At 59.5% G+C, this 56,409-nt stretch carries 51 protein-coding genes (1 of these 51 only partly in view); 22 read left to right on the top strand and 29 right to left on the bottom strand.

Annotated features, from left to right (window positions below):
- On the bottom strand, window positions 1-335 hold the 5' portion of the coding sequence (locus ACQZ5M_RS17505) for an alpha/beta fold hydrolase (protein WP_449080379.1). It extends 607 nt beyond the left edge of the window; only the first 335 of its 942 coding nucleotides appear in the window; the start codon lies at window positions 333-335; the stop codon falls past the left edge of the window.
- A gap of 519 nt (window positions 336-854) precedes the next feature.
- Here ACQZ5M_RS17505 and ACQZ5M_RS17500 point away from each other — a divergent pair.
- Window positions 855-1,337 (top strand): Hsp20 family protein, encoded by a 483-nt coding sequence (locus tag ACQZ5M_RS17500; RefSeq protein ID WP_296013917.1) that lies wholly within the window; start codon window positions 855-857, stop codon window positions 1,335-1,337.
- A 386-nt stretch (window positions 1,338-1,723) separates the two neighbouring features.
- Here ACQZ5M_RS17500 and ACQZ5M_RS17495 read toward each other — a convergent pair whose 3' ends face one another.
- Entirely contained in the window at window positions 1,724-2,764 is a 1,041-nt protein-coding gene (locus ACQZ5M_RS17495) for a bile acid:sodium symporter family protein (protein WP_449080378.1), read from the bottom strand.
- A gap of 199 nt (window positions 2,765-2,963) precedes the next feature.
- On the opposite strand from ACQZ5M_RS17495, the gene ACQZ5M_RS17490 reads away from it, so the two are divergent.
- A complete protein-coding gene (locus tag ACQZ5M_RS17490; RefSeq protein ID WP_449080377.1) occupies window positions 2,964-3,824 on the top strand; it encodes a LysR substrate-binding domain-containing protein in 861 nt (286 codons plus the stop codon).
- An 18-nt stretch (window positions 3,825-3,842) separates the two neighbouring features.
- Here the strand turns inward: ACQZ5M_RS17490 and ACQZ5M_RS17485 are convergent, their stop codons facing one another.
- A complete protein-coding gene (locus ACQZ5M_RS17485; RefSeq protein WP_296073926.1) occupies window positions 3,843-4,898 on the bottom strand; it encodes a threonine aldolase family protein in 1,056 nt (351 codons plus the stop codon).
- Between the two features lie 368 nt (window positions 4,899-5,266).
- Between ACQZ5M_RS17485 and gltB the strand changes: the two genes are divergently transcribed.
- Window positions 5,267-10,012 (top strand): glutamate synthase large subunit, encoded by a 4,746-nt coding sequence (gene gltB, locus ACQZ5M_RS17480; protein ID WP_449080376.1) that lies wholly within the window; start codon window positions 5,267-5,269, stop codon window positions 10,010-10,012.
- A gap of 183 nt (window positions 10,013-10,195) precedes the next feature.
- Window positions 10,196-11,653, top strand: coding sequence for a glutamate synthase subunit beta (locus ACQZ5M_RS17475; protein WP_288426212.1), 1,458 nt, complete (start codon window positions 10,196-10,198; stop codon window positions 11,651-11,653).
- Window positions 11,654-11,711: 58 nt separating this feature from the next.
- On the opposite strand, the gene ACQZ5M_RS17470 is transcribed toward ACQZ5M_RS17475, so the two are convergent.
- Window positions 11,712-12,674: a GlxA family transcriptional regulator gene (locus ACQZ5M_RS17470; RefSeq protein WP_449080375.1), complete on the bottom strand. Its 963-nt coding sequence runs from the start codon at window positions 12,672-12,674 to the stop codon at window positions 11,712-11,714.
- Window positions 12,675-12,754: 80 nt separating this feature from the next.
- Here ACQZ5M_RS17470 and ACQZ5M_RS17465 point away from each other — a divergent pair, with 80 nt between their 5' ends.
- Entirely contained in the window at window positions 12,755-13,420 is a 666-nt protein-coding gene (locus ACQZ5M_RS17465) for a DJ-1/PfpI family protein (protein WP_296102148.1), read from the top strand.
- 81 nt (window positions 13,421-13,501) lie between these two features.
- On the opposite strand, the gene ACQZ5M_RS17460 is transcribed toward ACQZ5M_RS17465, so the two are convergent.
- From ACQZ5M_RS17460 to ACQZ5M_RS17450, 3 genes are all read right to left on the bottom strand, one after another.
- Window positions 13,502-13,693: a hypothetical protein gene (locus tag ACQZ5M_RS17460; protein ID WP_449080374.1), complete on the bottom strand. Its 192-nt coding sequence runs from the start codon at window positions 13,691-13,693 to the stop codon at window positions 13,502-13,504.
- Window positions 13,694-13,847: 154 nt separating this feature from the next.
- Window positions 13,848-15,086 (bottom strand): SGNH/GDSL hydrolase family protein, encoded by a 1,239-nt coding sequence (locus ACQZ5M_RS17455; protein WP_449080373.1) that lies wholly within the window; start codon window positions 15,084-15,086, stop codon window positions 13,848-13,850.
- A 66-nt stretch (window positions 15,087-15,152) separates the two neighbouring features.
- Window positions 15,153-16,376 (bottom strand): lytic murein transglycosylase, encoded by a 1,224-nt coding sequence (locus tag ACQZ5M_RS17450; protein WP_296016601.1) that lies wholly within the window; start codon window positions 16,374-16,376, stop codon window positions 15,153-15,155.
- 200 nt (window positions 16,377-16,576) lie between these two features.
- On the opposite strand from ACQZ5M_RS17450, the gene galU reads away from it, so the two are divergent.
- The gene (gene galU, locus ACQZ5M_RS17445) at window positions 16,577-17,467 is read left to right on the top strand and encodes a UTP--glucose-1-phosphate uridylyltransferase GalU (RefSeq protein WP_113180803.1); all 891 of its coding nucleotides are present in this window, start codon (window positions 16,577-16,579) and stop codon (window positions 17,465-17,467) included.
- A 93-nt stretch (window positions 17,468-17,560) separates the two neighbouring features.
- On the opposite strand, the gene ACQZ5M_RS17440 is transcribed toward galU, so the two are convergent.
- The gene (locus ACQZ5M_RS17440) at window positions 17,561-19,102 is read right to left on the bottom strand and encodes a surface lipoprotein assembly modifier (RefSeq protein WP_449080372.1); all 1,542 of its coding nucleotides are present in this window, start codon (window positions 19,100-19,102) and stop codon (window positions 17,561-17,563) included.
- Between the two features lie 152 nt (window positions 19,103-19,254).
- On the opposite strand from ACQZ5M_RS17440, the gene ACQZ5M_RS17435 reads away from it, so the two are divergent.
- Entirely contained in the window at window positions 19,255-20,250 is a 996-nt protein-coding gene (locus tag ACQZ5M_RS17435; RefSeq protein WP_296016607.1) for a KpsF/GutQ family sugar-phosphate isomerase, read from the top strand.
- Between the two features lie 48 nt (window positions 20,251-20,298).
- Here ACQZ5M_RS17435 and ACQZ5M_RS17430 read toward each other — a convergent pair whose 3' ends face one another.
- On the bottom strand, window positions 20,299-21,171 hold the full coding sequence (locus ACQZ5M_RS17430; RefSeq protein ID WP_449080371.1) for a DMT family transporter: 873 nt from the start codon (window positions 21,169-21,171) through the stop codon (window positions 20,299-20,301).
- Between the two features lie 157 nt (window positions 21,172-21,328).
- On the opposite strand from ACQZ5M_RS17430, the gene ACQZ5M_RS17425 reads away from it, so the two are divergent.
- Complete coding sequence (locus tag ACQZ5M_RS17425; protein WP_449080370.1) at window positions 21,329-21,925, top strand: TetR family transcriptional regulator C-terminal domain-containing protein; 597 nt, start codon at window positions 21,329-21,331, stop codon at window positions 21,923-21,925.
- A 65-nt stretch (window positions 21,926-21,990) separates the two neighbouring features.
- Here the strand turns inward: ACQZ5M_RS17425 and ACQZ5M_RS17420 are convergent, their stop codons facing one another.
- The 6 genes from ACQZ5M_RS17420 to ACQZ5M_RS17395 all read right to left on the bottom strand — a co-directional run bounded on the left by ACQZ5M_RS17420 (window position 21,991) and on the right by ACQZ5M_RS17395 (window position 28,977).
- Complete coding sequence (locus ACQZ5M_RS17420) at window positions 21,991-22,449, bottom strand: NfeD family protein (RefSeq protein ID WP_296077882.1); 459 nt, start codon at window positions 22,447-22,449, stop codon at window positions 21,991-21,993.
- 1 nt (window position 22,450) lies between these two features.
- Window positions 22,451-23,506, bottom strand: a complete 1,056-nt coding sequence (locus tag ACQZ5M_RS17415) for an SPFH domain-containing protein (RefSeq protein WP_296016618.1) — start codon at window positions 23,504-23,506, stop codon at window positions 22,451-22,453.
- A 43-nt stretch (window positions 23,507-23,549) separates the two neighbouring features.
- Complete coding sequence (gene hemH / locus ACQZ5M_RS17410; RefSeq protein WP_296038383.1) at window positions 23,550-24,599, bottom strand: ferrochelatase; 1,050 nt, start codon at window positions 24,597-24,599, stop codon at window positions 23,550-23,552.
- 199 nt (window positions 24,600-24,798) lie between these two features.
- Window positions 24,799-26,757: a 5'-nucleotidase C-terminal domain-containing protein gene (locus ACQZ5M_RS17405; protein ID WP_449080369.1), complete on the bottom strand. Its 1,959-nt coding sequence runs from the start codon at window positions 26,755-26,757 to the stop codon at window positions 24,799-24,801.
- A 211-nt stretch (window positions 26,758-26,968) separates the two neighbouring features.
- Window positions 26,969-27,337 (bottom strand): outer membrane lipoprotein Omp10, encoded by a 369-nt coding sequence (gene omp10, locus ACQZ5M_RS17400; protein WP_296016625.1) that lies wholly within the window; start codon window positions 27,335-27,337, stop codon window positions 26,969-26,971.
- A 194-nt stretch (window positions 27,338-27,531) separates the two neighbouring features.
- Window positions 27,532-28,977 (bottom strand): homospermidine synthase, encoded by a 1,446-nt coding sequence (locus ACQZ5M_RS17395; protein WP_449080368.1) that lies wholly within the window; start codon window positions 28,975-28,977, stop codon window positions 27,532-27,534.
- A gap of 239 nt (window positions 28,978-29,216) precedes the next feature.
- On the opposite strand from ACQZ5M_RS17395, the gene ACQZ5M_RS17390 reads away from it, so the two are divergent.
- Window positions 29,217-30,125 carry a sensor domain-containing diguanylate cyclase gene (locus ACQZ5M_RS17390; RefSeq protein WP_296077877.1) on the top strand — a complete coding sequence of 303 codons (909 nt, stop codon included), beginning with the start codon at window positions 29,217-29,219 and terminating at the stop codon, window positions 30,123-30,125.
- Between the two features lie 51 nt (window positions 30,126-30,176).
- Here ACQZ5M_RS17390 and ACQZ5M_RS17385 read toward each other — a convergent pair whose 3' ends face one another.
- Together ACQZ5M_RS17385 and ACQZ5M_RS17380 are read right to left on the bottom strand one after the other, a co-directional pair.
- A complete protein-coding gene (locus ACQZ5M_RS17385; RefSeq protein ID WP_449080367.1) occupies window positions 30,177-30,812 on the bottom strand; it encodes an aminotransferase class IV family protein in 636 nt (211 codons plus the stop codon).
- 198 nt (window positions 30,813-31,010) lie between these two features.
- Window positions 31,011-32,861: a M3 family oligoendopeptidase gene (locus ACQZ5M_RS17380; protein ID WP_449080366.1), complete on the bottom strand. Its 1,851-nt coding sequence runs from the start codon at window positions 32,859-32,861 to the stop codon at window positions 31,011-31,013.
- A 170-nt stretch (window positions 32,862-33,031) separates the two neighbouring features.
- On the opposite strand from ACQZ5M_RS17380, the gene ACQZ5M_RS17375 reads away from it, so the two are divergent.
- Both ACQZ5M_RS17375 and ACQZ5M_RS17370 read left to right on the top strand, forming a co-directional pair.
- The gene (locus ACQZ5M_RS17375) at window positions 33,032-34,594 is read left to right on the top strand and encodes a sigma-54-dependent transcriptional regulator (protein ID WP_449080365.1); all 1,563 of its coding nucleotides are present in this window, start codon (window positions 33,032-33,034) and stop codon (window positions 34,592-34,594) included.
- A 207-nt stretch (window positions 34,595-34,801) separates the two neighbouring features.
- Entirely contained in the window at window positions 34,802-36,682 is a 1,881-nt protein-coding gene (locus ACQZ5M_RS17370; RefSeq protein WP_449080364.1) for a DUF882 domain-containing protein, read from the top strand.
- 198 nt (window positions 36,683-36,880) lie between these two features.
- On the opposite strand, the gene ACQZ5M_RS17365 is transcribed toward ACQZ5M_RS17370, so the two are convergent.
- On the bottom strand, window positions 36,881-37,177 hold the full coding sequence (locus ACQZ5M_RS17365) for a hypothetical protein (protein WP_449080363.1): 297 nt from the start codon (window positions 37,175-37,177) through the stop codon (window positions 36,881-36,883).
- 94 nt (window positions 37,178-37,271) lie between these two features.
- On the opposite strand from ACQZ5M_RS17365, the gene ACQZ5M_RS17360 reads away from it, so the two are divergent.
- Window positions 37,272-39,068: a hypothetical protein gene (locus ACQZ5M_RS17360; RefSeq protein WP_449080362.1), complete on the top strand. Its 1,797-nt coding sequence runs from the start codon at window positions 37,272-37,274 to the stop codon at window positions 39,066-39,068.
- A gap of 85 nt (window positions 39,069-39,153) precedes the next feature.
- Here ACQZ5M_RS17360 and ACQZ5M_RS17355 read toward each other — a convergent pair whose 3' ends face one another.
- The 3 genes from ACQZ5M_RS17355 to ACQZ5M_RS17345 all read right to left on the bottom strand — a co-directional run bounded on the left by ACQZ5M_RS17355 (window position 39,154) and on the right by ACQZ5M_RS17345 (window position 41,381).
- The gene (locus ACQZ5M_RS17355; protein WP_449080361.1) at window positions 39,154-39,390 is read right to left on the bottom strand and encodes a hypothetical protein; all 237 of its coding nucleotides are present in this window, start codon (window positions 39,388-39,390) and stop codon (window positions 39,154-39,156) included.
- A gap of 69 nt (window positions 39,391-39,459) precedes the next feature.
- A complete protein-coding gene (pyk, locus tag ACQZ5M_RS17350; RefSeq protein WP_296016489.1) occupies window positions 39,460-40,899 on the bottom strand; it encodes a pyruvate kinase in 1,440 nt (479 codons plus the stop codon).
- Window positions 40,899-41,381 carry a DUF1036 domain-containing protein gene (locus tag ACQZ5M_RS17345; protein ID WP_296016490.1) on the bottom strand — a complete coding sequence of 161 codons (483 nt, stop codon included), beginning with the start codon at window positions 41,379-41,381 and terminating at the stop codon, window positions 40,899-40,901. Before ACQZ5M_RS17345 ends, pyk begins: the two co-directional genes overlap by 1 nt.
- Before the next feature lie 206 nt (window positions 41,382-41,587).
- Here ACQZ5M_RS17345 and ACQZ5M_RS17340 point away from each other — a divergent pair, with 206 nt between their 5' ends.
- The 3 genes from ACQZ5M_RS17340 to ACQZ5M_RS17330 all read left to right on the top strand — a co-directional run bounded on the left by ACQZ5M_RS17340 (window position 41,588) and on the right by ACQZ5M_RS17330 (window position 43,102).
- Window positions 41,588-42,376 carry an N-formylglutamate amidohydrolase gene (locus ACQZ5M_RS17340; RefSeq protein WP_449080360.1) on the top strand — a complete coding sequence of 263 codons (789 nt, stop codon included), beginning with the start codon at window positions 41,588-41,590 and terminating at the stop codon, window positions 42,374-42,376.
- A gap of 14 nt (window positions 42,377-42,390) precedes the next feature.
- Entirely contained in the window at window positions 42,391-42,696 is a 306-nt protein-coding gene (locus ACQZ5M_RS17335) for a DUF1244 domain-containing protein (RefSeq protein ID WP_449080359.1), read from the top strand.
- Between the two features lie 151 nt (window positions 42,697-42,847).
- Complete coding sequence (locus tag ACQZ5M_RS17330) at window positions 42,848-43,102, top strand: DUF2312 domain-containing protein (protein WP_296016498.1); 255 nt, start codon at window positions 42,848-42,850, stop codon at window positions 43,100-43,102.
- A gap of 340 nt (window positions 43,103-43,442) precedes the next feature.
- Here ACQZ5M_RS17330 and ACQZ5M_RS17325 read toward each other — a convergent pair whose 3' ends face one another.
- The 5 genes from ACQZ5M_RS17325 to ACQZ5M_RS17305 form a co-directional block, all read right to left on the bottom strand.
- Window positions 43,443-44,048 carry a tetratricopeptide repeat protein gene (locus ACQZ5M_RS17325; RefSeq protein ID WP_449080358.1) on the bottom strand — a complete coding sequence of 202 codons (606 nt, stop codon included), beginning with the start codon at window positions 44,046-44,048 and terminating at the stop codon, window positions 43,443-43,445.
- A 100-nt stretch (window positions 44,049-44,148) separates the two neighbouring features.
- Entirely contained in the window at window positions 44,149-44,274 is a 126-nt protein-coding gene (gene ykgO, locus ACQZ5M_RS17320; protein WP_003497670.1) for a type B 50S ribosomal protein L36, read from the bottom strand.
- A 134-nt stretch (window positions 44,275-44,408) separates the two neighbouring features.
- The gene (locus ACQZ5M_RS17315) at window positions 44,409-45,488 is read right to left on the bottom strand and encodes a 5-(carboxyamino)imidazole ribonucleotide synthase (RefSeq protein ID WP_449080356.1); all 1,080 of its coding nucleotides are present in this window, start codon (window positions 45,486-45,488) and stop codon (window positions 44,409-44,411) included.
- Window positions 45,485-45,952, bottom strand: coding sequence for a 5-(carboxyamino)imidazole ribonucleotide mutase (purE, locus tag ACQZ5M_RS17310; protein ID WP_207773727.1), 468 nt, complete (start codon window positions 45,950-45,952; stop codon window positions 45,485-45,487). The genes ACQZ5M_RS17315 and purE overlap by 4 nt, the downstream gene beginning before the upstream one ends.
- Window positions 45,953-46,026: 74 nt before the next feature.
- Window positions 46,027-46,230: a YdcH family protein gene (locus ACQZ5M_RS17305; protein WP_296016511.1), complete on the bottom strand. Its 204-nt coding sequence runs from the start codon at window positions 46,228-46,230 to the stop codon at window positions 46,027-46,029.
- 236 nt (window positions 46,231-46,466) lie between these two features.
- Here ACQZ5M_RS17305 and ACQZ5M_RS17300 point away from each other — a divergent pair, with 236 nt between their 5' ends.
- Window positions 46,467-46,643 carry a YdcH family protein gene (locus ACQZ5M_RS17300; RefSeq protein WP_296016512.1) on the top strand — a complete coding sequence of 59 codons (177 nt, stop codon included), beginning with the start codon at window positions 46,467-46,469 and terminating at the stop codon, window positions 46,641-46,643.
- Window positions 46,644-46,786: 143 nt separating this feature from the next.
- On the opposite strand, the gene ACQZ5M_RS17295 is transcribed toward ACQZ5M_RS17300, so the two are convergent.
- Complete coding sequence (locus ACQZ5M_RS17295; RefSeq protein WP_296016515.1) at window positions 46,787-47,551, bottom strand: sulfite exporter TauE/SafE family protein; 765 nt, start codon at window positions 47,549-47,551, stop codon at window positions 46,787-46,789.
- A 182-nt stretch (window positions 47,552-47,733) separates the two neighbouring features.
- Between ACQZ5M_RS17295 and ACQZ5M_RS17290 the strand changes: the two genes are divergently transcribed.
- The 5 genes from ACQZ5M_RS17290 (at window position 47,734) to ACQZ5M_RS17270 (ending at window position 53,071) form a co-directional block, all read left to right on the top strand.
- Complete coding sequence (locus ACQZ5M_RS17290) at window positions 47,734-48,387, top strand: thiamine phosphate synthase (protein ID WP_449080355.1); 654 nt, start codon at window positions 47,734-47,736, stop codon at window positions 48,385-48,387.
- Window positions 48,388-48,395: 8 nt separating this feature from the next.
- Window positions 48,396-49,685 carry a tetratricopeptide repeat protein gene (locus ACQZ5M_RS17285; RefSeq protein ID WP_449080354.1) on the top strand — a complete coding sequence of 430 codons (1,290 nt, stop codon included), beginning with the start codon at window positions 48,396-48,398 and terminating at the stop codon, window positions 49,683-49,685.
- 153 nt (window positions 49,686-49,838) lie between these two features.
- Entirely contained in the window at window positions 49,839-50,639 is an 801-nt protein-coding gene (locus ACQZ5M_RS17280; protein ID WP_296016524.1) for an inositol monophosphatase family protein, read from the top strand.
- Window positions 50,640-51,011: 372 nt separating this feature from the next.
- Window positions 51,012-52,037 carry a flagellar motor protein MotA gene (locus ACQZ5M_RS17275; RefSeq protein WP_296016528.1) on the top strand — a complete coding sequence of 342 codons (1,026 nt, stop codon included), beginning with the start codon at window positions 51,012-51,014 and terminating at the stop codon, window positions 52,035-52,037.
- A 2-nt stretch (window positions 52,038-52,039) separates the two neighbouring features.
- The gene (locus ACQZ5M_RS17270) at window positions 52,040-53,071 is read left to right on the top strand and encodes a peptidoglycan -binding protein (protein ID WP_296038398.1); all 1,032 of its coding nucleotides are present in this window, start codon (window positions 52,040-52,042) and stop codon (window positions 53,069-53,071) included.
- 33 nt (window positions 53,072-53,104) lie between these two features.
- Here the strand turns inward: ACQZ5M_RS17270 and ACQZ5M_RS17265 are convergent, their stop codons facing one another.
- Window positions 53,105-54,913: an ABC transporter transmembrane domain-containing protein gene (locus ACQZ5M_RS17265; protein WP_296096852.1), complete on the bottom strand. Its 1,809-nt coding sequence runs from the start codon at window positions 54,911-54,913 to the stop codon at window positions 53,105-53,107.
- 237 nt (window positions 54,914-55,150) lie between these two features.
- Between ACQZ5M_RS17265 and rpmE the strand changes: the two genes are divergently transcribed.
- Window positions 55,151-55,372 (top strand): 50S ribosomal protein L31, encoded by a 222-nt coding sequence (gene rpmE, locus ACQZ5M_RS17260; protein WP_093004267.1) that lies wholly within the window; start codon window positions 55,151-55,153, stop codon window positions 55,370-55,372.
- A 370-nt stretch (window positions 55,373-55,742) separates the two neighbouring features.
- On the opposite strand, the gene ACQZ5M_RS17255 is transcribed toward rpmE, so the two are convergent.
- A partial coding sequence (locus ACQZ5M_RS17255; protein ID WP_449080353.1) for a hypothetical protein occupies window positions 55,743-56,409 on the bottom strand: 667 nt, incomplete at its 5' end.

Below are 56,409 nucleotides of genomic sequence, written 5' to 3'. Positions count from 1 at the left end.
TCCAGAAACAGCGACACGTCCTTCTGATAATCGGAAAAGCGCCGCACGTAACCGGCATCCGCCTTTTTCAATAACCGCTCCGAACCACCCTGGCCGCGCGTATCGAAGGTCGCGACCCAGAAGCCCTTCACCGTCAGATCGCGGATTGTCTCGAAGTATTTCTCGATCGTTTCATTGCGACCGTGCAGCAGCACGATGGTTCCGCGCGCGACCGTCTGTTCCGAGCGAAAAATCGCATAACGCAGTTTCTTCCCGCCTTGACCTTCGAAAATTCCGACATGGTGGTTGCCGGGCACGGTATTGCCTTTGGTCTCATGGAGAATGGCTTCGGTCATCGATATCCTGCCTGGGGCAAATCGTGGTCGCACGAGAGCGTCCTGCGGCTTTTTTACACGCACAAAGGACGCTCTATCCTCTTTAAATCTACGCATCGTGTTTTGTGAAAATCGAATCCGATTTCCGGGCCGATGCTGTAGAGATATCTGAAGGGGATAGGTTGAGCGCCCGCATGCGTCAAAGGAAATATGCGCCATCAGAAAAATTGCCGGAACCGTCGGTCTTAGCAGTCGCGGTTCCGGCCAGTCGGACGGAAGGAGAAGGGACGATGCTCTTCCGCCCTCGAAGTTGCCTTCGATGAGACGTTTCTAGCGGTGCGAAAATGAACGCATCCGGAACCTCGTATTCAGCCATCATTCAGGTGATACGATCTCGAAAATTTTTCCTCTTGAACTGACAAAACAGCATTCCCACTTATTGCTCACGGTCGCCAGAACGGGGCCGTATCCAGGTCTCTCTCATCGCCAGAATGGGATGGAGAGTCGCCACCGCAAACAGTCGCTTCTAAGGAGGACACCATGCGTCACGTTGATTTTTCCCCCCTGTACCGCTCCACTGTCGGTTTCGACCGCCTGTTCTCGATGCTCGACAGCATCGGCCAGCCCGAGCAGGCGCAGGCCTATCCGCCCTACAATATCGAGCGCACCGGCGAGAATGCCTACCGCATCACCATGGCGGTTGCCGGTTTCGATGAAAACGAAATCAGCATCGAATCCCGCGCCAATGTGCTGACCGTCAAGGCCGAGAAGGCCGAAGACACGAAGGCATCCGAGGGCGACTTCCTGTATCGCGGCATTGCCACGCGCGCCTTCGAGCGCCGCTTCCAGCTTGCCGACCATGTGGAAGTGCAGAATGCTTCGCTGAAGAACGGTCTTCTCCACATCGACCTTCTTCGCAACATTCCCGAAGCCATGAAGCCGCGCCGCATCGCGATTGCGACCGACGTCTCGGACGCACCGAAGCAGATCGAGGCACAGGTAACGCCAACCCAGGTGAACTAAGCTAAGGGTTAGCCCAGAATGAGAAGACGGCTCCCGCAAGGGGGCCGTCTTTTTTTGCGTCTACGGATGGGCGAAGCTCACTCTGGCGTAAGCCTCGTGCCGCGCTCAGCCGCCTTAGAGCGTTTCCTTGTTAAATAGAAACGTTCTGCCGGAGCAGGTTTTCGTCAGGGCAAAGGCGATTGGCGAAGGGCATACCCAAAGGTACGGTCGAGCCGATCGCCTTTGATCCTGGCGGAAAGATGACCGGCCCTTCGGGTTGGTTGAAACGGGCCACCTGCTTGCCCGGACGGCTTGGCCGTATGCGTTGGCTACGGCACGCGCCGCCCGGACAATCAGTCGATCCCGTTTGAACCAACAGAACTGTTTCTATTTAACAAGGAAACGCTCTACGATGCCGTCTTGGCGGCGATGGCAGCGGCCTCGGGCGCGTCTGCCGCCGGTGCAGCAATCTTTGCAGCCTCCGCTTCCTTCGCCTTCTTGGCATAGCGCTGCGCAATCACGGCGCAGGCCATCAGCTGGATCTGGTGGAAGAGCATGATGGGCAGGACGATGGCGCCGATGCTTTGGCCGGCAAAGATGGCGCCAGCCATCGGCACGCCGCTTGCGAGGCTCTTCTTCGATCCGCAGAAGGTAATGGTGATCTCGTCTTCCTTCTTGAAGCCGAGCAAACGGCTGCCGAACATGGTGAAGCACAAAACAAGCGTCAGGAGCACGATGTTGATGCCGATGACCACGGCAATATCGCGCAGCGTAAACTGATGCCAGATGCCTTCCACGACGGCATCACTGAAGGCCAGATAGACGACCATCAGGATCGAGCCGCGATCAACGGGGGCCAGAAGCGTCTTGCGGGCGCGTATCCAGTTGCCGATCCACGGTTGAAGAGCCTGACCGGCAATGAAGGGAAGCAGCAGCTGCAGGAAAATCTGGCCAAAGGCATCGAGCGAAAAGCCGCCGCCGTGGCCGCCGACGGTAAAGAGGAAGCCGACGAGCAAAGGCGTCAGGAACATGCCGAAAATATTGGAAGCCGAGGCTGCGCAGATCGCCGCCGGGACATTGCCGCCCGCCATGGAGGTGAAGGCAATCGAGGACTGCACTGTGGACGGCAGAACGCATAGAAACAGCACGCCCATATAGAGCGGCTGCGGCAGGATGCTGTCTGGAATGTAACCGAGCGCGATGCCGACCAGCGGGAAGATACCAAAGGTGACGAGAAGGATGACGAGGTGAAGCCGCCAGTGCAGCATGCCCGCCAGTACCACATCACGTGACAGACGTGCGCCATGCAGGAAGAAGAGTAGCGCAATGGCGCATTTCGTCGCGATGGAGAAATAATGTGCAGGCTCCCCGCTGATCGGCAGCAGCGACGCGAGGATGACGGTGGCGACCAGCATCAATGTGAAGCGGTCTGGCAGGAAGCGGCTCATGACGCGGCCTTTCTAGAACGTGGTGCGCAAGACGGCTTTTCGCCTTGCAATCGGGAAATCCGCCGAACCGGGCTCAAGCGCGAAAAGAGCGAAAGATCCCTCAGCGCCGCCAGCCAGCTTGCGGATTGTAATCGGCTGCACTATCGCTCATCATGAAATCAGATGCAAAAACTAACAGTTATCATGTTTTGAGATAGCCATGCTGAACCTGCAACATCTCGCCAGTTTCGTAACGCTGGAGCAGACAATGAGTTTCACCCAAGCCGCAGAGCGGTTGGGGATTGGCCAGTCGACAGTCAGCCAGCACATCCAACGCCTGGAAGCTTCACTCGGCCAGCAACTGATCGCCCGCGATACGCATCGCGTACGACTGACGCCGGAGGGCGAGGCGCTGTTAGGCTATGCGCGCAAGATGCTGGATCTCAACAACAAGGTCGCCACCCTCTTTGGTGAGAGCAGTCTGCGTGGTCGGCTGCGCCTTGGCGTCTCGGAGGATTTTGTCGCAAGCCGTCTCACCGTCATTCTGGAAGAGTTTACCAGGCTTTATCCGCTGGTCGATCTGGAGCTGACGGTCTCGCTTTCTGGCGTTCTCTATCAAATGCAGGACAATGGCGAGCTCGATGTCGTGCTGGCCAAGCGCAGACTTGGCGATCAACTTGGCCATTTCCTTTATCGCGAGCCACTGGTGTGGCTCGCCAAGGATCCGGATGCGATCCTTGCGCGCACAGAAGCGCTACCGCTCATCGCCTTTCCGCCGCCCAGCATCACGCGCAAAGCCGCGCAAGAAGCGCTCGATCGGGTAGGCGTTGCCTGGCGGATCGTCTGCACTTGCGGAAGTCTCAGTGGGCTGACGGCTGCCGCCCGCGCAGGCATGGGCGTTCTCGTCCAACCCCGCAGCATGGCGCCATCTGGCCTGCGTGAACTACCTCACGGAAGCTTGCCATCGCTGGAAGACGTGGAGTTCGTGCTGCAGCCGCGCAAGGGCGCGGATGCAGAACTGGTGCGGGCGCTGTCATCGCTGGTCACGGCAAAGGGCATGGTGCCGGGCAGTTTTGCGTGAAAGCCCAGCAGCTTTTTCTTAAGCCCCGCCGCAAATTCGCAAAAAGGCGTCTACGTCGCTTTCCTCTGTTGCAAAGCTCGTCACGAGGCGGATGAGCTGTTCGTTCTCGCCGACCTCCTGCTGCATATCGTGTGGTGTTGGCCACTCGTAGAAGCTCGCTCCTGAGTCGCGGGCGGCCTTGGCGCTCTGCTTGTCCAGCACGACGAAGAGTTCGTTGGATTGGGTGGGCCAGGCAAGGCGGGCACTGTTGGAGGCGGAAAGACCCTCACGCAGGCGGTTGGCCATCGCGTTGGCGTGGGCGGCAAGCTCCAGCCACAGGTCATTGTGGAAATAGGCGTCGAATTGTGCAGCCATGAAGCGTGTCTTGGAGAAAAGCTGGGCGGAGCGCTTGCGAATGAAGGGCAGGTCCTCTGCCATTTTCGGATCCATGTAGACGATGGCTTCCGCGCACCAGCAGCCGTTCTTCGTCGCGCCGAAGGAGAGAATATCGACGCCGCGCTTCCAGGTCATTTCGGCAGGCGTCGTGTCGAGCGCGGTCAGCGCATTGGCAAAGCGCGCGCCATCCATATGCAACGGGACGCCGGCGCTCTTGGCGATTTCCGAAATCGCCGAAATCTCGTCGAGTTCGTAGATCGTGCCCTGCTCGGTCGCTTGAGTCATGGTCACCAGCATCGGCTGGCCTTGGTGAATGGAGCCGGGCGGAAAGCGGTCGATGGCGGCTTTCAGGTTCTTTGGCAGCATCTTGCCGTTTGGCCCTGCCACCGGCATCAGCCGCGAGGCGTTGGAGAAGTAGATCGGCGCGCCGCATTCATCCTCGATCACATGCGCTTCGGAATGGCAGAAGGCGATGCCGCCGGGACGCGCCACACTTGCAAGCGCCAGCGAGTTGGCAGCGGTGCCGGTGCCGACGAAGAAGACGGCGACCTCGCGCTCAAATATTTCGTTGAACTTCTTCTCGATTGCCTTGTCCAGTTCGCTCGTGCCGTAAGCGGCAGCAAAGCGGGTGGATTCCTTCATCAAACGCTCGTTGATGGCCGGGTGGGCGCCAGCCCAGTTATCGGAGGCAAAAATCATCGTCAGCACTTTCAAGCAGGTTGCGGGCAGGAATGTCGCGCGGTTGATATGATCAGCGAGGATAGGTCCGAGGTTTTACGAGCATATTTCAGCCAAGGCAAATGCGGTAATGAAAGCAATCATTTCTGCGTCCCGGAGGAAGAAAATTACGCGATCCTTCATTTGGTTGAAATTTCACGTCATAAAGCGTGTCTATAAATTAACGGCATCCCCTTGCGGAAGGTGGGTGTTTCTGTCATTGTTCAGACAGAATTAAGACAGCAATGCTGTCCTAAATTGGAATGCGGAGACGGATTTGGCTTCTGAGATGAGGGCCAGATCGGCCTCCGCCTCTCTGCGTGACACCATGCAACGAGTTTGCAGGAGGGATGACAATGACCATACGGCTTGAAGGCGAAAACGCCCAGGCACTTCTAACGAATGACTGTCCGAGCAACGCGTCGGAGGCGACGTCGCCTCGCGCGACGATCGGCGGTCTTCCGGCCAAGCAGGGTCTTTATGATCCACGCAACGAGCACGACGCCTGCGGCGTCGGCTTCGTTGCCCATATGAAGGGTCAGAAGTCGCACCAGATCGTCAAGGATGGTCTCTTCATCCTCGAAAACCTCACGCATCGCGGCGCCGTCGGTGCTGACCCGTTGATGGGCGATGGCGCTGGCATTCTCGTGCAAATCCCTGACCGCTTCTTCCGTGAGGAAATGGCCAAGCAGGGTGTGACGCTGCCGAAGGCTGGCGAATATGCCGTTGGCCACATCTTCTTTCCGCGCGATCCGGAACGCATTGAGCACTACAAGAAGGTTATCGTCGATGTGATCGGCGAAGAGGGCCAGCAGTTCCTCGGCTTCCGCGATGTGCCGGTCGACAATGCCTCGCTTTCGAAGGCTGCTGACATTGCTGCCACCGAGCCGCATCACGTGCAGGTCTTCATTGGTGCGGGCCGCGATGCCGCTACCAATGCCGAGTTCGAACGCCGTCTGTTCCTTATCCGCAAGGTTCTGTCCAACCGCATCTATGACGCCGGCGGCGGCAAGGAAGCGCAGGATTTCTATCCTGTGTCGCTTTCCTCCTCGACCATCGTCTACAAGGGCATGTTCCTGGCCTATCAGGTCGGCGCTTATTACAAGGATCTCTCCGACCCGCGCTTCGAAAGCGCCGTCGCGCTTGTTCACCAGCGCTTCTCCACCAACACCTTCCCGTCGTGGAAGCTCGCCCACCCGTATCGCATGGTTGCCCATAACGGCGAAATCAACACGCTGCGTGGCAACGTTAACTGGATGGCGGCGCGCCAGGCCTCCGTTTCCTCCGCTCTCTTCGGCGACGACATTTCCAAGCTCTGGCCGATCTCCTACGAAGGTCAGTCGGATACGGCCTGCTTCGACAACGCGCTGGAATTCCTGGTGCGCGGTGGCTACTCCATGGCTCATGCCGTCATGATGCTGATCCCCGAAGCATGGGCTGGCAATCAGTCCATGAGTGCCGAACGCAAGGCGTTCTACGAGTATCACGCGGCCCTGATGGAGCCATGGGATGGCCCGGCAGCTGTTGCCTTTACCGATGGCAAGCAGATCGGCGCGACGCTCGACCGTAACGGTCTGCGTCCAGCCCGTTATCTCGTCACCGATGACGACCGCATCATCATGGCATCCGAAGCCGGCACGCTGCCGGTGCCGGAAGAGCGCATCGTCAAGAAGTGGCGTCTGCAGCCCGGCAAGATGCTGCTGATCGACATGGAAAAGGGCGAAATCATCTCGGATGAGGACGTCAAGCACGAGCTTGCCGCCAAGCACCCGTACCGCAACTGGCTCGATCGCACCCAGCTGATCCTGGAAGACCTGAAGCCGGTTGAGCCGCGCGCGCTGCGTCGCGACGTATCGCTGCTCGACCGCCAGCAAGCCTTCGGTTACACCAGCGAAGACACCAAGCTTCTGATGTCTCCGATGGCGACCACCGGTCAGGAAGCCGTCGGCTCCATGGGTACCGATACGCCGATTTCGGCCATGTCGGAAAAGTCCAAGCTGCTCTACACCTACTTCAAGCAGAACTTCGCGCAGGTCACCAACCCGCCGATCGATCCGATCCGTGAAGAGCTGGTGATGAGCCTTGTCTCCTTCATCGGCCCGCGTCCGAACATTCTGGACCATGAAGGTGCGGCGCGTGCCAAGCGTCTGGAAGTGCGCCAGCCAATCCTGACCAATGGCGATCTGGAAAAGATCCGCTCCATCGGCCACACGGAAGACCGATTCGATACCAAGACACTCGACTTCACCTATGATGTGGAGCGTGGCGCTGAAGGCATGCCGGACATGCTCGACCGTCTGTGCGAGCGGGCAGAATCTGCCGTGCGCGGCGGTTACAACATCATCGTTCTGTCCGACCGTCAGGTCGGTCCGGATCGCATTGCGATCCCGGCGCTGCTCGCAACCGCTGCCGTTCACCATCACCTGATCCGCAAGGGTCTGCGCACCTCGGTCGGTCTCGTCGTCGAAACCGGCGAGCCGCGCGAAATCCACCATTTCTGCCTGCTGGCCGGTTATGGAGCGGAAGCGATCAATCCCTATCTCGCCTTCGACACGCTGCTCGACATGCACAAGCATGGCGCGTTTCCGAAGGAAGTGTCGGACGACGAAGTGGTCTATCGCTACATCAAGGCGGTGGGTAAGGGCATTCTCAAGGTCATGTCCAAGATGGGCATTTCCACCTACCAGTCCTATTGCGGCGCGCAGATTTTCGACGCCATCGGCCTGTCGTCGGAATTCGTCGAGCAATACTTCTTCGGCACCGCCACCACCATCGAAGGCGTGGGCCTGAAGGAAATTGCCGAAGAAACCGTGGCACGCCACACGGCGGCTTTCGGCAAGGACCCGATCCTTGCGAACACGCTCGATATCGGTGGCGAATATGCCTATCGCATGCGCGGCGAAAGCCACGCCTGGAGCCCGGATTCGGTTGCCACCCTGCAGCATGCCGTGCGCGGCAACAGCCAGGAGCGTTACCGCGAATTCGCCGAGATGGTGAATGACAGCAACCTTCGCATGAACACCATTCGTGGCCTGTTCAAGATCAAGAGCGCCGAGCAGCTCGGTCGCAAGCCGATCTCAGTCGATGAGGTTGAGCCAGCCGTCGATATCGTCAAGCGCTTCTCCACCGGTGCCATGTCCTTCGGCTCGATCAGCCGTGAGGCGCATACCACGCTTGCGATTGCGATGAACCGCATCGGCGGCAAGTCCAACACGGGCGAAGGCGGCGAAGAGTCCGACCGTTACATGCCGCTTCTCAACGGCCAGCCGAACCCGGAACGCTCGGCCATCAAGCAGATCGCCTCTGGCCGCTTCGGTGTGACGACGGAATATCTCGTCAATGCCGACATGCTGCAGATCAAGGTCGCGCAGGGTGCAAAGCCCGGCGAAGGCGGCCAGCTGCCCGGCCACAAGGTGGATGCGACGGTTGCCAAGACGCGCCACTCTACGCCGGGCGTCGGCCTGATTTCGCCGCCGCCGCACCACGACATCTACTCGATCGAAGATCTGGCACAGCTGATCTACGACCTGAAGAACGTCAACCCTGAAGCCGACGTGTCCGTCAAGCTCGTCTCCGAAGTGGGTGTCGGCACGGTTGCTGCCGGTGTCGCCAAGGCGCGCGCCGACCATATCACCGTGTCCGGCTTCGATGGCGGCACGGGAGCGTCGCCGCTCACCTCGCTGAAGCATGCCGGTAGCCCATGGGAAATCGGTCTTGCCGAAACCCAGCAGACGCTGGTGCTGAACGGTCTTCGTTCGCGCATCGCGCTGCAGGTGGATGGCGGCCTGAAGACCGGCCGTGACGTCATTATCGGTGCGCTTCTGGGCGCCGACGAGTTCGGCTTTGCGACGGCTCCGCTGATTGCGGCGGGCTGCATCATGATGCGCAAGTGCCATCTGAACACCTGCCCCGTGGGCGTTGCAACGCAGGACCCGGTTCTGCGCAAGCGTTTCAAGGGCACGCCGGAGCACGTCATCAACTACTTCTTCTTCGTGGCCGAAGAAGTGCGCGAAATCCTCGCTTCGCTTGGTGTTTCCAGGCTGGACGAGATCATCGGCGCTTCGGAGCTGCTGGAGAAGGATGAGATGCTGGCGCACTGGAAGGCACGCGGGCTCGATTTCAGCCGCATCTTCCACAAGGTGGAAGCGCCGAAGGAAGCGACTTACTGGACCGAGCGCCAGAAGCACCCTATCGACGACATTCTCGACCGCAAGCTGATCGAGAAGTCCATGCCGTCGCTGGAAAACCGCGAGCCGGTGGTCTTCGAAGTACCGATCAAGAACGTCGACCGTTCCGCTGGCGCGATGCTGTCTGGCGCGCTTGCCAAGCGTTGGGGCCATAAGGGCCTCAAGGACGATACGATCCATGTGACGCTGCGCGGCACGGCTGGTCAGTCCTTCGGCGCGTTCCTGGCACGCGGCATCACCTTTGATCTCGTCGGTGACGGCAACGACTATGTCGGCAAGGGGCTGTCTGGTGGTCGCATCATCGTGCGTCCGCCGGAAAATGCCCGCATCGTTGCGGAAAACTCGATCATCGTCGGCAATACCGTGCTTTACGGCGCGATCACCGGCGAATGCTACTTCCGCGGTGTGGCCGGCGAGCGTTTTGCCGTGCGCAACTCCGGTGCGATTGCCGTCGTCGAAGGCGTGGGCGACCATGGCTGCGAATATATGACAGGCGGCATTGTCGTGGTTCTGGGTGAAACCGGCCGCAACTTCGCAGCCGGCATGTCCGGTGGCGTGGCCTATGTTCTGGACGAGACCGGCGATTTCGCCAAGCGCTGCAACATGGCGATGGTCGAGCTGGAGCCGGTGCCGGAAGAAGACGACATGCTGGAAAAGCTGCACCACCACGGCGGCGACCTCATGCACAAGGGACGCGTGGACGTTTCCGAGGACATGACACGTCACGACGAGGAGCGCCTCTACCAGATGATCTCTAACCACTTCCACTACACCAACTCCACCCGCGCCAAGGATATCCTTGACCGCTGGAGCGAGTTCCGTCCGAAGTTCCGCAAGGTCATGCCGGTCGAGTACCGCCGTGCGCTTGAGGAAATGGAACGGCTGAAAATGGGGGTTGCGGCGGAGTAAATCCGCCGCGCGGCAATGGTTCATCGACTGATTTCGCTGCTCATCGCACTCGCCCCACCAGCGGCGACATGGGTAGCCAGCGGCGAAATCAGATTTGAGTTTATCGTGCTGGGGGCGATCATGGGCATCGCTTACTGGTACTGGGGTCCGAGCGGGACCCTGCTTTGATGTGAGGAAAGTAACATGGGCAAGGTTACAGGTTTTCTGGAGATCGATCGTCAGGTTGGCAAGTATCAGCCGGCGTCGGATCGTATTCGCCATTTCCGGGAATTCACCATTCCCATGTCGGATGCCGAGGTGCAGAAGCAGGCGGCGCGCTGCATGGACTGTGGCATTCCCTATTGCCACGGCCCGACCGGCTGCCCGGTGCATAACCAGATCCCAGACTGGAACGATCTGATCTATAACAACAATTGGGAGGAGGCGATCCGCAACCTCCATTCCACCAACAACTTCCCGGAGTTTACCGGCCGTGTCTGTCCCGCCCCTTGCGAGGAAGCCTGCACGCTGAACCTGGAAGATGCACCGGTCGCCATCAAGACGGTTGAACAGGCGATTGCCGACAAGGCCTATGAGCTTGGCTTTATCGTGCCGAAGCCTGCCACCGTTCATACCGGCAAGAAGGTCGCGATCATCGGCTCGGGTCCGTCTGGTCTTGCCGCTGCCCAGCAGCTCGGCCGCGCCGGTCACGAGGTGCATGTCTATGAGCGCGAAACCAAGGCCGGTGGCCTGCTGCGCTACGGCATTCCCGACTTCAAGATGGAGAAGAACTTCATCGATCGCCGCGTCGAGCAGATCAAGGGCGAGGGCGTGACCTTCCATTACGGCGTCAATGTCGGTGTCGACATGACGGTTGAGCAGCTGATGGCCGAGCATGATGCCGTGCTTTATTGCGGCGGCTCGGAAACCCCGCGTCCAGCCGGTATCGGCGGCACGGAGTTCCATGGCGTTCACGATGCCATGCCCTATCTGGTGCAGCAGAACCGCCGCGTCGGCCGCGAAAATATCGACAGCGTCGGCTGGCCGGCCGATCCGATCCTGGCAGGCGGCAAGCATGTCGTCGTCGTCGGTGGTGGCGATACGGCGTCCGACTGCGTCGGCACGGCGTTCCGTCAGGGAGCTGTCAAGGTAACCCAGCTCGACATCCGCCCGATGCCGCCGGAAAAGGAAGACAAGCTCGCGGTCTGGCCTTACTGGGCCACCAAGATGCGCACCTCGTCCTCGCAGGCCGAGGGTGCCGCACGTGAGTTTCAGGTGGCGACGCTCGAATTCGTGGGTGACGAAGACGGCGTGCTGACCGGCGTAAAATGCTGCCAGGTGGATGAGCGCCGCAAGCCGATCGCTGGCACGGAATTCATCATCAAGGCCGATCTCGCCTTTATCGCCATCGGCTTCTCCGGTCCCTTCACTGACAGCGTTCTGAAGGAGTTGGACGGCAAGCTGACGCTCAACACCGACCGCCGTGGCTCCACCAACGTCGTTGCCAATGACCGCGACTACAAGACCTCGATCGACAAGCTCTGGGCCGCCGGCGACGTGCGCCGTGGCCAGTCGCTGGTGGTCTGGGCCATCCGCGAAGGCCGCCAGGCTGCGCGCGCCATCGACGAGGCGCTGATGGGAAGCTCGATTCTGCCGCGCTGAGTGGTTGTCGGATAATCCCATGAAGATACGCCCGGGACGTCGTTCCGGGCGTTTTGCTTTATGCCGCCGCCATGAAGCGTTCGCGATAGGCCTGTGGGCTCACGCCGAAGCGGCGTTGGAACAGGCGGCGCAGGGTTTCTTCGCTGCCAAAACCGGCGCGGCGCGCAGCGCGCGAGACCGGCTGGGCCTGCTCCAGCAGACGCCTTGCGGTCTCCAGACGCATCTCCTCCAATGCCTTGGACGGCGTCACACCCGTCTGCTCGCGGTAGTGACGGGAGAAGCTGCGTAGGCTCATCCCCGCCTTGTCGGCAAGATCGGCAAGTGACAGATCCTGCGTGATGTTTTCCATCATCCAGGCATGCAAGCCGTCGAAGCGACCGCTTTCATCCTGAAGCGTCAGGGCTGCGCTGAACTGCGACTGACCGCCCGGGCGCTTGAGGAACACGACGAGCTGGCGCGCGACGGCCAGTGCCACCTCGCGGCCAAGGTCATTCTCCACCAATGCGAGAGCGAGGTCTATGCCTGCCGTCACGCCTGCAGAAGTCCAGATCGCTCCGTCCTGTATGAAGATCGGGTCCGGATCGAGACGGACCTTGGGAAAACGCTTTCGAAACTCGCCGCAGCGTTGCCAGTGCGTCACTGCCCGCCTGCCATCGAGGAGACCGGTACTGGCCAGCAGAAAAGCGCCGCTGCACACAGACGCCGTGCGTCGCGCCGTTTTGGAGCGCTGCGCGATCCAACTGACAAGTTGTTGATCTTCACAGGCGCGATAGACGCCCCAGCCACCCGGAACGATCAGCGTGTCTATCGGCTGGTCGCTGACGGGCAAAGGAGATGTGCCGATCGGCAATGCAGAGGATGTGACGATCGGATTGTCAGCGCCTACTGCGACCGGCTGATAGGGCGCTGGCTTTCCGGCGTGCAGACAGAAATCATTGGTCGAGGCAAAGACCTGCAAGGGGCCGGTGACATCCAGAAGCTGAACGTCCGGGAAGGCGAGGATTTCGATGCGGCGGGTCATTTTGGCCTGGAGCGTGGGATGAATGGCAATCTCGCCAAGTCATGCGCGCCTATCATTCCCTCGTCAACAGGAGAGTTAACATGACCTACCGCTTCGGCTTTCTCATCTTTCCGAATATCCAGCAGCTCGATCTGACCGGTCCATATGAGGTCTTTGCGTCGGCGAGCAACAGCGAGGTCCATCTGGTGTGGAAGGACAAGAGCCCGGTTCGCTCCGTAACGGGGCTGAGCTTCACGCCGGATGTCGATTTCAGCGACAGCCCACAATTCGACGTGCTCTGTATTCCGGGCGGTGGTGGGGTTAATGCGCTTCTCGAGGACGAGGCAGTGCTCGGCTTCATTCGTAGCCAGGCTGAGAAGGCGCGCTACGTCACCTCCGTCTGCACCGGTTCGCTCGTGCTGGGTGCTGCCGGTCTGCTGAAGGGAAAGCGCGCTGCAACGCACTGGAATGCGATGGATTTTCTGCCGCATTTTGGCGCGACCCCAGTTTATGAACGCGTGGTCAAGGATGGCAATCTCATCACCGCTGGCGGCGTCACCTCCGGCATCGATTTCGGTCTGTCGCTCATCTGCGAATTGATGGGGGAGGAGGAAGCCAAGATCGTGCAATTGTCGCTGGAATACGCACCGGCGCCGCCGTTCAATTCCGGCACCCCTCAGGAAGCGTCATCCGATATCGTTGAAAAAGCCAAGGCCCGCATTGCCCGGTCGCGTCAGGAGCGGGAGAGGTTGCTCATCGCTCGATAAGCGGCTTCATAGGAAGCTTGGCACAATAAAAACGGCCCCCGTGCGTCCTGCGCGGGGGCCGTTTTCCCACATGCGTGGAAATCAGTGCTTGTTCTTGTGGCTCTGCTGGCCGGCCTTCATGTGCTGCTCGGACGTGCCACCCTGCTTGCCGCCGGTCTTGCTGTCCGATGCGGACTTGGACGATGCGCTGCGGGTTGCCTTGTCGTCGCTGTTCTTGTGCGACTGCTTGCCGGCTTTAACGTGCTGTTCGTGCGTGCCACCTTGATTGGCCATGACGGTATACTCCTCATATCCATCTTTTTTCAGCAAAGCCTCATGCCTTGCCGGGCGTGAACACAGCTTGAAGGGAGATCGTTCCGACTTTAATATTTCGTGATGAAAAACCGGCGAAAACGGGTAGCTGACTACCCGTTTCGCCACATAGCGTCTATTTGGCCGCCGTTTCGCCGGTCGCCGGCAGGCGGTAATCGTCCACGCGGCCAAGCGGCGCATCTTCCATCAGTCCGCGCTTCGTCAGCTTTTCGCGCGGCGTTTCGACCACGGAAAATTTGGCCGGAGCCGGTTTTCCACCAAGCAGAGTGTCACCACCGTCGAGATCCGGATCGGTCAGGCTGATCGGCTGGGTGCGAACCTGCTGGGCATCGATGCCGAGTGCCGGGAGCGAAGTCAGTGCGGGCAGGTTGCTGCCGTCCAGCGTTTTCAGATCGGGTTCTGCGCCATCGAGATGGCGGCGAACGAATTTCTCCACATAGAATGCGAGCTTTTGCTTGCCGGCCTGGGTCATGCCGATGCCGTCTGCCTCGCGCAGACGAGCCTGCTGGCCGTTCACGTCATATCCCGTGGTCACGTATTTGCCGCCCTCATCCACGAAGCCGTCCCAGACATCGACGAACTCGCCGCCGAGCTTTTCGATATGGCTACGGTAAAGGCGGTTGAAGCCGATGAAATCCGCCGTCAGCGAGGGCGACTGGAAGGCGGGCAGACCCACCCACAGCACCGGCACCTGCTGGCGCTTGGCAAGCGTGATCAGAGCGTCGATGCGCTTCTCATATTCCTTGAACCAGAGTTCGGTGCCGTATTTTTCCTTCGTGCCGCCGATATCCATCGCCTGACGGTCGTTGGAACCCATCATGATGACGATGGTGGCAGGCTTGGTGTCCTTGATGAATTGCGGGAGATTGGCAAACCAGTCGTAGTAATCCGAACGCACCAGACCGGACGAGCCGTTGGCACGCACGTCAATGGCGATGCCTGCGGAGCTTTCGAAGGTGGAGACAAGCGCTTCGCCCATGGCGCCGGCTAGAAAATCACCGACGATGAGAACGCGTTTGGCGGTTTCCAGCTTCTCGACCGGCGCGGGCTTGGCGGTGCGCATCTGCACGACCGACGGCGTGCTGCGCGGCGCCGATGGCCTTGTGACGGAACGGTTGGAGTTCTGACGTGGCGGTGCAGCCTGGCGCCGCTGCTCGCGCCGCTCCGGCGAATAAAGACGATCATTATACTGATTGGGGCCGCCGAACAGCATTTCCATCAGCGTGCGGCGTTCGCGGTACTCCTGGCCAACCGCCGTCGCCGTCCAGGACGGGACGCTGAGCGTCACGACAAGAAGCGCGACACTGCCGCGCTTCACGGTCTTTGCAATGGGTCCTGCTTCTCTGGTGGTCATGGCGTGATGTTCCCGAGACGGTCCCATTGACTATATGCTAATATTCTTGGCCCGTCAGGACCATTATCAGTTCCGCAGTGCTCTCAGCAGGGTCTGCGATGGCTCGCCATCATTTTGCAGGCCCATGCGCCTCTGAATGGCGCTGATCGCTGCCTTCGAGCCGGAGCCGAAATTGCCATCGATTTCGCCATCATAATAGCCGAGCTCCTTCATACGCGTCTGAAGCTCGAACTTTTCCTTGATGTCCAGCGTGCCGTTCGGGCGCGGCCACTTCTGCTGCATGCCGCCATAACCGGCAATCTCGTCTGCCAGAAGGCCAACGGCAAGCGCATAGCTGTCCGACGCGTTGTAGCGCTTGATGGTGAAGAAGTTTTTGGTCATCAGGAAACCTGGACCATTCGAACCACCTTCAAGCTTCAGCGTCGCGCGATCCGAACCGCGCGGAAAACCCTTGCCGTTCGGGCGGAGGAAGCCGAGCTTCTGCCATTCGGCGAGCGACTTCGTCTGGTCCGCATAGCGTGCTCCGCCAGCAGGAACGGCTGTCTCATAGCCCCAGGTGCGGCCCGGCTCCCAGCCGTTCTTCGCCAGAAGGTTGGCAGCCGTTGCCAGCGCATCCGGCACGGAATGCCAGATGTCGCGCTTGCCGTTGCCATCCGCATCGACCGCATAGAGCAGATAGCTCGTCGGGATAAACTGGGTGTGGCCCATGGCGCCTGCCCATGAGCCGGTCAACTGCTTTGGCGTCACGTCACCCGACTGCAGGATTTTCAGTGCGGCAATCAGCTGTGTGCGGGCAAACTTGGCGCGCTTGGGATCGGAATAGGCAAGCGTTGCCAGTGCCTGGGGAATGTTGTGAAGGCGTTCGGGCTTTTCCAGCACCGCGCCGTAATTGGATTCCATCGACCAGATGGCGAGGATGACGTGCTTGTCGACACCGAAATTGCGCTCGATCCAGTTGAGCGTCGTGGCGTGCTTCATCTTCATCTCGCGACCGATGCGCACCGTGTAGGGGTTCACGCGGCTGTCGAGATAATCCCAGATCTGGGTGGTGAATTCTGGCTGATAGGTCGCCTTACGCAACGCATCGGGATCAGGTTCGGAAACGCCTGCAAAGGCCTTCTGATAGGTCGCGCGCGAAATGCCTTCCTTGGCGGCTGTGGCATAGAACTGGTTGATCCATTGCTTGAAACCCGCATCTGCATTTGCAGTGACGGGTGTCAGAGCAATGGTCAGGCCTGCGAGTGCTACGCAGCCAAATTTACGGACGCCGGAAAGGATCATCTTTTTCATCGTCAGTCTTTCGTTTCTCTCGAATGTCAGTTCGATTGCGAGACACGCATCGGGCTTCACGACGGGGTACCAGATTAAAGTCAACAAATTCTTTACCATTAACGATAGGTAACGTCACCCTTTGCAAAAACTTGCCACTTTTGTCATAACAAGTTCGTGTGCGTTACTTAAAAACCGTTGAAATCTCTCAGGAGGGATGTGTGGTAGAAAAGAAGAAGATTCGGAAAGCAGTGTTTCCCGTTGCAGGTCTTGGAACACGTTTCCTGCCGGCAACAAAAGCGGTTCCGAAGGAAATGCTCACGGTGGTCGACAAGCCAGTCATCCAATATGTGGTGGATGAGGCAGCTGAGGCGGGTATCGAGCACTTCGTGTTCGTCACCGGACGCGGCAAGGGCGTGATCGAGGACTACTTCGACATCCAGTTCGAGCTGGAGCAGATGCTGCGCGAGCGCAACAAGAATGCCGAATTGACCCTTCTGTCCAATATCCTGCCGAAAGCCGGCACCGCCAGCTTCACGCGCCAGCAGGTTCCGCTCGGTCTCGGCCACGCGGTATGGTGCGCACGCGACATCGTCGGCGATGAACCCTTCGCGGTTCTGCTGCCCGACATGATCATGACAGGAGACAACAAGTCCTGCCTCAAGGGCATGGTCGAGCTCTACGATCAGAGCGGCGGCAACGTTCTGGCGGTTGAAGAATGCGCACCGGAGCTTGCCCATCGTTACGGCATCGTAGCGCCCGGCGAAGAGATCGGTAACGGTTTCCGCATCACCGACATGGTGGAAAAGCCTGCCAAGGGCACGCAGCCGTCGAACTATTTCATCAACGGCCGTTACATTCTCCAGCCGGAAATCTTCACGCTGCTCGAAACGCAGGAACGTGGTGCCGGTAACGAGATCCAGCTGACGGACAGCATGCTGAAGCTTCTGAAGCAGCAGGACTTCACCGCTTATCCATTCCGCGGCGAAACCTACGACACCGGCGCAAAGGATGGCTTCATTCTGGCCAACCTGGCTTTCGCCCTGCAGCGCGAGGACATCCGCCCGCTGATCGAAGGCCCGCTGAAGGACATCATCGCCAAAATGGGCTGATCCGGTTGATCAAGTCACCCCGTCGCTTTCGGGCTCGACCCGGAAGCTCAGGGTGGCAAGCCTCTGGAATCCCGGCGTCGCGCCGGGATTTTTTTATCGCCTGAGCGTCAGGCCGGCGCCAATGCGCCAATCGCTTGTCTTGATGACGGGCGTGGTTTCGTAAGTCAGGTCGGTGGTGAAATCGAGATAGCGGTTGATCTTCCAGGTCAGGCCAGCGCCCACCGAATACTTGATTTGATTGTCGATGCTGTCTGTCTGGAAGTTGCGGTGTTCAAGCCCGGAGCTTAGCCGCGCCACGAGATCGTTTCGCAATTGCTGGATGACCGCGACCGTCAATTGACGCGTGACCCAACCGCCGCGCGCGCCGCCGGCAAAATCTTCTATGTCGGTCTTCAGGCCGAAATTGACATCCGTGCCGCGCATGGGGGACCAGGTGAGGGTGCCATCTGTGGTCAAGGCGTTGACCGATGCCAGACGGTTATCGTCGTAATCGCGCCGCAGCAGGCCGACTGCCACTTCGCCGCGCCACTTTTCGCCGAGATCGATCTGCGTTCCGACCTTGGCGCCGTAGGAGGTAGAAGATCGCTGGTAGCCGGTGCTGTCTGTCTTGTTGTCGTAGGCGCTCAAGGCGCCCGTCGCTTCGAGGAAGGGAACGAGCGCAGGCGACATTTCGTAGCCGACACGGCCGCGCAAGGCTACGCCGGACCGATCTCGGTCGGCAAGGCTGATCGACTGGCCATTGATGCCCTTGGCATCAGTATAGATGGCGCGGGAGAGATCGAGGGCTGCAAGCGCCTTGACCAGACCGATATTGCGCTCGATCGACCCACCAGCTGTGAAGAGATGTTCGCCACCCTGGATCGATGCACCGGAAATGGCGTTCGGATCGCTGGTGTCCTCGCGGCTGAAGGCATAGCCCGCCTTGAGCCGGGCGGTTGTCTGGTCTGCCAGATCGAGCCGCAACTCCGCCTGCACGTTGGCGCTCGGGTTCTCCCCGGCACTGCCGCCGCTGATATTGCGCTCATAGACGCCTTCGCCTGAAACCGTCAAAGCGTGGCGCGACCAGTCGCTGGTCAGTGTGCCGCGAATCCCGGTTGCCAGATAGGTCCGGTTGGTGGAGGCAGCCGGAAACTTCTTGTTTTCATGGTTGATCGTCTGGCTGATCGATGGGCGCAGCGTCAGCGTCCCGATGCGGATTCCGGGTGCTGTACCATCATCGACGGTTGCTTTCTCGCCGCCATCCACCGTCGGCTCGAAGATGTTGTCGCGCCGGTCGGCTGGCTCTATCGCCTCATCCACCGGTTCGGGTATGGCGCTGCCGGGTTCTGTGCGCGCACCAATCACGCCATTCGGCGTTTGTTCAGGACGGGGCGTGGGAACAACGGTTGCGGCGGGCGTATCGGCATTCGTGCCGACTGGCTGACCGGACGCTGGATCGTTGGCATAAGGATCGGCGCTTTGAAGGCCGACCGGCAAGACCGGTGTGTTGCGGCCCGTGTTCTGACCGCTGTTCTGGCCGCTATTTGGCCCGCTCGTCTGGGCCTGCACAGGAAAGGACAGCCACAGGCAGGCGGGCAGAGCGACGGCTGCTCTGCGCAACGTCTTCAGACGCATCGCTCTGCTGTGACGGTTCATGCGTTTCACCCGGATTCGGTATGTTGGTTACTCAAAGGTAAAACCGCATGGTTAACATCTGGTTGATCACAGTTGATTGGAGGGCGCCAACCCAGACGCCAGCAGGATTTCGCCAATGGACAGGCAAAGGCGAAAAGAGTAACAGTCCGGCCATGACCACGAGATCTGCCGCCCTGACTGAAAACAATGCCATCGAGTCTGCGCTGAGAACCGTTTCGGTGGAGCGGAAAGGGCTTGCTGCCCTGGAAACCGCGCTGTCTGGCGATCTTGGCGAGGCCTTTGCCAGAGCCGTCGATGTGATCGGCAACATCACCGGTCGGCTGATCATTACCGGTGTCGGCAAGAGCGGCCATATCGGCGCCAAGCTTGCCGCGACCTTTGCCTCCACCGGAACGCCTGCCTTCTTCGTGCATGCAGCGGAAGCCAATCATGGCGATCTTGGCATGATCGGCGGCAATGATGTGGTGCTGGCGATTTCCAAGGGCGGAGAAAGTGCAGAGCTTCGCAGCATCATCAACTACACCCGCCGCTTCGCCATTCCGCTGATTGCGCTGACCTGCGCCAAGGCGGGATCGCTCGCCAAGGCGTCCGACATCGTTCTCCTGCTTCCGGATGAGGAGGAGGCCTGTCCGCATGGGCTTGCGCCCACCACATCCACTCTCATCCAGCTTGCACTGGGCGATGCGCTGGCGATTGCCCTGCTTGAGGCACGCAAGTTCACCGCTGGCGATTTCCGCGTATTTCATCCGGGCGGCAAGCTCGGTGCGAGCCTGACGCTGGTCGGCGATATCATGCACACGGGCGAGCGCGTGCCGCTCGTGGTCAAAGGCACGCCGATGGCAGATGCCATCCGTGTTCTGGCGCAGAAGCATTTCGGTTGTGTTGCGGTGCTGGATGAGAATGAACGTCTTTGCGGTATCGTCACGGAAGGCGACATGGCGCGCAATCTGACGCGCAATCTGGCTGAGCTGACGGTGGACGACATCATGACGCGCACGCCCAAGACGGTGAAGAAAGAGGTGCTTGCGACGGCGGCCTTGGCCACGCTCGAAAAGCACCATATCGGCGCGCTGATTGTGATCGATGAGGACAGCAGGCCGATTGGCCTCGTTCACTTCCACGATCTGCTCCGGATCGGTGTTGCCTAATCTTATCGTTGCAAGCGTGCTGCGATCGTTCAGATCCGCTCATACGCTTTAGCGCATCACGGGCTTGCGTGTGTTGCCATAGAGGGTAAGCAGGATGCCCGCCGTGACGATCAGGGTCGCGCCCACGACGGTGTGGATCGTAGGCACATCTCCAAACATCACGAAGCCGAGAATGCTGACCCATATGAGGCTTTGATATTCCAGCGGCGCCAGGACCGATGCCGGTGCAAAACGATATCCCTCGAAGAACAGCATTTGGGCGAGCAATATTTCGATGCCCAGGATTGCACACATGCCGATCTCGAACCAGTTTGCCGGCGTGGTCCAGTCCATCAGCAGGCCGCTGACCAGGCAGAAGACGCAGCCCGTTGTCAGCAACTGTGCCTGCGTGCTTTCCCGTGTCGCGGCCTTACGGGTGTAAATCACCGCAAGAGCCCAGAAAATCCCGGAAGCAAAGGCAAGCAGGGTTGGAACAGGGTTGAGGGAACCCGTCGGGTTGGCGGCGATGACGGTGCCGATCATTCCCAGGACGACCGCCGCCCAACTTGCTTTCCCTACCTCTTCGCCGAGAATCGGTATGGCGAGGAGGACGATGATGACCGGGGCTGCGGCATAAAGCGTTGTGACTTGCCCCAGAGGCATGAGCTTTGCGGCGGCAAAGAAACAAAAGGTGCAGGCGATTTGGAACAGCGCTCTGACCGCCGTCGCGCCCTTATAGGGGCTCCTGATAACTTCTCGGCATACGGAGGGCTTCATCATTATGGTGGCGAATACCATCACGATGCTGCGGATGAAGAGGAGTTGCCAGACGCCGAACAGGTTTCCCATCCACTTCATCGTGGCGTAATGGAGGGAGTACATCATGTAGCAGCCGCAAACCAGAACGATGCCCAGTGCCCTTTTTTCATGGGTGGTGATCACCGCGGGCCTCCCGGTTCATGTTTTCGCATATCCGAATACCGAAGTGCGGGATCACGTTTGCCTGGGGGGGCGGCTGTGAGGCTTTCATTTGACATTGACCCACCACATACTCCCTAATGCCTCAGTGTGAATTAGATAGTAGACCGGTCGTCTAGTAATGGCTCGAGAGAATGCGACACGACACAAGCTTATTTGCGAAGGGCTGAAAGGCTTGATTGCGCACGGCTATGAAGGAGTGGGGATCGGGCCGATCCTGGCGAGCGTCGATGTGCCTAAAGGTTCCTTCTACCATTTCTTCAAGAGCAAGGACGATTTCGTCGGCGCCATCATCGAGTATTATGCGGAGATATGGGAAGCGCAGCGCAACGACATCTTTGGAGATCAGAGGCTTAGCCAACTTCAACGGCTCGATGTCTATTTTGGGCTGCTCGAAAGTCAGCTTCGCGAGGAGCATCCGTCAGGCGGATGTCTTTTTGGCGCCCTAGGGCAGACTGTTTCAGGCCGAAGTTCCGTGCTGCGGGCCAAGCTTGCAAAGGCCTATCGTTCCTGGGAAAGCAGCATCGCGCGCCTTCTTGAAGAAGCAGAGGTCGCCGGTGAGCTGAGGGATGGCATCGATCCGCACATGGCTGCCGGAGAACTTGTCGACGCTTATGAAGGCGCAATCATCCGCGTGAAGCTCAACGACGATCTGGAGGCCTTTGCGCGTTTTCGAACACTAGCGCTTGCGAAACTGAGACAACCACGCGGACAGTAAGGCGATGCCATCGCCTGCGTCTCACCGTTTTGCGACACTTTAAAGCTTGAGGGCTGCGTCGACGCTTAAGCCTTCTCCACCGTTAATGTGCGACCATGGGCAGAGGCGATCCGGACCCGGGTGCCGGCCGGCTGATCCGCGCCCTGCACCGGCCACCATGTATCATCCAGACGAATACGACCGCGACCTTCGGTGATCGGCTCCTGGAGGGTCGCGGTGCGGCCGATGAGGCTTGCCTCGCGCTGGTTGAGGAATGGCTCGTCCGTTGCCGCGTATTTGCGGTCATAGTAGCGGCGACCGGCAATGGCGAAGGCGACGGAGAGCGCGGCAAACAGCAGGAATTGGAGCTGCCAGTTCCAGAAGCCCATGTCCCACAGCGCCAGGGACAGCGCGCCTATTACCAGCGCTGCAGCACCGATCCAGATCAGGAATACGCCCGGTGCCGCCAGTTCCGCCACCAGAAGGATGGCGGCCAGCACCCACCAACTCCAGGGACCGAGATCGGCAACAAGTTTCTCGATCATGTCACTTGTCCGTCGGGGCGGCGAATGGGTTGGGCACGGTCACGTTGATTGTCTGGCCGCCCGGGCGGTTGGAGGGCGGAACGGAGGAACGGCTTGCCGGTCCGCGTGGAGCGGGCGGAGGTGTTGTTCCGTCATTGTCCTTGCCAAAAACCTCACGGGCAATGGCGCCAATGCCGCCGAGCGAGCCGATCAGCGACGAAGCTTCCATCGGCATCAGCACGATCTTGGAATTGGTCGCCTTGCCGATATCGGCAAGCGCCTCGGTATATTTCTGGGCGATGAAGTAGTTGATGGCGTGGATGTCACCGGCGGCAATCGCCTCAGACACCATGCGCGTTGCGTTGGCTTCGGCTTCCGCCAGACGTTCGCGTGCCTCGGCGTCGCGGAAGGCGGCTTCGCGCTGGCCTTCGGCTTCCAGAATGGCCGATTGCTTGGCGCCCTCGGCGCGCAGGATCTGAGCGTTGCGCGACCCTTCGGCTTCCAAAACCTGGGCGCGCTTTTCACGCTCGGCCTTCATCTGGCGGGCCATGGAGGTGACGAGATCCTTTGGCGGAGCAATGTCCTTGATTTCGATGCGCGTGACCTTGATGCCCCACGGACCGACGGCTTCATCGACGACGCGCAGCAGACGGTCATTGATCGCATCGCGGTTGGAGAGAAGCTCGTCGAGATCCATCGAACCCATGACCGAGCGAATGTTGGTCATTGTCAGGTTCTGGATGGCGAATTCCAGATTGGCGATCTGGTAGGCAGCCTGGGCGGCGTTCAGCACCTGGTAGAAGGCCACCGCATCCGAAGACACGCTGGCATTGTCCTTGGTGATGACCTCCTGGGTCGGAATATCCAGTACCTGCTCCATCACATTCATGCGCGCGCCGATGCGCTCGATGAAGGGCGTGATGAGGTTAAGGCCAGGCTCCAGCGTGCGGGTGTAGCGCCCGAAGCGCTCCACCGTATAGCGGTACCCCTGTGGCACGGTCTTGATACCGGCGACGAGCGTCAGGATGACAAGAATGACCGCCGCTATGACAAAAATATCGAAACCGCTCAAATCCATTCCTGCTCTCCTGTTTCATCAACGAGGGGTAGCCGAGACTGGATCAGACCCAGCCCTGCAACTCCTTGCGTACAACTTTTTCGAGAACTCGCATACCATCGGCGCTGTCGTTGAGGCAAGGAATATGGGTGAATTTCTCGCCGCCATGGTGCAGGAAGCTTTCGCCCGCTTCACCGGCAATTTCTTCCAGCGTCTCGAGACAATCGGAGACGAAACCCGGGTTCATCACCGCAATGCGCTTGACGCCTTCGCTTGCCAGCTTCTCCACCGTCTTGTCGGTATAGGGCTGCAACCACTCTTCCGGCCCAAAGCGAGACTGGAAGGTGATCATGAAGCGGTCTTTGTCCAGCCCGAGCTTTTCGCGCAGCAGGCGGCCGGTCTTCATGCACTGGCAGTGGTAGGGATCGCCCTTCTTGAAGTAGGATTGCGGAATACCGTGGAAGGATGCGATCAGCTTTTCCGGCTCCCAGTCCAGCGTTGCCAGATGGCTCTTCACCGAGTTTGCGAGCGCATCGATATAGGTTTCGTCATCGTGGTAAGGCGGCACGGTGCGCAGTGCGGGCTGCCAGCGCATTTTCATCAGGTGCTCGAAAGCCTTGTCGTTGACGGTCGCCGTGGTGGCCGCCGCATATTGCGGGTAAAGCGGGAAGAGCAGGATCTTCTCGCAACCCTGTTCTTTCAGGGCATCGATCTTGGAGGCGATGGACGGCTGGCCGTAGCGCATGCCCCAATCGACAACCACATTCGGAAGATCGGTCAGCGCCTGCGCCATCAGGTCGGACTGGTTGCGGGTATAGGTGCGCAGGTAGCTTTCGTTCTTCTCGTGGTTCCAGATCTCTTCATAGGCCTTGCCGACCTTTTGCGGGCGCTTGTTCAGCACGATGCCGTAAAGGATCGGGTACCAGAAGACACGCGACCATTCGATCACGCGCTTGTCGCTCAGAAACTCCGCAAGATAGCGGCGCATGGACTTGTAATCCGTGCCATCCGGCGTGCCGAGATTGACGAGAAGAACGCCAACCTTGCCGAAGGAAACCTTCGGATGGTCCTTGGGCAGGTGGCTTGCGGGGAAAGTGGTGATGTCTGCGGCCATTAACTTGTCCTGAACTCTCATGAATCGCGGAAGACTACGTCCGCGCGCGCATCGTGGATCAATCTTTAGACCATCAATCCCGTGATCTGAATTGATTTTTGACAAAACCTACGCGGCATTTGGGCGCGTCGCTGCACCTAGGCATGAAAAAGCCGGTCCGCGACGCGAACCGGCTTCTCCTCATCAATTCCCGCGCAGATCAGTTGGCCGGAATGGTCAGTTCTTCACCGATCTCGATATGGTTCGGGCGACGCAGTTCGTTGGCTTCGGCGATCTTCTTCCAGTCGACGCCCTTGCCGTATTTCTCCTCTGCGATCTTCCACAGCGAGTCGCCCTTGGTGACGACGTATTTTGCCGCTGCGGTGGCGGCTGCCGGTGCGGATGGTGTTGTTGTGGAAGGAGCTGCTGGAGCCGTTGTGGCAGGGGCTGGTGTTGCCGGTGCTGGGGCGGCCGGAGCAGGCGCTGCAGGAGCCTGAGCGGTGGTGGCCGGAGCGGGTGCAGCCGGTGCCGGTGCGGCAGGCTGCTTTGGCGGAGCGACGTAGTCGGCAGGGGTCGCGTCTACGATACGGCCATCGGTATAGGGTTTGTAAGGGCTGTGCGCGCCGATATAGGCGGCGACAGCATCTTCCAGGCTCGGTCCGAAGTCGTAAGGGTTGATTGCCTTGGTGGCGAAGGTTTTGAAGCCGTCGCCGCCGGTGCGGGTGTAGTTGTTGGTGACCACGCCGTAGGTCTTTTCAGGATCGAGCTTGACGAAGTTGTCGCCTTCCTTGACCTCGACGGAGACGATGCGGCTTCCAGCTGGCTTGGAGCGATCGAAGGTGTATTTCAGGCCGGACGCCTGAACGAAGCGCCCCGCGCCTTCCTCGATCTGGCTTGCGCCGTTTTCAAGTGCGGCCTGCAGGTCCGCACCCTTGATCTGGAAGGTAGCGATGGAATTCTGGAACGGCAGAACCGTCAGAACCTCGCCCATGGTTACCGGACCGGCGTCGATGGAGGCGCGAAGACCGCCACCGTTCTGGATGGCGATGGTGATACCCTGATCCTTGACGCGGTCGAGCAGCGCATCGGCGACGAGGTTGCCCATGGAGCATTCCTTGACGCGGCAAACCTCGCGCGAACCGTCAATTGCAGCTTCGCTGACGCCGATCTCCTTCTTCTTCATTTCTTCCAGCGGCGCGGCCAGTTCCGCCACACGCTTGTTGAAACCTTCATCCTGCGCCACGGCGGCATCCAGCAGCTTCGGCGCGCCGGTTGCGGATTTCACCACGCCATTGTCATCGAAGGTGACGGAGAGATCGCCGAGATATTTGGAATAGGCATAGGCGGTGACGACAGGCACATCGACACCGGAAGGGTTCTTGACCAGCGTCGGGTAGGGACCGGCAGCCTTCGGATCGGTGCTGGAAAGCAGCGTGTGGCTGTGGCCGCCGACGATCACGTCGATACCATCCACTTCTCTGGCGATTTCCTGATCGCGCACATAGCCGACGTGGGAGAGCAGCACGATCTTGTTGACGCCCTGATCCTGAAGTTCCTTCACCGCGCCCTTGAGGTAGGTGACTTCGTCCTCGAAGGAGACCTTGTCGCCCGGCGAGGAGGTTTCGCCGGTGTCGGTGGCGAGAACGGACACCATGCCCACCTTCTGGCCGCCCATTTCCTTGACGACGTAGCCCTTGAACTTGTCCTTCAGCTCCGAGCCATCGGCAATCTTGGTGTTGCCGGAAATGATCGGGAACTTGACGGCGTTGATCAGCTTCAGAAGTTCTGCCGGGCCGTCATCGAACTCATGGTTGCCAATCGCCATGGCGTCGAAGCCGATGCCGTTCATGAATTCGGCAACCGGTCCGCTTTTGTACTGCGTGTAGAACAGCGAGCCCTGAAACTGGTCGCCGGCATCAAGCACGAGAATATTGGCGTTCGGCCCAAGCTCGGCGCGGCGCGCATCGATCGCACCCTTCACGCGGGCGATACCACCGAAGCATTCCTTCTTTTCTGCGTCGGCAGCCGAGCAGGTCGAGTCGGATTTGTTGATGGGCTCGATGCGGGAGTGAAGATCGTTGATGTGCAGGATGTTGAGTTGATAATCGGCGAGTGCTGCGCCTGCCGAAAGAGCGACCACGGAGGCGGTCATCAGGCCAAATCTCAAAATCCTGTTCATCAGTCTCTCTCCTGTTGATGTCTTGCTTGCCGTTTCGGGCTGCACATCTCTTGCTAATTCAAGAGTGTGACAGCCATTCGAAGGCATGTTTCCATCTTGAGGCATCTGCTGCAAGTAGAATTGTTGGGGGAGAAGAGACAATAAAAAACGCGCGCTACACGCGCGCGTTGAAATACCAAATCGGCTTTGCTTTGCGACCGGCGTTTAAGGCTCAGCCTTGGCGGTTCAGTGTAAACTGGCTGTTGCTGTCCGTGGTGCAGTTCAACTGGCCGGGCGAAATCAAGGCGCAATTGACGCGCGACTGGGTGTTGCGTACCAGCGAGGTCATGTTGATCTCATAGAGCGTTGGGGAGATCGCCACGTAGGTTCCCGATGCCAACAGCGTGTTGGTGTCGGACGAACGGGTGGAGAAAGAGCCGTTCTGGAAGGTGGAGACGATACCGTTACGGTCGATCCAGCGGCCATCCACTGCGGGGCGCTGGGAGATCGACGGCATGGGCCGCACAGGGCTGGAAGCCGGCGCACAAGAAGAAACGGCAATTGCAGCCAACAGCAAGGCAACACTTGTCTTGAAATACATCACTCTTTTCTCCTGCGATTCTTCAGCCGATGGTTAATGACGATGGCGCGAGTTCGGGTTTATTGCAAGCCAACGAGAGGCGATACTCACCAGTTCCTCGTTGGACTCACAAAAGCGCAAGCGTGGCAAAACTGCATCAATCGACAGCGTAAAGGGCTCAGGTTTCGCCTGAGCGCCTTCTTTTCGTTTGTGGCTCAGCGCACCAGAATGTTGCGGAACTGCCAGGGATCGTCCTTGTCGATATCGTCCGGGAAAAAGCCGGGGCGGCCGTCCAGCGGCGTCCAGTCCGTATAGTGTCCCTCGACAGGGCCGAGATAGGGTTTCTGGATTTCGAGGCAGCGGCGGTAATCCATTTCATCCGCCTCGACGATGCCCACTTGCGGGTTCTCCAGCGCCCAGACCATGCCGGCCAGAACCGCAGAGCTGACCTGAAGGCCGGTGGCGTTCTGATTTGGAGCAAGCTTGCGCGCCTGTTCGAGCGTCAGGCGCGAGCCATACCAATAGGCATTCTTCTCATGGCCATAAAGCAGCACGCCGAGTTCGTCTGCGCCATCCACCAGTTCTTCTTCCGTCAGAACGTGCTGCACGCTTTGAGCCTGTCCGCCATTGCCGAACATCTCGTAGAGAGACAGCACCGCGTCGTTGCAGGGGTGGTAGGCATAGTGGCAGGTGGGGCGGAAGGCGACTTTGCCATCCTCGTCGCGCACAGTGAAGTAATCGGCAATCGAAATCGCCTCGTTGTGGGTAACGAGCAGGCCATATTGCGCCCCGTGCGTCGGGCACCAGGTGCGCACGCGGGTATCGGCACCGGGCTGTTCCAGATAGATTGCGGCTTTCGATCCCTTTTTGTGCTTTCTGGCGTTCTTCGGCTTCCACTTTTCGTGGCTACCCCAGCCAAGCTCTGCGGGCTGCAGGCCTTCGGCGATGAAGCCTTCCACCGACCATGTGTTCCAGAAAGTGCCGAAGGGTTTAGGCTCGCGAGCGCGCTGCGTGTCGCGCTCGGCCACATGCACGCCCTTGACGCCGAGTGTGTGCATCAGCTTCGCCCAGCCCTCGCGGTCGCCCGTTGCCGGCTCTTCGATTTCGAGCTTGAGATCTTTCGCCAGATTGACGAGCGCCTGCTTGACGAACCAAGACACCATGCCGGGATTGGCGCCGCAGGTGGAAACGGCGGTCGTACCGCCGGGGTGCTTCTTCCGCGCCTTCAACATGGTCTGTCGGAGGTGATAATTGGTGCGGGCGGAATTGTCTGCCTCTCCGTCGAAATAGAAGCCGGGCCAAGGCTCCACGACGGTATCGATATAAAGCATCCCATGCTTGCGGCACAGCTTCATCAGATCCACCGAGGAGGCATCGACCGATAGATTGACGCAGAAGCCCTGACCGTCGACGCCTTCCACCAGCGGGGTCATGACGTCCTTGTAGTTATCCTCGGTCAGATGGGTGCGGATATGACGGATGTTTCTCTCGGCCAGATAATCGGCGATGTCTTCGCGCGGATCGATGACCACCAGTTTCGTCCAGTCGAAGGTGAAATGCCGCTCGATCAAAGGAAGCGTGCCACGGCCGATGGAGCCGAAACCGATCATGATGATGGGGCCGGTGATGTCCCCGTAGATCGGGTATGCTGCTTCCGTCATTTACAATGTCCTTCCAAGACAGGTTTCGAACCAGATTATTCATTCGTATCAATAAAATACAACCACATGACGCGGATATGAAGCTTAACTTCATTCTCTCTTTACTATGGAGAATGACGCATCGTTTTTTGTAATCGTAATTTTGCCATGAGAGATATAATATCATGGCTATAAGCGCCCATGATGGACGCTGGCCGGATTTCAGGTGACGAATGTTCCGTCATGATCAGCAGACTTACATGGATAGTCTTCTGGAGCGCGTGTCAGCGCTGCAAGATTTTACCCCCGTCCTCATTGCACTTTACGACACGGAAGACCGCGTGCGCTACGCCAACCGCGCTTTCCGCGAAGCCTTTCATCTCTCCGAAGACAGCTTTCCCACATGGGTCGACATTATTCGGATGAACCATCGCGACCGTGTAGGGCTTATCATTAACACGACGGATTTCGAAGCCTGGCTTTTGTCGGCGCAATCCCGGCGCGGCAAGCAGCCTTTTCGCGGTCTCGAACTCGACATGCATGACGGTCGCTGGATCTGGATGACGGAGACGGTGGAAACCGACGGCTGGATGCTGTGCGTGGGCAGCGATATTACCGCCCTTCGCCAGAATCAGCGCAGCCTGAGACAGGATCGCGACCTTGCCATGCGTGCGGCACAGACCGACGAGTTGACGGGAACATCCAATCGCCGTTTCGTTTTCGCAAAACTCGCCTGTCACGCCGAAGCCGTCGACAAGGAGATGGAAATGCCCTTCGGCATCTGCATCATCGACATCGATCTCTTCAAGGGGATCAACGACCGTTTCGGTCATCGCGGCGGTGACGCGGTGTTGCGCGATTTCGTCAAGCTGGCGCATTCCACCATTCGCCGCCCGGATTATTTCGGCAGGATCGGCGGCGAGGAATTCATGCTGGTGATGCCTCGCACGGGGCTCGATGAGTGCGTTTCGATTGTCCGGCGCATTCTGGAAAAGGTGGCAGAGACACGTCCCTTTGCCGATTACCCGGATTTTTCCTATAGCTGTTCTGCCGGCGTTGCGCTTTACAAGGCCGGTGAGGGCGCCAACGAACTCTACCACCGGGCCGACCGCGCGCTCTATCTCGCCAAGCAGAATGGCCGCGCACGTCTGGAATCGGTCGTCGACTAGCGTTTTAACACGCTGTAGCCGAAGATGCTGTGGGGATGACGCGCCGCAGGATCAGACCAGTTCAGCCGGAACCAGCCCATGCAGCGAATTTCCGACGAATATCTTACGACCTTGCAGATCTTCAGGCTTCAACGCCTGCCCGCGTGCCTTCCTCTCACGAATGAGGTCGGCGCGAAGCACGCTTGGCAAAATGCCGCTATCGAGCGGCGGAGTCAGCAATTGGCCATCCGGACCTTCGACGAAGAGGCTGGTGGCGGAGCCCTCGCAGATTTCGCCGCGCTCGTTGAGAAGCAGGACTTCGTCGGCTTCCTTGGGCGAAAATTCCGCGCGGGCGGCATCGTAGGGCTCGCGGCGCGACGACTTGTGCCGGTAGAAGGTGTCGCTTGAACCCAGCCTGGTCTTTTGCGCTATCTTCAGCCGCCAGACAGCATCGGGGGCGACCGGAACGAAAGGCTCGGCTGCAATCTCCATCTCGCCCTTGTAGTTCATCACCAACGCGACTTTCATCGGAACGTCGCCATTCACGGTCGTCTTCAGAGCGGAAGCCGGATCCTTCGGGGCGCGGAAACCCAGCGCATCGGCTGAACGCAGCAGGCGGCGCAGGTGTTGCTCCAGCCTCTGGAAGCCGCCTTGCGGCTCCCAGCGCAATGTTTCCCTCAAGGTCAAATCTGCGGGCTTGCGCTTCATGCTCATCGTCCGTCTTCAGCGGATGGCGATCATACCGATCGACCGGTCACGCTTGCGTTTGTGTTATGCCGACTGTCGAGAGTGAGAGCCGCGTGGGCACCCTTGTATGGCGCGTGTCTCGAACCTCGATTCCAATCAGGTATAAAAACCGGCGAAGCTTGTCCGAAATGGGAGCGCCGCCGGTTTTCGTCGCATAAATTACTTGGCCGCCTCGTCCAGCGCTTCCAGTTCGTCGATCAGGCCTTCGATCATCGACAGACCCTTGCTCCAGAAGGAGGGGTCTGCGGCGTCCAGCCCGAAGGGCTTCAGAAGCTCCGAATGATGCTTGGTGCCGCCGGCTTTCAGAAGCTCGAAGTACTTTGCCTGGAAGCCCTCGTCGGCATTCTGGTAGACGGCGTAGAGCGAGTTCACCAGGCAGTCGCCAAAGGCATAGGCATAGACGTAAAAGGGCGAGTGAATGAAGTGGGGGATATAGGTCCACCAGGTCTCGTAGCCTTCCGAAATGCGGATGGCCGGTCCAAGGCTCTCTTCTTGCACCGAGAGCCACAATTCTCCAATCTGCTCGGAGGTCAGTTCACCTTCCTTGCGGGCGGTATGAACCTTGCGCTCGAACTCGTAGAAGGCGATCTGGCGAACCACGGTGTTGATCATGTCTTCCACCTTGCGCGCCAGCATGGCCTTGCGCTCGCGCGGATCGGTGGTGGCTTCCAAGAGCTTGCGGAAGGTCAGCATCTCGCCGAAGACGGATGCGGTTTCGGCGAGCGTCAGCGGCGTGGCGCACATCAAGGCACCCTGCTCACCGGCCAGAACCTGATGCACGCCGTGGCCGAGTTCATGGGCAAGCGTCATCACATCACGCGGCTTGCCGAGGTAATTGACCAGAACGTAGGGGTGAGCGGATGGCACGGTCGGATGGGCGAAGGCACCCGGCGCCTTGCCTGGGCGGGCCGGTGCATCGATCCATTCCTCGTCGAAGAAGCGGCGGGCAATATCGGCCATTTCCGGAGCGAAGGCGCCATAGGCGGACAGCACCATGTCCTTGGCTTCACCCCAGGGGATAATGGCATTGGAGGTATCCGGGAGCGGCGCGTTGCGATCCCAGTAGTTCATCTGCTCCATGCCAAGCCACTTGGCTTTCATCTTGTAATAGCGGTGCGACAGGCGGGGATAAGCGTCACGCACGGCAGCGGCCAGTGCATCCACGACCTCGCGTTCGACGCGGTTTGCCAAATGGCGGCTATCGGCAATGTCTTCGAACTTGCGCCAGCGATCGGAAATCTCCTTGTCCTTGGCGAGCGTATTGGTGATCAGCGTGAAGACGCGCAAGTTGTCCTTGAAGGTGGCGCCGAGTGCTTCTGCCGCCTTGCGACGCGTCTCCGGGTCCGGCTCCTGCAGCATGTTGAGCGTGGGTTCCAGGGGCAAGCTTTCGCCGTCGATCTCGAAACGCAGATCGGTCATCGTCTCGTCGAAGAGGCGGTTGAAGGCCGCCGCACTCGTCATGGATTTTTCCAGGAATAGCTGCTCCAGGCTGTCATCCAACTGGTGCGGCTTGTCCTTGCGCAGGTCCACCAGCCACGGCTTGTAGTGAGCGGCAAGCGCATCCTTTTCGAACGCCGCGTCGATCAGCGCATCGTCGATGCGGTTCAGTTCCAGCGGGAAGAACAAGAGATGCGAGGCGATGTCGGTAAGCTTTGCCTGGGCATCGCCATAGAGCTTGCCATTGGCCGGGTTGGACGTATCGGAGAAGTAGGTGAGGCCGGCAAAGGAGCCGATGCGGCCGAGAATATCGTCCAGCGCCTCATATTCCTTCAGTGCCGCGCCGATGCCCTCATCGCCGGAACGGCTGGCAGCGGTTTCCAGCTTGCCCTTCCACTTCGTCTCGAATGCCCTGGCATCGGTCTGCGCCTTTTGCAGGTCACTCTTGTATTCGGCGGACTCTGCTGAGGGGTAAAGATCGGAAAGCTTCCAGACCGGCAGGTCGCCAAGGGCAGCGCTACCGCTTTCGGCAGGCGAGAGGGCCGGGCTTTGGATCGATGTCTTCAAGGTCATGAAACGCGTCCTTCTTGTCTTCGTAACGAAGCATATGGGTGCCTCTGTTTCCCGCGGCAATGCTTAAAATGCAAGCAATTCTCAAAACCCGATGTTCAAATCTGCCGTGTCAAAGTCGATCCAAAGGGCCTGCATGATGCGGGTCCATAAACCGGAAACCGGAGATCGAAATGACCACGCATGTTCTCATCGTCGATGATGATCCCGTTCAGCGCCGCGTCTTGAAGCAATCCGTTGAGAGCAGCGGCTATCGGTGCCTTGCGGCTGAAAGTGCAAAGGCGGCGTTCGAGCTTTTGAAGACGCGCGGCGGCGAGATCGGCGTCGTCATCATCGATCTGACGATGCGCGGCATGGATGCCCAGTCCTTCATCCGGGGAACGCATGATCTCGGCATTGCCGTTCCGGTAGTCGTTGAAACCGGGCAGGGCGGTATCGATGTCGTCGTCGAGGCGATGCGTGTCGGGGCGGTCGATTTCGTCGTCAAGCCAGCCTCGCCGGAGCGCTTGGGCACGGCGATTGCGGGAGCGCTAAAATCCGGCGATCAGCCGGCTGTGCGCTCGCTCAAACGCGCCCGCCACAGTGCGCTTGCCCTATCCGATATCGTTTCGGCAAGCCCGGCCATGACGCGGGTGGTGGATCTTTCGAAGCGCGCCAGCCATTCCACAATTCCTGTGGTGCTGGAAGGCGAAGCGGGGGTGGGCAAGGAAACGATCGCCCGCGCCATCCACGCCTCAAGCGACAGGGCGGCCAAACCCTTCGTCATCTTCAATTGCTCTGCGATTTCGCCGGAACTGGTGGACAGCACGCTATTCGGCGGCGAGACGCCTGATTTTCGCGAGAGCGGCGAGCGTCAGACCGGAAAATTCCTTGAGGCCGATGGCGGCACACTGTTCATCGATGAGATCGGCGATCTGCCGCTCGACGTGCAGGTGAAGCTTCTGCGCGCCGTTCAAAGCGCAGAGATCGAGCCTGCAGGTGGGATCAAGACGACAGCCAAGCGTCGCAAGGTTAACGTTCGGCTGATCTCGGCCACCGCAAAGAACCTGATCGAGGAGGTGAAGGAGGGTCGCTTCCGCGAAGATCTCTATTACCGTCTGAATGTCTTTCCCATCACCGTTCCGGCTCTTCGCCGCCGCAGGGAAGACATTCCTTTCCTGGCGCGCGCTTTTGCCGAGCGCTTCTCCATCGAGCAGAAACTGCCGCATGTCCTCGGTTTCAGCGCGTCTGCACTGGCGTTGCTCACCGCCTATGACTGGCCGGGCAATACACGCCAGCTGGAGAACGCCGTCTTTCGTGCCGCCGTGATGGCGCAGGGTCACGAACTGCTGCCGAGCGATTTCGCTCAGATCGTCAAGCAGGTCACTGGTTTCGGAGAGGGCGAAGAAGACAGGCGTGATCCTGACGCAGAACGGCATGCGATCGTTGAGCCGCCGAAGATCGTCGCGATCCAGCCTCACGCTGCACCCGCTTCGGTCCCGGCAGCTGAGGTCGAGGCTGAGGTGGCGCATGACGGCGTCTTTCCGGGCGGCAGCCTGATTGCCAGCACCGATGAGACGGGCAACGTCCGCACCATTGCGCAAATCGAGGAGGAGCTGATCCGTTTTGCACTGCGATTCTATCGTGGCCAGATGAGCCAGGTTGCCCGCAAACTCGGCATTGGGCGCTCCACTCTCTACCGAAAGTTGAAGGATTATGGCATTGATCCCGACGATCCGTTGCGTGATGCGGCGTGACTGCGAGTGCCGACGGCTAAATTAGCCGTTGGCATTTTTGTTAACTCCTGAGCAAGGATATTCCCTTACCCTTCATAAACCTCTTGTTAGTTGTCTGTTCACTATATAGAGGAAGGTTGTATGTGTGTGGCAAATTTGCCATCGTGTCACCGTAATTGAGGTTCAAGTGGGACAATGTGACAAATTGTCTGCCAGGCGGGGATCGAATTGCCATATCTGAATCGGAATAACGCGCATGCGACCAAGCCTGCGCGCGGCTTGATCAAAGATATATGCACGAAGCTGTCGGCACGCGCTGTCACTGTCGCGTGCCTTATGCTAGCCGCACTGCCTTTCTTCGCGCTTTCAGCGGCGCAGGCCTCTGCCGAGACACGCAGTCTCAAGCTCTATTATATCCACACCAAAGAAAAAGCCGTCATCACATTCAAGAGAAACGGCAAGTACGATCAAAAGGGCCTGCAGGAGCTTAACCGTTTCTTGCGCGACTGGCGCCGCAACCAGCCCACCAAGATGGATCCGCGCCTTTTCGACCTCGTTTGGGAAGTCTATCGTCGCTCCGGCGCAACCGACTATATCAACGTCGTTTCCGCTTTCCGCTCGCCAGAGACCAACGGCATGCTGCGTTCGCGCACCAAGGGTGTCGCCAAGCATAGCCAGCACACGCTCGGCAAGGCCATGGACTTCTTCATTCCCGGCGTGAAGCTCGCCCGTTTGCGTGAGATCGGCATGCAGATGCAGATCGGCGGCGTCGGCTTTTACCCGACCTCCGGCTCGCCTTTCGTGCATATGGATGTCGGCAACGTTCGCGCCTGGCCTCGCATGAGCCGCCAGGAGCTCGTTCGCATCTTCCCGAACGGCAACACCATTCACTTGCCTGCCGATGGCAAGCCGCTGCCGGGCTACGACCAGGCTCTGGCCGATTACAAGAAGCGCGTCAGCTCCTCTTCCATTCAGGTTGCCAGCACCGCTGGTTCTGGACCCGCCGCATCGTCTTCCGGCGGCAAGCGCAAGACGCTTCTCGCAGCGCTCTTTGGCGGTGGCGACGAGGACGAGGATTCCGAAGAAATCGCAACACCCGCAGCACCGGCTGGCCGCTCGCCTGCCCCTGCTGCTGTAGCGGAAGAGGCGGAGGAAGCTCCGGTTGCTGTTGCCTCTGCTGCGCCGGTTCCGAGTGCCGTCAACGCACCGCTTCCGACAGCACGCCCGGCTTTCCGCGGCGAAGAGGGTTCGAATGGCCTTGCGACGGCGCTTTATTCGCCGGGTCGCAGCGCCGCCCAGGATGCGCTTCAGGCCGCGACCACGCCGACACCGACAGCCGCACCGGCTGAACAGAAATTCGCCGATCTCGCGGAGGTCTCCGTTCCGGTTCCGACGCTTCTTGGACCACGCGGCATGCGTGGCGATGCTCAGGGTTCGGTCATGACCGCCTCGCTCGATCCTGAAAACGCTCCCGCCGATGCTCTGGTCGCTCATGTACCGGTTCCGGCCAACCGTCCGGCTGTCGCCGAAGCGTTGCTTGCCTCGGCAAGCACCGAAGCGGAAGGACAGGACGACGAGGCTGACGCCCAAGCGTCGCTCTCTCCGACGGTGATCGCCGCGCTCGAACAGAGCGGACAGGATGCGCGCTCCGCCATTGCGACTGCCGGAATGCCGACAGCGGCACCATTCCCGGCATCGGCTTACGCTGCTCCGACGCCAAAGGAAGCTCCTCGCCAAGTGGCGAAGCTCGAACCGATGGTCGCTCCGAAGCAACAGACATTCGGTGACGAATTCGATCCGAAGCCTGCGGCCAACGCCAATAGCGGCCTGAATGCCGGTCTGCCGACCAAGGGCGGGCGCCCGAGCAAGCAGGATGCCGTCGTGTCGCAGCAGGCCATGGTCAGCGGTGGACGCCTGACACAGGAAGCGATTTCCGACTGGGCGCTTAGCCAGAGCAAGGGTGCAACTGTTCGTGCGGTCAAGGCACCGCGTGTCAGCAACCGTATCCTTAGCCATGACATGTCGGCCTCTGCCGCCAATGCAAGTTTCCGCCAGGGCGCCAAGGCAATCGACTCCAGCCGCTTCAGTTCGCCAGTCAGAATGCCCTGAACCTAAGGCCCGACCCGGGCCTTGGAGTATGGTTAGCTCAGGCGGGTACAGCGGCTAAAAACAGCTGTGAAACATCATCAAAGCGTGTCGCGCGGATCGAAAAGATCGCGGCACGCTTTTTCCGTTGCGCACCCGGTGCAGGATCGTTGCCACCGTTTCAATCTCACGTCTGCCCACAATCCGCCTCTAAAGCCCGCATCACAAGGCTTGCGTGGAGCTGCCTGACCCGCTGAGGTCCACCTTGACGCCCTTGCTCGGCGCTGTTAACCCTTCGTTAGTTGCTTTGGTCGTCGCGGCAAGAGTTGTGCGTTTATTGCCGCCTGCAACAGTGTTCACAGTTGGCGCAAAGGCAGTGGTCGGTTTGATCACAGCAGGCATGAAGCATTTTTCAATGCGCCGGTTCTGACGAGCCATGTCCCAGATAAATTCGTTGCTCGTGTTCGAGGTCGAGGTCGAGGTCGTGCCTGTAGGCGCCCTTGCGGCTGGCGTGCCCATCCGTTTTTTCCGTCCATCGGCGGAGAACAGGCGTGTTCAGGCGATCCACCGTGACATGAGCATGATCGACCAGTAATTGACGGTATTCGCGCTCATGACCATTATTGCCAATCTCGCCCCCCGGCAGATCGCCACGCTCTCCACCTCCGTCATTGCAGGCTTGTCCTCGGCCGATGTCGATCAGCTGAGTGCTGCCCAGATCAAGGCGCTGACGAGCGTCCAGATCGGTGCGCTCAATACGTCCGTTATTTCGAGCCTGTCTGCGAGCGAGGTCGGGGCGATCGCACCGAAGTCGATCACCGGCCTGACGCTTGGCCAATTGAGCGCGATTGGCACGGTGCAGCTGTCCGGCCTGACCGCCCAGCAGGTCGCCGCGCTCTACACCAGCCAGATGGAGGGCCTCTCCTCGTCCCAGATCGCGGCGCTGGATACAAGGCAAGTTGCGGCTTTGACCGGCGCCCAGCTCGCGACATTGTCTTCGTCAGAACTGAACAGCTTCAGCGACGACGAACTGACCGTGATCAAGAAGGCCTCCATGTCCGGTCTTTCGACGGCTGCTCTTGCCGGCCTTTCCACGGCCAAGATTGCCGTATTGACCACGCAGCAGATCTCTTCTCTGACATCCGCACAGATGGGGGCATTGACGAGCGCGCAGTTTTCCGCGCTGACTGCGGAGCAGTTCGGCGCGCTGACACCGACGCTTATCACCGGTCTATCGACTGCCGTCATCGCCGCACTGCCAACGGAAAAGCTTGCAGCACTGACCACCCGTCAGGTCGCGGCGCTGACGACAACGCAATTCAATGCATTGAGCTCTGCGAGCATCGCAGCCCTTGGCGCCGCACAGGTGGCGGGATTGACCGCGGGGCAGGCGGCGACGCTGTCTGCCGCCGAACTCAACAGCTTCAGCGCAGACGAGGTCGCCTCGATCAAGAAGAACGTGATTGCGTCGCTGGGCACCTCCACCATTGCGGGACTGTCCACCGGTCTCCTTTCGGCCTTCACGACCGGACAAATCGGAGCGTTGTCTTCTGCTCAGTTGCAGGCCCTCACCACCGCCCAGCTCTCGGCGCTCAGCGGTGAACAGCTCGCATCCCTCAAGGGACCGCAGATCGCCAGCCTTTCGACCGCCACCATTGCCGGACTGGACGACGATACTCTGGCGAGACTGACCTCGCGGCAAATCGGTTCGCTGACGGCGGCACAGTTTCACGCACTTAGCTCCGGCGACATTGCGTCGCTTAACGAGAGCCAGATTACCGGGCTTTCCGCGTTGCAGATGGCAACCCTCTCTGCGGAAGAGATCAACAGCTTCACCTCAGCGGAAATCGCCGCCTTGCAGAAGAGGGCGCTTCCCGGATTATCGACGGCGGCCATCGCCGGATTGTCCACCGGGCTTTTGACTGCGCTGACGACCAGCCAGATTTCGGCGCTGTCCACGGTGCAGATCAAGGCGTTGACCTCCCAGCAGCTCCAGGCGCTGACGCCTGCTCAATTCGCGGCTTTGTCGCCGCAGCAGGTCGCCGGTCTTTCCACCTCCGTCATTTCCAATCTGACGACACAAGTTCTGTCGGCCATGAGCACGAAGCAGATTGCGTCTCTGACGAGCGAGCAATTCGAAGCTCTCAGTTCCGGCAGCATCGAGGCGCTCACCCAAGCGCAGGTGGCTGCCCTGAATGCAAAACAACTGGCAACCCTTTCGGCAGAGGAACTGAACAGCTTCACCGCCGACGAGATCGCGTCCATCAAAAACGCAGCGCTCAAGGGGCTCAGCACGACATCGCTCAGCGGCATGGACTCCACCCACCTCTCAGCCTTTTCGGCAACGCAGCTTAGGTCGATGAGCACAGCGCAGGCCAATATCGTGATTGCAGCCTATCAGGAACATTGACCCATTGATGTGTGGTCTTACCCTGCGCAATCGTCGCCAAGACGTTTTTTCAGTCTTCGAAACGCGTGAAGTGGGCTCTGATTTTTTAAACCGATGCACCGGGTTTGCCGGAAGCGAATTCGGTTCGGGCGGGTGTCATCCCGCTGGGTAGCGCGTGGATATTCACGAAGAAAGCCAGCGTGTCGTGAGACGCGCTGGCTTTTTTGTTCGTTGCGGGCTCTCGGGCCTTGCCGAGATAGAAGCGGAAGGCTCGATCCTTGAGACGCTTGGCCTTGGAACGAAAGAGGGGTAGGCCGAGCTTACCCCTCCGATACCTGTTCAAAGAGTGAAGCGATCTTCGACGACAGCTTCCATCGCGAAAGCGTAGTCCCGCTTATCGCAGAATACGCTTTTAAACGCCGCTCTGGCCGTCCTGCCCGATATAGGCGATGCGAACCATGTTGGTAGCGCCGGGCGTGCCGAGCGGAACACCGGCCGAGATGATGATGCGGTCGCCGGGCTTGCCGAAGCCTTCCGCCACGACGATGCGGCATGCGCGGTTGACCATGTCGTCGAGATCGCTCGCGTCGCTCGTGACCACGCAGTGCAGGCCCCAGACGACAGAGAGACGGCGGGCCGTCTGGATGATCGGCGAGAGGGCGATGATCGGAACCTGCGGACGCTCGCGCGCAGCGCGAAGGCCGGTGGTGCCGGACGAGGTGTAGGTGACGATTGCGGAAAGACGCAGCGTTTCGGCAATCTGGCGGGCAGCAAGCGAAATGGCGTCCGCGCCGGTTGCTTCCGGCTGGGCGCGCTGCGCGTAGATGATGTTGGAATAGTGCGGATCCTGTTCCACGGTGCTGGCGATGGAGGCCATGGTGGAGACGGCTTCGACCGGGTAATCGCCGGACGCGGATTCGGCAGACAGCATGATCGCATCTGCGCCTTCGAAAACGGCGGTTGCAACGTCGGAGACTTCGGCGCGGGTCGGAACCGGGGCGGAAATCATCGATTCCAGCATCTGCGTGGCAACGACCACTGGCTTGCCGGCGCGGCGGCAGGCGCGGGTCAGCTGCTTCTGGATGCCGGGAACGGCTTCGAGCGGCATTTCGACGCCAAGGTCGCCGCGGGCCACCATCAACGCGTCGGACAGTTCGATGATCTCTTCGATGCGTTCGATGGCCTGCGGCTTTTCGATCTTCGACATCAGGCCGACGCGGTTGCCGGCAATCTTGCGCACTTCCGCCAGATCTTCTGGACGCTGAACGAAGGAAAGAGCGACCCAGTCGACTTCCTCGGTCGCCAGAACGGCGGCGAGGTCGGACCGGTCCTTGTCGGTCAGAACGCCAACGCCAAGCAGCGTGTCGGGCAGGCTGATGCCCTTGCGGTCGGAAATCTTGGTGCCGGAAACCACGGTGGTGACGATGCTCTTGCCGTCGCATTTTTCAGCGCGCAGATGCAGCTTGCCGTCGTCGATCAGCAACCGGTCGCCGGGCTTCACGGATTCGAGGATTTCCGGATGCGGCAGGAAGACGCGGTTCTTGTCGCCAGGGGCCTCGTTGTTGTCGAGCGTGAAGGTCTGACCGGCGACGAGGTCGACCTTGGTATCGGCAAACTTGCCGACGCGCAGCTTCGGTCCCTGCAAATCCGCCAGAATGCCGATCGGACGGCCGTTGCGGCTTTCGACAGAGCGAATACGCTGGATCAGCGTGCGCATCAGATCGTGGCTCGCATGGCTCATATTGATGCGGAAGAGATCGGCGCCGGCAAGATGAAGCTTCTCGATCATCGCCTCTTCTGCCGAAGCGGGGCCGAGAGTTGCAAGGATTTTGACTTTGCGGTTACGCTTCATCAGTTCTGACTTTCCTGTGTTCCTGGCGTGTCCGAAAGCTGGACCATCCAGCTTCCCTGCCTGCCCGTATCGTATTCCTTGAAGCCCATGCGCTGGAAGCTGCGGGCATAGCAATCATCGACACCGGTGATCTTGAATTCGTTTTCTGCCACGCACATGTTGACGTCGCCGGTCCAGCGACCGCCGCGGGCGGCATCTTCAGCGTAGAGGTAATAATAGCGCGATTGCAGCTCACCCTCGATCAGGGTCGCGCATGTGGAAGCAGGCACCTGCCACCAGCCTTCGCTGACCCAGCCTTCCTTTGCGCGGTAACCAATGGCAACGCCAACGAGATTTTGCGTGCTGTTGCAGACGCGGAAATCCGCCCATGCCGGCTGCGCTGCGAGAAGGGGAGAAGAGAGGACGGCGGCTGCGGTAAGAGTGCGGATCGCGCGCCGGTGCTTCTTGAGGAGAGCGGAGAATGTGTATGTCACGGCGTCCATCCGGATTCCATGGTTATAGTGAAAACACTTCTAGGCGCGGAGGCCCAAGAATGTCAACGCGAGTTTAATCGATTATATTGTCAGGTCGGGTCTCTGGTGCGGTGCTGTCGATGGCCGTTTGTCCGTGCAAACTTGCGCGTGGCGTCAAGCCATGCCATCAAACGTCTCTCCCAATCGCTGTCCCAAATTCAATCCAGAAATCAATTATGCCAGACTTTCAGCCATACGAAATCATAGAAGGCGATTATGACAAAGGCATGGTTTTGCTAGCAGACCACGCCATGAACCTTCTTCCAGAAGCTTACGGCAATCTCGGTCTACCGCAATCCGCCTTCGAGCGCCATATTGCTTATGACATAGGTGTGGAAGGTTTGACGCGAAGGCTTGCGGGAAGCCTTGGCGTGCCTGCCGTGATGGGCCGGTTTTCCCGCCTGCTGATCGATCCCAATCGTGGGGAAGACGATCCCACGCTGATCATGAAGATTTCCGATGGCGCGATCGTGCCGGGTAATCATCCGATCACCGACGAGGAGTGGCAGAAGCGGCTAAACTCCTATCACCGCCCCTATCACAATGCCGTGGACCGTGTGCTGACGAAGACAGCGGAAATGTCCGGCAAGGCGCCGCTGGTGTTTTCGCTGCACTCCTACACGCCGTTCTGGAAATCCGTTCCGCGTCCCTGGCACGCGGCTGTTCTGTGGGACACGGACCATCGTGCCGTTCATCCGCTGATTGATCATCTGAGATCTGGTGGCGACATTCTGGTGGGCGACAACGAGCCTTACGATGGCGCTCTGAAGGGCGACACCATGTATCGCCACTGCATGTTGAAGGGCATCCCGCACGCGCTTCTCGAAGTGCGCCAGGACCTGATCGGCGAGGAGGCGGGGATTGCTGCCTGGGCCGATCGCCTTGCTCCCATTTTCGCCGCAATGAATGACGATCCCACCCTGCACGAATATCAGCAGTTCGCCTCGCGGACTGGTCCTTATTGAAAGGCGACATCGATATGAGCGAGCTTGACGACAAGCAGAGAACCGAGTTCGAGGCGGCCGCCTTTCGCCGGTTGGTGAACCACCTGCGGGAGCGACCCGAGGTGCAGAATATCGACCTGATGAACCTTGCTGGTTTCTGCCGCAACTGCCTGTCCAACTGGTATGCGGATGCAGCAAACGATGCAGGCACCGATCTCAGCAAGGATGAGGCCCGTCAGATCATCTACGGCATGCCTTATGAGGACTGGAAGCGTCTGCATCAGCGCGAAGCAAGTGACGGCCAGAAAGCCGCCTTCGAGGAAAACCGCCCGAAGGAATAGCGGGCACGCACCGGAATCAGCTTGACGTGAGGCCTTTCCACGGGCAGTTCACCAGCCGGGAAATTTGGCTGCCTTTCACGGGCAGCAGGCGGCCATGCCGCCGCACACCGAACGGGCTCCCGAACGAGCCGAGATATTGAAGGATCATCGAATGGACGATACACCCACAACCGAAACCGTCGCCGCTGCCGAACTGCGTCAATTCATCGAGCGTGTCGAGCGCCTCGAGGAAGAGAAAGCGGCAATCCAGGGCGATATCAAGGATGTCATGGGCGAGGCCAAGGGCCGTGGTTACGACACCAAGGCGATCCGCACCATCATTCGCCTTCGCAAGAAGGACGCCAATGAGCGTATCGAGGAAGAGACCATTCTTCAGACCTATATGGCAGCACTCGGCATGGAGTGAGCCTCGGGCTCAGCCATGGTTGATCTGTTAAATCGCCGCTTCTGCGGCGATTTTGCTTTGTGGCGTTGGTTTAGGCGAGAGAGTCGATCCTTACAGTCGGATCGGTGTGCGCCCCATCCTCCGTCATGCTCGGGCCTGACCCGAGCATCCATCTAGCCTCCATCTGCCGGCAGGCTATATGTCCTCAGGTCAAGCCCGAGGATGACGTCGCGAATGGGGTCGATGTTGGTATGATACGGCTAAGGTGGAGGCTTTGGGCAGTTGCCGCAAATCGGCGTTGAATGCGCGGATTGCCAAGCGGGCCTTAACGACACCTGACACAGTGCAGCAGAAGCACCGGTTAACTCCGAGTACCCGCCAGCTTCTCCGAAAGCTCGCTCATTTCCTTCTGCGCGTCCTTATCCGCAGGATAAAGTGCCAGATAGCGCTCCCAGACTTTCATTGCCGTCTCATTGCGCTCGGAGCTTTCGAGAATATTGGCGAGGCCTGAAAGCGCAGGGAAGAATCGGGGTTCTTTTTCCAGCGTGCTGTTGAGGTCCGCCATGGCCTTGCGGGTGTCGCCGTCTGCCAGATGGACCATGGCGCGGCGGTACCAGGCGCCGGCGAAGTCGGGGTCGAGCAAGATGGCCTGATCCAGGAAGTCGTAAGCCGCAGCGCTGCGCTTTTCGTCGCTGGCTTCCTCTGCCCATTTCATCAACAGGTTGATGGTGGGACTGCCGGAATCGCTCCACTGGCCAACGATTTCGGTGGCGATGACGCGGGCCTTCTTGGCGTCGCGCTCCTTCTTCAGGTTGTTGAAGAGATCGCCGACGGGATCTTTGGGAGCAGGCTGCTCCGTTTGAGGCGTTGCCGCTACGGGCTCTGCGGCATGGGCGGTAAGGGCCGTGGCCGGGGCAAGCGGGCTAAGCGAGGCGAGGAGAAGGGCACAAAAACGAAATTGGCGCATGCGGATCACGATAATCCGTATGCGCCAATTAGGAAATCGAATTCTGTCTGCTATCAACAAAGTGAGCCGCTTTTTCAGACGGAACACCTCAGAACCGCAATCAGCCCTGACGAGCCTTGAAGCGTGGGTTCTGCTTGTTGATGATGTAGACGCGGCCCTTGCGGCGAACCAGACGGTTGTCGCGGTGACGAGCCTTAAGCGCTTTGAGCGAGTTCTTGATCTTCATTTTTCTGGTCCGCAGTTTGGCGGGCTTTCGCACGCATAATCTAAACAATCAAAAGCGCGCAACGGGGCGCGCCTTTTTCGGTTGGCAGGCAGATACCCTGTCGGCACCGGCCTGTCAACACGCTACGCAAGCTTTTACCGGGAAAACCCCGGCTTTCCAGCCTTGGTGAGTTGCGTCACATGGCCCATCTTGCGGCCCGGACGGGCTTCCGTCTTGCCATAAAGATGCACGAGGCAGTCTTTTTGGGCGAGCCATTCCGGAACGCTGTCGATGTCGTCGCCAATCAGATTGGTCATCACACAATCGGAATGACGCTGAGTGCTGCCGGGCGCGAGCCCTGAGACTGCGCGGATATGCTGCTCGAACTGCGAAACCACACAAGCCGCTTCCGTCCAGTGGCCGGTATTGTGGACACGCGGCGCCATCTCATTGGCAACCAGCGAACCATCCGCCAGCACGAAGAACTCGATACCGACGACGCCGATATAGTTGAGCGCAGCAAGTAGCTTCTGCGCCGATTCCACCGCGACCGCTCTAGCCGCGTCAGAGAGATCGGCGGGGATCGTCGAGGTGTGGAGAATGCCGTTCAGGTGAACGTTTTCGGCCGGATCGTAACAGGTGACGGTGCCATCCTGAAAACGCGCAGCGATGATGGAAATCTCACGCTCGAAAGCAACGAAGCTTTCCAGAATGAGCGGCACCTTGCCAAGCGCATCGAAGGCACCGGTCAGGTCTTCGCCGCCCTTGAAGACGCGCTGGCCCTTGCCGTCATAGCCCATGCGCCGGGTCTTCAGCACGCCTTTGCCGCCAAACTCCGCAAGTGCCGCTTCCAGGCCCGCCTGATCGTCGACGGCGCGGAAATCGGCTGTCGGAATGCCGCAACCATTGAGGAAGCGCTTTTCCGTCAGGCGATCCTGCGAGGCGCTCAGCGCCTCAGCCGGTGGATAGACCGGCACGGAGGCGGCAAGCGTTTCCGCGGCAACGACGGGCACGTTTTCAAATTCGTAGGTCACGACATCGCAGAGGCTTGCGAGTTCGGCCAAAGCCTTCTCGTCATCGTAAGCCGCGATGATCTGGCGATTACAGACCTGGGCCGCCGGGCAATCGGCCTGTGGCTCCAGCACGACGGTGCGGAAGTTGAGACGGGCGGCTGCCATGGCCAGCATGCGGCCAAGCTGGCCGCCGCCGATGATACCGATGGTGGAGGATTTCATTGCGGCGCGTCCATGGGGTATTCAGCAACGATCGCAGTCTGGCGGGCGCGGTAATTGTCCAGCCGGTCGGCCAAATCTTCATCCGAAAGCGCCAGCACGGCGGCAGCGAGAAGGGCTGCGTTGATGGCGCCTGCCTTGCCGATGGCAAGTGTGCCGACCGGAATACCTGCCGGCATCTGCACGATCGAATAGAGGCTGTCCTGACCGGACATGGTTTTCGACTGAACGGGCACGCCAAAGACCGGAAGAGGCGTGAGCGCCGCCGTCATGCCTGGCAGGTGGGCGGCACCGCCTGCACCGGCGATGATGACCTTGAAGCCTTCGTCTTTCGCATTCGTTGCGAAATCGAACATCCGTTCCGGCGTGCGGTGGGCGGACACGATGCGCGCCTCATATTCGATATCGAGCGCGTCCAGCGTATCGGCGGCGTTCTTCATGGTTTCCCAGTCCGACTGGCTTCCCATGATGATGGCGACGGGCGGAGTTTCGGTGGTCAAGCGGCCTCTCCTTGTCCAGAGACTTTGGGCGTCAGGGTTTGTCAGGCGATGATATCCGGGATGATCTGATCTTCGATCTGGGTCATCTTGTCTTTGATCGCCAGCTTCTTCTTTTTCATTCTTTGAATTCTGAGCGCTTCGCAACTGGTCTGGATCATCGCGTTGATGGCCGCGTCGTAATCCTCGTGCTCCTGCCTCAGCCTTGCCAGCGTAAGCCGGACGTCCGCCTGTTCCTGGTCGGGCATCTCGTCGTCCCCATTGTAATGAACCGGACCGCCATCCGGCATGTTTGTTATTCGTCCTCGTGCCTGTACCATCAAATGGCAGTAACGGGAAGTTTTCCTTGCCAGCATTTTTGCCGCACTATTGCCTCGATTTCGCCTTCGACAAACCTCGCTTTCCATGTCACATTGGTGTCGTAAACCTGAAACTCCAGCGATTGGAGAGCTGGAGGTAGGTTCAACTAGGAAGGACGTGCCGCATGACCATTCAGGCTCATATTGCATCGCTCGAAAAGAAACACGGTGCTCTGGAGGAGGAGCTCGAAAGTATTCTTGCTTCCCCATCTTCCGACGACCGGGAGATTGCAGACATTAAACGCAGAAAGCTGCGCCTGAAAGACGAGTTGCAGAGGCTGAAAGCGACCACGAAACATTGATTATCAATGATTATTGAGGCCGCAGGGCGCTGGCGGCGCCTGAGAAGCGGCAAAAGTTCGAGGCCCTGGTTGCATAGCGCGATCAGGGCCTTTTTGCTGGCGGCGTCTTAAAGAAAAAGGCGCTTTTTCCAGTCGCTGCACCATCAGGCAGCGAGGCCATCCCATAAGAGCTTCAGGGCAGCGATGAAGGCCATGCCGTACATCAGGGGGTAGAAGACGGCAGGCTTCATATATTTGACCACTTTGGCACCGGCAAATGTGGCAATCATCGCTACCGGCAGAAGCGTCGCGGAGGTGGTGAGGTTGGTGGAATCCAGCGCACCAAGCGCAAAATAGGGGATGAGTTTGACCGCGTTCATGATGGCGAAGAAACGCACGCTCATGCCGGTATAGGTCTTGGGGTCCAGTTTCAGCGGCAGCACATAGATCTGGAAGGGTGGGCCGCCCGCATGCGCCACGAAGCTGGCATAGCCGGAAAGGCTGGACCAGAGCGTTGCCGCTGCCGGTCGTTGCGGCTTTGGTGCAATCTCATGTCCGCCGCGCATGCGGTACGACTCATAGAAATAGCGCAACACGAAGATAATGGTGACGGCAGCTACCACGAGCCGCATGGCATTGGGCGAAATCAGCGTCGAGGTGGCCCAGCCGAGCGCGATGCCCGCAAGTGCGCCCGGCAGCATCAAAAGCAGCGTTTCGCGGTGGTTATGGTGGCGCCATGCCCAGAGAGCCACCAGATCCATGACGATCAGGATGGGCAGGAAGATGGCTGCCGCCTGCACCGGCGGCACGGCAAGCGCCATCAGCGGTACGCCCATGAGAGCCAAGGCACCGCCAAGCCCGCCTTTCGACAGGCCGACCAGAATGACGGCGGGTATGGCAACAAGGAAGAAATGGAGATCGAGAGACATGACAGAGACTTGATGAGCGAGGCGATGGGAGGTGAATTTCCAGGCGGGCAGGAGCGGAAAGACCGCAAAGAGTCCGGCGATCGACTGTTGATCCTTCGTGCAGTCCGGTTTATCGGAAAAGGGATGTGAAAACGAGTGCAGATTGGCGATGAAGCGTTCTTTCTGCGGGAAATGGAAAAATCATGGGTTCTCCTGAAGATCGCTGCCGCCTGGTTCTGATCGTGCCGCAAGGCGAAGACGCTGGCCTGCAAGCCAAGGCGCTGGAGGATGCCCTCAGGGGCGGCGATGTCGCCTCCGTCATCATTCCCCAATACGCGCTCGATGACGACAGCTTCCAGAAGCGTGCGGAAGTGCTGGTGCCAATCGTGCAGGCGGCAGGGGCGGCGGCATTGGTAGCCGGTGACAGCCGCGTGGCTGGCCGGGTGAAGGCCGACGGTCTGCATGTGGTGGGCGGCCTGGAGCCACTTGCCGAAGCTGTTGAAAAATTCACGCCAAAGCTGATCGTCGGCGGCGGCAATGCCGATGATCGGCACAAGGCGCTGGAGCAGGGCGAAGCGAACCCGGATTACATCTTCATCGGCAAGCTGGAAGGCGATATCAAGCCCGAGCCGCACCCGAAAAACGTCGCACTTGGCGAATGGTGGGCGTCGATGATTGAAATTCCGGCGATCGTCATGGGCGGTTCGGATGTGGCTTCGGTGGTTGCGGTGGCCGAAAGCGGCGTTGAATTCGTGGCCCTGCGTCAGGCCGTCTTCGGCCATGCGGGTGGTGCGGCGCAGGCCGTTGCAGAAGCCAATGCATTGCTTGACGAAAAAGCGCCACGGTTTGGCGGTTGATACGGGCGATGATCCTTCGCTTGCTTCGCCTTTCCCGATCGGCCTCGCTTCTGGCCCTTGCTTCCGCCCTGATCGCGGCACCTGCCTTTGCGCAGGGGCAGGGCGATAGCCAGCAGCCCAAGCCACAGACACGTGCTGTCGGTCAGCAGCCAGCGCCGCGGCAAGGCCAGCCCCAAGGCCAGCCGCAGCCGAATGCCGATCTTCTGCCTGGTCTTCAGCCACAGGCAGGTGGGGGCCAGAGTGCAGGCGGCGAGGGTGCTAGTGACGAAGATACCGATTTCGGACCGGCGGCAAGCCAGGCACCGGACGTATTGTCCCGACCGGCTGACAAGGATGCCGACCCGCTGCGCAAAGGGCGCGTCACCGGTGGAGAGCAGAAGGATTTGCAGCCCTCCCAAGGTGTCACCGTTTATCAGCGCATGGGTGCGGAGCTTCCGCCACTGCCGGCGGAAAAGGAATTCAAGGGCAAGGTCGATGAGGCCTATGGTCATTATCAGCGCGGCGAATATGTACAGGCGCTGGACAAGGCGCTGACCCGCGCGCAAGAGGGCGACGCGGCGGCGCAGACGCTGGTGGCGGAAATGATGAGCCGCGGCCTTGGTATCGCCCGCGATGAAAAGACTGCCGCCTTCTGGTACGAGCAGGCCGCTAAGAACGGCGATCCGGTCGCCATGTTCAAATACGCGCTGATCCTCATGGAAGGCAGGCTTGCCAAGCACGATAAGACGCTGGCGGACGACTACATGCGCCGCGCTGCCGAATCCGGAAATCCGGAGGCCGCCTTCAACTGGGCTCAGATACTCGTTTCGCAGACGCCAGGGCCAGCGGGTCTGATGGCGGCACTGCCTTTCTACGAAACCTCGGCGGAGAAGGGCGTGGCGGATGCGCAATATGCCGTTTCGCAAATCTACCTGAACGTACCCGAAGTGCCGAAGGACAAGAAGGCGAAAGCGCGCGAATGGCTGACGCGGGCGGCAAAGGCAGGCTTCGATACCGCGCAGGTCGATCTTGGCATCTGGCTGGTCAATGGTACGGGTGGTGAGCGGGATCTGGAGGAAGGTTTCCGCTGGCTCAACGGAGCCGCGCAGCGGGGCAATGTGGTGGCGCAGAACAAGGTCGCGCATCTCTACATCCAGGCGCTGGGAACCCGCCCGGACCCCGTCGAGGCAGCCAAGTGGTATGTGCTGTCGCGCCGCGCAGGCCTGAAAGACCCGGCACTGGAAGATTTCTATCTCGGCATCGAGGACGATCAGCAGAAGAAGGCGATCGATGCAGCCAACAAGTTCCGGCCCAACTGACCGCAAAACCGCCTCACACTTTTACGCGGCATGCTTTAGCCTTGAATTTCGGCGCGTTTTGTGGTCTTGAACCCGCAAACCTAAAATAGAAACCGATATGCCTGCCTGTCCGCTTTTGTCCGGCAGGTTCAGCCACCTTCCAGGAATGTTTTCATGGCCCGTTCAGCCCTTCTCAATGTCATGGTTCAGGCCGCCCTGAAGGCGGGAAAGTCTTTGGCGCGTGACTTCGGTGAAGTGCAGAACCTTCAGGTATCGGTCAAGGGACCGAGCGACTTCGTTTCGCAGGCCGATCTTAAGGCCGAAAAGATCGTTCGTGACGAGCTGATGAAGGCGCGTCCCACCTATGGCTTCCTCGGCGAAGAAGGCGGCGAGGAAATCGGCACCGATGGCGCGCATCGCTGGATCGTCGATCCGCTGGACGGTACCACCAACTTCCTGCATGGCATTCCGCAATTTGCCGTTTCCATCGGTCTGGAGCGTAGCGGCGAAATCGTCGCAGGCGTCATCTTCAACCCGGCAACGGATGAGCTCTACACCGCAGAGCGTGGCGGCGGGGCATTCCTCAATGACCGCCGCATTCGCGTGGCAGCCCGCAAGCAACTTTCCGACAGCGTCGTCTGCTGCGGCGTTCCGCATCTGGGGCGGGGCAACCACGGCAAGTTCCTCGTCGAGCTTCGCCACGTTATGGGCGAAACCGCGGGCGTGCGCCGCATGGGTGCGGCAGCGCTCGATCTCGCTTATGTCGCAGCTGGCCGCTTCGACGGCTTCTGGGAAGCGGAACTGTCGCCTTGGGATATTGCTGCGGGCATCGTTCTCATCCGTGAGGCTGGCGGTTTCGTCTCCGACATGGGCGGCGCCAACAGCATGTTCGAAAGCCGCAGTGTGGTTGCCGGCAACGAGTATATTCAGAAGGCTCTGCTGGAAGTGGTCAACCGCCCGGTTCCGGGTCGCTGATAGGACTTAGAGTTGCCCCTGTGCCGGAATTCCTGTGCTTGTCACAGGAATCCAGTCAGTCCAAGTCTTTGGTCTGGAGCAATGGTTACTCGTCGCGCCGACGCGCGACGGCCAGATTCCTGTGACAAGCACAGGAATGAGGGTGGTTGAGGAGACCTTGCTCTAACACTTGCCGCTTCCACCATGATGCCCATGCGTTCGATCTCGTACCTTATGATCGAACAACACCTGAGCCTCCCTCTCAAAAAGCTTTGTTCTCTCAAGGCTTTTACACTTCAATTCGTCGTATTTTTACTCTAGCTTCCGCTCCGAACCATGCTGACGCCTCAAGTCTTGGGGCTATGGTCGTGGCAGCATCAGAGGAATGGGTTTATGGCGGATACGGAACTGCTCGATGTCGGCGTCGAGAAACCGCTGACGAAAGACTATCACCACAAGCTATCCAGTCCGACGCCGTTCCTGTGGACGATGCTGATCTTTCTCATCATCGTGGCCTTCATCGCTGCCATTTTGTTCCGCCAGGCAGAAGCGGCCTTTATGAGCAATCCGGGCCTCAACGGTTTCATTCTCGGCGTTCTCGCCATCGGCGTCATTCTGGTGTTCACGCAGATCTTCAACCTGCGTCCCGAAGTCCGCTGGTTCAATAATTTCCAGGCTGCCGGAAGCGTCGACAAGGCGGGCCGTCCGCCAAAACTTCTAGCGCCCATGCGCACGTTGATCGGCAAGCGCGGCGAAGTGCGCGTGTCTGCCGTCACTCAGCGCTCGATCCTCGATTCCATCGCCACGCGCCTGGATGAGCAGCGCGATACGTCGCGTTATATGATCGGTCTACTGGTCTTTCTCGGTCTGCTCGGCACCTTCTGGGGTTTGATCGGCACGATTGGTGCCATTAGTGGTGTTATTCAGGGGTTGGACCCGAGTTCCGGCGACAGCTCCGATATCCTCTCGTCGCTGAAATCCGGTCTGACTGCGCCACTCTCGGGTATGGGCACGGCGTTTTCGTCCTCGCTGCTCGGTCTTTCCGGCTCGCTCATCCTCGGTTTTCTCGATCTGCAGGCCGGTCGTGCGCAGAACCGGTTCTATACGCAACTGGAAAACTGGCTGTCTTCCGTCACCGATACCGGCGCCGATCTTCTCGTCGATGGCAAGCCTGCCGCAGCCAGCAGCGTGATTGGCACCGAGCGTTCGGTTGCCGCCATGCATAATCTTGCCGAAGGCATTCAAGGGCTGGTCAAGAATATGCGCGGTGAGCAGCAGATGCTGCGCGACTGGATCGAAGCGCAGCAGGAGGAATCGAAGGCGCTGCGCCGTACGCTCGACCGTCTGACCGCACGCATTGATGCCGACCAGAAGGCGGCGTCCAAACGTTCCCTCCCGCACGATAACGGGAGCGATTGATCATGGCGCTTGCGCGCAACCGCCGCCGCGACAGAGGCGTGGATTACTGGCCAGGTTTCGTTGATGCGCTGTCGACGCTTTTGATGGCGATCATGTTCCTGCTCACCGTCTTCGTGCTGGCGCAGTTCGTGCTTTCGCGCGAAATTTCCGGCAAGGATGAGGTTCTGACCCGCCTCAACAGCCAGATTGCCGAACTGACCGAGTTGCTGGCGCTGGAAAAGGGCAGCAAGCAAGATATTGAAGACACCCTTGCCAATCTGCAATCGACACTGGCCGCATCCGAAAGCGAGCGCTCGCGCCTGCAGGCGCTGCTCGATGCCGGAGCCGGAAACAGTTCCGCTGCCAATGCCCGCGTCGGTCAGTTGACGAATGAGCTGGAGGATGCGCGCGAGGCCGGTGCGAGAGCATCGTCACAGATCGAATTGCTGAACCAGCAGATTGCAGCGCTCAGAGCCCAGATCGCCTCGGTGGAAGCCGCCTTGCAGGCGTCGGAGGCCAAGGATGCCTCATCTCAGGTCAAGATTGCCGATCTAGGCCGCCGCCTCAATGTGGCGCTGGCGCAGCGCGTGCAGGAATTGAACCGCTACCGCTCGGACTTCTTCGGGCGCCTGCGTGAAATCCTCTCCGACCGCGAGAACATCCGCATCGTCGGCGACCGCTTCGTCTTCCAGTCCGAAGTTCTGTTCCCATCGGGCGGAACGGATCTCAATCCGGAAGGGCAGGTGGAGATGGCAAAGCTTGCCACGGCGCTCATCGATCTTGCCAAGGAAATCCCGCCGGAAATCAACTGGGTGCTGCGGGTAGACGGTCATACCGACAATGTGCCGTTGTCAGGCTCCGGACGCTTCCGCGACAACTGGGAGCTTTCGTCGGCCCGAGCCACATCGGTGGTCAAGTTTCTGATTTCCAAGGGTGTGCCGGCCAACCGTCTGGTCGCAGCAGGCTTTGGCGAATATCAGCCGCTGGCGGAAGGCGACACACCGGACGCGCGTTCGCAGAACCGTCGTATCGAGTTGAAACTGACCGAGCGCTGATCGGGGATCAAGAGGGAGCGCGCCTGCGCGCTCTCAGACGGACTTCGCCAATGGAATGTCGTCGTTGACGCCTGTGTTGAATTGCAGGCGCGCAAGCTTGGCATAAAGACCGCCCTGGCGGATCAGGCTTTGATGGGTGCCTTCCTCGATGATGCGGCCTTCATCCATCACCAGAATGCGGTCGGCCTTCAGCACGGTCGCAAGCCGATGGGCGATGACGATGGTGGTGCGCTTGGCGATGAGCTCATCCAGCGCCTTCTGCACCAGTGTTTCGCTTTCGGCATCGAGTGCCGAGGTTGCTTCATCGAGGAGCAGGATCGGCGCGTCGCGCAGAATGGCGCGGGCAATGGCGATGCGCTGGCGTTGGCCGCCGGAAAGTGTGACGCCACGTTCGCCCACCACGGTATCGTAGCTTTCGGGCAATCTTGCAATGAAGCCATCGGCCTGGGCGGCTTTCGCAGCAGCCTGAACCTGCTCACGCGTCGCATCGGGTCTGCCGAAGGCAATATTGTCGTGAATGGAAGAGGCGAAGATCGCGACATCCTGCGGGACGATGGCCAGCCTGGAGCGCAAGTCTTTCAGCGTGACAGTGCGGATATCGGTACCGTCGATGGTGATGAGACCCGATTGAGGATCGTAGAAGCGCATCAAAAGCGAAAAGACAGTGCTTTTTCCTGCACCCGAAGGCCCGACAATCGCCACGGTTTCCCCGGAGGCGACCCGGAAGGAGAGGTCCGAGATGATGGGCTTGCCGCCGCCTTTCGGATAATGAAACGCCACATGCTCGAAGCTTGCCTCGCCCCGTGGCGGAACGGGAAGCGACACGGGTGCAGCGGGTTCTTCGACCGGAGACCTTTCTTCCAGCAATTCGGACAGGCGCTCGGCGGCACCACCTGCCTGCGACAGCTCACCCCAGACTTCGGAAAGCTGACCGAGCGAGCTTGCGGCGATAACCGAATAGAGCACGAACTGGCTGAGCGTGCCGCCGGAGATCGCGCCGCTCAAAACGCTCTGCGCGCCATACCAGAGGATCGCAACGACGCTGCCGAAGACGAGACTGATGGCGACAGCGGTCAGAATGGCGCGGGCGCTGATTGCCGCACGGGCACCTTGATAGGCCTTTTCCACTGCCGCGTCGTAACGGCTGTTTGCCAGTTGCTCGGCGTTGAAGGACTGGATGGTGCGGCTTGCCGCAATCGTTTCGGAGGCGAAGGCGGAGGACGCGGCTAGCGTATCCTGCGTGTTTCTGGAGCGTAAGCGCACCGACCGGCCAAAGGCAATCAGCGGGAAGACGATGAAGGGGATGGCCAGCAGCGCAAGGCCTGCAAGCTTCGGACTGGTGTAGACCATCATCGCGACCGCCCCGAGACAGAGCAGCGTGTTGCGCAGCGCCACAGATGCAGACGAGCCAAAAGCGGAGCGGATCTGCACGGTATCGGCGGTCAGGCGCGAGGTCAGCTCGCCGGAATGGTTCGTATCGAAGAAGGCCTGCGACAAGGAGGTGAGGTGCGCAAAGACATCGCGGCGCAGATCGGTGACGACGCGCTCGCCGATAATCATCACATAATAATAGCGCATGGCGCTGGCGAGCGCGAGAACGATGGCGATCGCCAAAAGCATGGCGAAATAGTTGTTGATCATCGCGCCGTCGGTGGCTTCAAAGCCGTGATCGATAATGCGGCGAACGGCAAGCGGCAGGGCAAGCGTAGTGGCGGAAGACAGAACGAGTGCGCAAAGTGCGGCGGCAACCAGTCCGCGGTAGCGCTTGAGATAGGGAAAGAGGCTCGCCAGAGGTTTCAAGGTTCTGCGCCCTGCCGGCTTCTGTGCCTCAATGTCTGCCACGTCCATCACTCCTTCATGCCGCAGAGGCGGTAACGCCCGGCGGCAACGCTTTTTTCGCGTCTTGATATGTGTCTTGCCGTGACCGGCAGGCACTTGTTATCTCGGCGCCCTTCATGTATAGGCTCCGCATCAAATTGGGAAGCCATGGCCGAAAGGCTCATGGTTTCATTTATTGAATCGGCTCAGTTGACGCAATTGCGGCAAATGGTCCGCACCCACTTACGCAGGAAGATTGTCATGAAGGCTGAAATCCATCCCGACTATCACATGATCAAAGTTGTCATGACCGATGGTACCGAATACGAAACCCGTTCGACCTGGGGTTCCGAGGGCGCAGTTATGAACCTCGAAATCGATCCCAAGTCCCATCCGGCCTGGACTGGTGGCAACCAGCAGCTGATGGACCGCGGCGGCCGCGTTTCCAAGTTCAACAAGCGTTTCGGCGGCCTCGGCCTCTAATCCGTTTGACTATGGACTGCAAAACAACCTCGGAGCGATCCGGGGTTTTTTGTTGCCTGCAGTATCGGCCTGAAAATTGGAATCGATTTCCGTAAAGCACGGTCGCCGCCGCCCTCGTTGCGGTGGCGGGCGTCGTGATGGTGATGACGGCTTTCGGCAGCGGAGGGAGTTCGCAAAGTCATCGAAGCACGTGCCGGCCAATCACTGTAGCGAAGGGACAAGTGTTCCAAGCCAATCTTGGTCCGGCGCTTCCGGCAACACGGAGAGATGGCTCACTCCGTCCACTATCATGCGATGCGTCGAGGGGAGAGGAGACTGGGGCCTTTCAGAACGTGATCCTGAAAGGCAAATCCTCTGAGCGGTGGTGACTTCAAGCTTGCGCGTAATAAACTTCAATCAGACTCTGTTTTGGTTCTTCCTTGCTGTCGTGTGATAGCAAGTTGCTTTGGCCGGTCGACGGGTTCATGGCGTCGATAAGCCCTCGTAGAATGCGGTCTCTTTGAACTTCGACTGCTCGGTTATATGCTGCGGTCTCTGCGGCATCCTCCTGAGCGGCAAGTGCGCGCTGTGACGATCTCGATTTGATAATGTCGACGCCGTAAACATCCTCAGCTTTATCGTACAAAGCGGCCGTCGCAGGTCGTCTCGCTGGCACTTGAGAGGATGGTGCCGTTGTAGCGGGAGAGCTTGTGCGTGGCGGCAAGTCTCTACCTGTCTGAGATTGAGAAGAAGGGCTGGCGTCTTTGTTCTCAACCTGCGCCGAAGAACTGGGGCGGCTACCCGCTTCGCCGCTGACTGGCGTTTGAGTTGCAGCTGGCTGGGAATTGTCGCTCTCTGGCTGTTGTTGTGCGCCGGTCGGTGCGGCCTCGCTGTTTTGAACAGGAGCATCTGACGGAGCCGGCTGGGAGCTGGAATTATTGTTCTCTACAGCCGAGGGGGCATCCTCATCGCCTGCCTGGCCCTGAGCAGGGGATGGTTCCTCTGCTGCTGGCTGAGACGGCGTAGGAGAATACGTGGCGTCGTCGGTATCGGTGTCA

The organism is Rhizobium sp. 22-785-1, assembly GCF_053521965.1.
The sequence above is the reverse complement of the archived record's forward strand: the minus strand, read 5'-3'. Positions and strand labels throughout refer to the sequence as shown.

Bases quoted from the DNA above. Each gene is read 5' to 3' on its own strand.
- ACQZ5M_RS17500 (WP_296013917.1), top strand. From the start codon at position 855: ATGCGTCACGTTGATTTTTCCCCCCTGTACCGCTCCACTGTCGGTTTC.
- ACQZ5M_RS17495 (WP_449080378.1), bottom strand. From the start codon at position 2,764: ATGAGCCGCTTCCTGCCAGACCGCTTCACATTGATGCTGGTCGCCACC.
- ACQZ5M_RS17490 (WP_449080377.1), top strand. From the start codon at position 2,964: ATGCTGAACCTGCAACATCTCGCCAGTTTCGTAACGCTGGAGCAGACA.
- ACQZ5M_RS17485 (WP_296073926.1), bottom strand. From the start codon at position 4,898: ATGATTTTTGCCTCCGATAACTGGGCTGGCGCCCACCCGGCCATCAAC.
- gltB (WP_449080376.1), top strand. From the start codon at position 5,267: ATGACAATGACCATACGGCTTGAAGGCGAAAACGCCCAGGCACTTCTA.
- ACQZ5M_RS17475 (WP_288426212.1), top strand. From the start codon at position 10,196: ATGGGCAAGGTTACAGGTTTTCTGGAGATCGATCGTCAGGTTGGCAAG.
- ACQZ5M_RS17470 (WP_449080375.1), bottom strand. From the start codon at position 12,674: ATGACCCGCCGCATCGAAATCCTCGCCTTCCCGGACGTTCAGCTTCTG.
- ACQZ5M_RS17465 (WP_296102148.1), top strand. From the start codon at position 12,755: ATGACCTACCGCTTCGGCTTTCTCATCTTTCCGAATATCCAGCAGCTC.
- ACQZ5M_RS17460 (WP_449080374.1), bottom strand. From the start codon at position 13,693: ATGGCCAATCAAGGTGGCACGCACGAACAGCACGTTAAAGCCGGCAAG.
- ACQZ5M_RS17455 (WP_449080373.1), bottom strand. From the start codon at position 15,086: ATGACCACCAGAGAAGCAGGACCCATTGCAAAGACCGTGAAGCGCGGC.
- ACQZ5M_RS17450 (WP_296016601.1), bottom strand. From the start codon at position 16,376: ATGAAAAAGATGATCCTTTCCGGCGTCCGTAAATTTGGCTGCGTAGCA.
- ACQZ5M_RS17440 (WP_449080372.1), bottom strand. From the start codon at position 19,102: ATGAACCGTCACAGCAGAGCGATGCGTCTGAAGACGTTGCGCAGAGCA.
- ACQZ5M_RS17435 (WP_296016607.1), top strand. From the start codon at position 19,255: ATGACCACGAGATCTGCCGCCCTGACTGAAAACAATGCCATCGAGTCT.
- ACQZ5M_RS17425 (WP_449080370.1), top strand. From the start codon at position 21,329: ATGGCTCGAGAGAATGCGACACGACACAAGCTTATTTGCGAAGGGCTG.
- ACQZ5M_RS17420 (WP_296077882.1), bottom strand. From the start codon at position 22,449: ATGATCGAGAAACTTGTTGCCGATCTCGGTCCCTGGAGTTGGTGGGTG.
- ACQZ5M_RS17415 (WP_296016618.1), bottom strand. From the start codon at position 23,506: ATGGATTTGAGCGGTTTCGATATTTTTGTCATAGCGGCGGTCATTCTT.
- hemH (WP_296038383.1), bottom strand. From the start codon at position 24,599: ATGGCCGCAGACATCACCACTTTCCCCGCAAGCCACCTGCCCAAGGAC.
- ACQZ5M_RS17405 (WP_449080369.1), bottom strand. From the start codon at position 26,757: ATGAACAGGATTTTGAGATTTGGCCTGATGACCGCCTCCGTGGTCGCT.
- omp10 (WP_296016625.1), bottom strand. From the start codon at position 27,337: ATGTATTTCAAGACAAGTGTTGCCTTGCTGTTGGCTGCAATTGCCGTT.
- ACQZ5M_RS17395 (WP_449080368.1), bottom strand. From the start codon at position 28,977: ATGACGGAAGCAGCATACCCGATCTACGGGGACATCACCGGCCCCATC.
- ACQZ5M_RS17390 (WP_296077877.1), top strand. From the start codon at position 29,217: ATGGATAGTCTTCTGGAGCGCGTGTCAGCGCTGCAAGATTTTACCCCC.
- ACQZ5M_RS17385 (WP_449080367.1), bottom strand. From the start codon at position 30,812: ATGAAGCGCAAGCCCGCAGATTTGACCTTGAGGGAAACATTGCGCTGG.
- ACQZ5M_RS17380 (WP_449080366.1), bottom strand. From the start codon at position 32,861: ATGACCTTGAAGACATCGATCCAAAGCCCGGCCCTCTCGCCTGCCGAA.
- ACQZ5M_RS17375 (WP_449080365.1), top strand. From the start codon at position 33,032: ATGACCACGCATGTTCTCATCGTCGATGATGATCCCGTTCAGCGCCGC.
- ACQZ5M_RS17365 (WP_449080363.1), bottom strand. From the start codon at position 37,177: ATGGGCACGCCAGCCGCAAGGGCGCCTACAGGCACGACCTCGACCTCG.
- ACQZ5M_RS17360 (WP_449080362.1), top strand. From the start codon at position 37,272: ATGACCATTATTGCCAATCTCGCCCCCCGGCAGATCGCCACGCTCTCC.
- pyk (WP_296016489.1), bottom strand. From the start codon at position 40,899: ATGAAGCGTAACCGCAAAGTCAAAATCCTTGCAACTCTCGGCCCCGCT.
- ACQZ5M_RS17345 (WP_296016490.1), bottom strand. From the start codon at position 41,381: ATGGACGCCGTGACATACACATTCTCCGCTCTCCTCAAGAAGCACCGG.
- ACQZ5M_RS17340 (WP_449080360.1), top strand. From the start codon at position 41,588: ATGCCAGACTTTCAGCCATACGAAATCATAGAAGGCGATTATGACAAA.
- ACQZ5M_RS17335 (WP_449080359.1), top strand. From the start codon at position 42,391: ATGAGCGAGCTTGACGACAAGCAGAGAACCGAGTTCGAGGCGGCCGCC.
- ACQZ5M_RS17330 (WP_296016498.1), top strand. From the start codon at position 42,848: ATGGACGATACACCCACAACCGAAACCGTCGCCGCTGCCGAACTGCGT.
- ACQZ5M_RS17325 (WP_449080358.1), bottom strand. From the start codon at position 44,048: ATGCGCCAATTTCGTTTTTGTGCCCTTCTCCTCGCCTCGCTTAGCCCG.
- ykgO (WP_003497670.1), bottom strand. From the start codon at position 44,274: ATGAAGATCAAGAACTCGCTCAAAGCGCTTAAGGCTCGTCACCGCGAC.
- ACQZ5M_RS17315 (WP_449080356.1), bottom strand. From the start codon at position 45,488: ATGAAATCCTCCACCATCGGTATCATCGGCGGCGGCCAGCTTGGCCGC.
- purE (WP_207773727.1), bottom strand. From the start codon at position 45,952: ATGGGAAGCCAGTCGGACTGGGAAACCATGAAGAACGCCGCCGATACG.
- ACQZ5M_RS17305 (WP_296016511.1), bottom strand. From the start codon at position 46,230: ATGCCCGACCAGGAACAGGCGGACGTCCGGCTTACGCTGGCAAGGCTG.
- ACQZ5M_RS17300 (WP_296016512.1), top strand. From the start codon at position 46,467: ATGACCATTCAGGCTCATATTGCATCGCTCGAAAAGAAACACGGTGCT.
- ACQZ5M_RS17295 (WP_296016515.1), bottom strand. From the start codon at position 47,551: ATGTCTCTCGATCTCCATTTCTTCCTTGTTGCCATACCCGCCGTCATT.
- ACQZ5M_RS17290 (WP_449080355.1), top strand. From the start codon at position 47,734: ATGGGTTCTCCTGAAGATCGCTGCCGCCTGGTTCTGATCGTGCCGCAA.
- ACQZ5M_RS17285 (WP_449080354.1), top strand. From the start codon at position 48,396: ATGATCCTTCGCTTGCTTCGCCTTTCCCGATCGGCCTCGCTTCTGGCC.
- ACQZ5M_RS17280 (WP_296016524.1), top strand. From the start codon at position 49,839: ATGGCCCGTTCAGCCCTTCTCAATGTCATGGTTCAGGCCGCCCTGAAG.
- ACQZ5M_RS17275 (WP_296016528.1), top strand. From the start codon at position 51,012: ATGGCGGATACGGAACTGCTCGATGTCGGCGTCGAGAAACCGCTGACG.
- ACQZ5M_RS17270 (WP_296038398.1), top strand. From the start codon at position 52,040: ATGGCGCTTGCGCGCAACCGCCGCCGCGACAGAGGCGTGGATTACTGG.
- rpmE (WP_093004267.1), top strand. From the start codon at position 55,151: ATGAAGGCTGAAATCCATCCCGACTATCACATGATCAAAGTTGTCATG.